General features: G+C 68.9%; 43 protein-coding genes (2 of these 43 running past the window's edge). 17 read left to right on the plus strand and 26 right to left on the minus strand.

What is annotated here, in order from left to right; translation table 11 throughout:
- The 5 genes from pglZ to IU476_RS36365 form a co-directional block, all read right to left on the minus strand.
- On the minus strand, positions 1 to 1,448 hold the 5' portion of the coding sequence (pglZ, locus tag IU476_RS27870) for a BREX-2 system phosphatase PglZ (protein ID WP_195105041.1). The gene continues 1,438 nt to the left of window position 1, outside the view; the window shows 1,448 of its 2,886 coding nt (coding positions 1-1,448); its start codon is at positions 1,446 to 1,448; its stop codon lies off the left edge, out of view.
- Positions 1,445 to 5,311: a BREX-2 system ATPase PglY gene (pglY, locus tag IU476_RS27875; protein WP_195105043.1), complete on the minus strand. Its 3,867-nt coding sequence runs from the start codon at positions 5,309 to 5,311 to the stop codon at positions 1,445 to 1,447. The genes pglZ and pglY overlap by 4 nt, the downstream gene beginning before the upstream one ends.
- Before the next feature lie 2 nt (positions 5,312 to 5,313).
- Positions 5,314 to 8,964, minus strand: a complete 3,651-nt coding sequence (gene pglX / locus IU476_RS27880; RefSeq protein ID WP_195105045.1) for a BREX-2 system adenine-specific DNA-methyltransferase PglX — start codon at positions 8,962 to 8,964, stop codon at positions 5,314 to 5,316.
- On the minus strand, positions 8,961 to 13,550 hold the full coding sequence (pglW, locus tag IU476_RS27885; RefSeq protein WP_195105047.1) for a BREX system serine/threonine kinase PglW: 4,590 nt from the start codon (positions 13,548 to 13,550) through the stop codon (positions 8,961 to 8,963). Before pglW ends, pglX begins: the two co-directional genes overlap by 4 nt.
- A gap of 586 nt (positions 13,551 to 14,136) precedes the next feature.
- Positions 14,137 to 14,328: a hypothetical protein gene (locus IU476_RS36365; RefSeq protein ID WP_228824435.1), complete on the minus strand. Its 192-nt coding sequence runs from the start codon at positions 14,326 to 14,328 to the stop codon at positions 14,137 to 14,139.
- A 356-nt stretch (positions 14,329 to 14,684) separates the two neighbouring features.
- Between IU476_RS36365 and IU476_RS27890 the strand changes: the two genes are divergently transcribed.
- Genes IU476_RS27890 through IU476_RS27900 form a run of 3 tightly spaced genes read left to right on the plus strand, consistent with a single transcriptional unit; the run spans position 14,685 to position 17,084 of the window.
- Entirely contained in the window at positions 14,685 to 15,812 is a 1,128-nt protein-coding gene (locus tag IU476_RS27890) for a hypothetical protein (protein WP_195105049.1), read from the plus strand.
- A gap of 40 nt (positions 15,813 to 15,852) precedes the next feature.
- Positions 15,853 to 16,584 carry a hypothetical protein gene (locus IU476_RS27895; protein ID WP_195105051.1) on the plus strand — a complete coding sequence of 244 codons (732 nt, stop codon included), beginning with the start codon at positions 15,853 to 15,855 and terminating at the stop codon, positions 16,582 to 16,584.
- On the plus strand, positions 16,581 to 17,084 hold the full coding sequence (locus tag IU476_RS27900) for a hypothetical protein (protein ID WP_195105053.1): 504 nt from the start codon (positions 16,581 to 16,583) through the stop codon (positions 17,082 to 17,084). The genes IU476_RS27895 and IU476_RS27900 overlap by 4 nt, the downstream gene beginning before the upstream one ends.
- 57 nt (positions 17,085 to 17,141) lie before the next feature.
- On the opposite strand, the gene IU476_RS27905 is transcribed toward IU476_RS27900, so the two are convergent.
- Both IU476_RS27905 and IU476_RS27910 read right to left on the minus strand, forming a co-directional pair.
- Positions 17,142 to 17,822, minus strand: coding sequence for a cysteine hydrolase family protein (locus tag IU476_RS27905; protein WP_324194364.1), 681 nt, complete (start codon positions 17,820 to 17,822; stop codon positions 17,142 to 17,144).
- Positions 17,823 to 17,899: 77 nt separating this feature from the next.
- On the minus strand, positions 17,900 to 18,562 hold the full coding sequence (locus IU476_RS27910) for a TetR/AcrR family transcriptional regulator (protein ID WP_324194366.1): 663 nt from the start codon (positions 18,560 to 18,562) through the stop codon (positions 17,900 to 17,902).
- A 150-nt stretch (positions 18,563 to 18,712) separates the two neighbouring features.
- On the opposite strand from IU476_RS27910, the gene IU476_RS27915 reads away from it, so the two are divergent.
- A complete protein-coding gene (locus tag IU476_RS27915; protein ID WP_195105059.1) occupies positions 18,713 to 19,633 on the plus strand; it encodes a class I SAM-dependent methyltransferase in 921 nt (306 codons plus the stop codon).
- A gap of 376 nt (positions 19,634 to 20,009) precedes the next feature.
- Positions 20,010 to 20,984, plus strand: a complete 975-nt coding sequence (locus tag IU476_RS27920) for a YihY/virulence factor BrkB family protein (protein ID WP_195105060.1) — start codon at positions 20,010 to 20,012, stop codon at positions 20,982 to 20,984.
- 98 nt (positions 20,985 to 21,082) lie between these two features.
- On the opposite strand, the gene IU476_RS27925 is transcribed toward IU476_RS27920, so the two are convergent.
- Positions 21,083 to 21,655: an NUDIX domain-containing protein gene (locus IU476_RS27925; protein WP_195105061.1), complete on the minus strand. Its 573-nt coding sequence runs from the start codon at positions 21,653 to 21,655 to the stop codon at positions 21,083 to 21,085.
- A gap of 138 nt (positions 21,656 to 21,793) precedes the next feature.
- Here IU476_RS27925 and IU476_RS27930 point away from each other — a divergent pair, with 138 nt between their 5' ends.
- The 6 genes from IU476_RS27930 to IU476_RS27955 all read left to right on the plus strand — a co-directional run bounded on the left by IU476_RS27930 (position 21,794) and on the right by IU476_RS27955 (position 27,841).
- Positions 21,794 to 22,429 (plus strand): fasciclin domain-containing protein, encoded by a 636-nt coding sequence (locus tag IU476_RS27930; protein ID WP_195105062.1) that lies wholly within the window; start codon positions 21,794 to 21,796, stop codon positions 22,427 to 22,429.
- Positions 22,430 to 22,495: 66 nt separating this feature from the next.
- Positions 22,496 to 24,055, plus strand: a complete 1,560-nt coding sequence (locus tag IU476_RS27935; protein ID WP_195105063.1) for a molybdopterin-dependent oxidoreductase — start codon at positions 22,496 to 22,498, stop codon at positions 24,053 to 24,055.
- Positions 24,056 to 24,506: 451 nt separating this feature from the next.
- A complete protein-coding gene (gene sigK / locus IU476_RS27940; RefSeq protein WP_195105064.1) occupies positions 24,507 to 25,169 on the plus strand; it encodes an ECF RNA polymerase sigma factor SigK in 663 nt (220 codons plus the stop codon).
- Entirely contained in the window at positions 25,162 to 26,019 is an 858-nt protein-coding gene (locus IU476_RS27945; RefSeq protein ID WP_195105065.1) for an anti-sigma factor, read from the plus strand. The genes sigK and IU476_RS27945 overlap by 8 nt, the downstream gene beginning before the upstream one ends.
- Positions 26,020 to 26,140: 121 nt before the next feature.
- Complete coding sequence (locus tag IU476_RS27950; protein ID WP_195105176.1) at positions 26,141 to 27,130, plus strand: alpha/beta hydrolase; 990 nt, start codon at positions 26,141 to 26,143, stop codon at positions 27,128 to 27,130.
- 57 nt (positions 27,131 to 27,187) lie between these two features.
- Entirely contained in the window at positions 27,188 to 27,841 is a 654-nt protein-coding gene (locus IU476_RS27955) for an alpha/beta hydrolase (protein WP_195105066.1), read from the plus strand.
- A 76-nt stretch (positions 27,842 to 27,917) separates the two neighbouring features.
- Here the strand turns inward: IU476_RS27955 and IU476_RS27960 are convergent, their stop codons facing one another.
- Positions 27,918 to 33,149, minus strand: a complete 5,232-nt coding sequence (locus tag IU476_RS27960; RefSeq protein ID WP_195105068.1) for an ATP-binding protein — start codon at positions 33,147 to 33,149, stop codon at positions 27,918 to 27,920.
- 298 nt (positions 33,150 to 33,447) lie between these two features.
- On the opposite strand from IU476_RS27960, the gene IU476_RS27965 reads away from it, so the two are divergent.
- Together IU476_RS27965 and IU476_RS27970 are read left to right on the plus strand one after the other, a co-directional pair.
- Positions 33,448 to 33,828 (plus strand): hypothetical protein, encoded by a 381-nt coding sequence (locus IU476_RS27965; RefSeq protein ID WP_195105069.1) that lies wholly within the window; start codon positions 33,448 to 33,450, stop codon positions 33,826 to 33,828.
- A gap of 215 nt (positions 33,829 to 34,043) precedes the next feature.
- Positions 34,044 to 35,012 carry an alpha/beta fold hydrolase gene (locus tag IU476_RS27970; RefSeq protein ID WP_195105071.1) on the plus strand — a complete coding sequence of 323 codons (969 nt, stop codon included), beginning with the start codon at positions 34,044 to 34,046 and terminating at the stop codon, positions 35,010 to 35,012.
- Here the strand turns inward: IU476_RS27970 and IU476_RS27975 are convergent.
- Positions 34,994 to 35,425, minus strand: a complete 432-nt coding sequence (locus IU476_RS27975; RefSeq protein WP_195105073.1) for a pyridoxamine 5'-phosphate oxidase family protein — start codon at positions 35,423 to 35,425, stop codon at positions 34,994 to 34,996. The two genes, IU476_RS27970 and IU476_RS27975, sit on opposite strands and share 19 nt — an antisense overlap.
- Positions 35,426 to 35,564: 139 nt before the next feature.
- On the opposite strand from IU476_RS27975, the gene IU476_RS27980 reads away from it, so the two are divergent.
- From IU476_RS27980 to IU476_RS27990, 3 genes are read left to right on the plus strand one after another with little or no spacing between them, the layout of a single operon-like run.
- Positions 35,565 to 35,978: a phage holin family protein gene (locus IU476_RS27980; protein WP_195105076.1), complete on the plus strand. Its 414-nt coding sequence runs from the start codon at positions 35,565 to 35,567 to the stop codon at positions 35,976 to 35,978.
- Positions 35,975 to 36,361 (plus strand): DUF3618 domain-containing protein, encoded by a 387-nt coding sequence (locus IU476_RS27985; protein ID WP_195105078.1) that lies wholly within the window; start codon positions 35,975 to 35,977, stop codon positions 36,359 to 36,361. Before IU476_RS27980 ends, IU476_RS27985 begins: the two co-directional genes overlap by 4 nt.
- Positions 36,362 to 36,363: 2 nt before the next feature.
- Positions 36,364 to 36,627 (plus strand): DUF4235 domain-containing protein, encoded by a 264-nt coding sequence (locus tag IU476_RS27990; RefSeq protein ID WP_195105080.1) that lies wholly within the window; start codon positions 36,364 to 36,366, stop codon positions 36,625 to 36,627.
- 329 nt (positions 36,628 to 36,956) lie between these two features.
- Here the strand turns inward: IU476_RS27990 and IU476_RS27995 are convergent, their stop codons facing one another.
- Positions 36,957 to 37,109 carry a hypothetical protein gene (locus IU476_RS27995; RefSeq protein ID WP_195105082.1) on the minus strand — a complete coding sequence of 51 codons (153 nt, stop codon included), beginning with the start codon at positions 37,107 to 37,109 and terminating at the stop codon, positions 36,957 to 36,959.
- Between the two features lie 171 nt (positions 37,110 to 37,280).
- Here IU476_RS27995 and IU476_RS36880 point away from each other — a divergent pair, with 171 nt between their 5' ends.
- Positions 37,281 to 41,834: an AMP-binding protein gene (locus tag IU476_RS36880; protein ID WP_324194376.1), complete on the plus strand. Its 4,554-nt coding sequence runs from the start codon at positions 37,281 to 37,283 to the stop codon at positions 41,832 to 41,834.
- A 433-nt stretch (positions 41,835 to 42,267) separates the two neighbouring features.
- Here IU476_RS36880 and IU476_RS28010 read toward each other — a convergent pair whose 3' ends face one another.
- The 15 genes from IU476_RS28010 to IU476_RS28080 form a co-directional block, all read right to left on the minus strand.
- Positions 42,268 to 43,164 (minus strand): glycosyltransferase family 2 protein, encoded by an 897-nt coding sequence (locus IU476_RS28010; RefSeq protein WP_195105084.1) that lies wholly within the window; start codon positions 43,162 to 43,164, stop codon positions 42,268 to 42,270.
- Positions 43,161 to 44,057, minus strand: a complete 897-nt coding sequence (locus tag IU476_RS28015) for a glycosyltransferase family 2 protein (protein WP_195105087.1) — start codon at positions 44,055 to 44,057, stop codon at positions 43,161 to 43,163. Before IU476_RS28015 ends, IU476_RS28010 begins: the two co-directional genes overlap by 4 nt.
- Positions 44,058 to 44,064: 7 nt before the next feature.
- A complete protein-coding gene (locus tag IU476_RS28020; protein WP_195105089.1) occupies positions 44,065 to 44,250 on the minus strand; it encodes a DUF2795 domain-containing protein in 186 nt (61 codons plus the stop codon).
- Positions 44,251 to 44,363: 113 nt separating this feature from the next.
- A complete protein-coding gene (locus tag IU476_RS28025) occupies positions 44,364 to 45,668 on the minus strand; it encodes a UDP-glucose dehydrogenase family protein (protein WP_195105091.1) in 1,305 nt (434 codons plus the stop codon).
- Positions 45,658 to 46,656 carry a glycosyltransferase family 9 protein gene (locus IU476_RS28030; RefSeq protein WP_195105093.1) on the minus strand — a complete coding sequence of 333 codons (999 nt, stop codon included), beginning with the start codon at positions 46,654 to 46,656 and terminating at the stop codon, positions 45,658 to 45,660. The genes IU476_RS28025 and IU476_RS28030 overlap by 11 nt, the downstream gene beginning before the upstream one ends.
- On the minus strand, positions 46,647 to 47,345 hold the full coding sequence (locus IU476_RS28035) for an SDR family oxidoreductase (protein ID WP_195105094.1): 699 nt from the start codon (positions 47,343 to 47,345) through the stop codon (positions 46,647 to 46,649). The genes IU476_RS28030 and IU476_RS28035 overlap by 10 nt, the downstream gene beginning before the upstream one ends.
- Positions 47,346 to 47,387: 42 nt before the next feature.
- A complete protein-coding gene (locus tag IU476_RS28040) occupies positions 47,388 to 48,947 on the minus strand; it encodes a PfkB family carbohydrate kinase (protein ID WP_195105095.1) in 1,560 nt (519 codons plus the stop codon).
- Positions 48,944 to 49,534, minus strand: a complete 591-nt coding sequence (locus IU476_RS28045) for a D-sedoheptulose-7-phosphate isomerase (protein WP_195105096.1) — start codon at positions 49,532 to 49,534, stop codon at positions 48,944 to 48,946. The genes IU476_RS28040 and IU476_RS28045 overlap by 4 nt, the downstream gene beginning before the upstream one ends.
- Positions 49,531 to 50,562, minus strand: coding sequence for a glycosyltransferase family 9 protein (locus tag IU476_RS28050; RefSeq protein WP_195105097.1), 1,032 nt, complete (start codon positions 50,560 to 50,562; stop codon positions 49,531 to 49,533). Before IU476_RS28050 ends, IU476_RS28045 begins: the two co-directional genes overlap by 4 nt.
- On the minus strand, positions 50,559 to 52,088 hold the full coding sequence (locus IU476_RS28055) for an HAD-IIIA family hydrolase (RefSeq protein WP_195105098.1): 1,530 nt from the start codon (positions 52,086 to 52,088) through the stop codon (positions 50,559 to 50,561). Before IU476_RS28055 ends, IU476_RS28050 begins: the two co-directional genes overlap by 4 nt.
- A 4-nt stretch (positions 52,089 to 52,092) precedes the next feature.
- Positions 52,093 to 53,715 carry a carbamoyltransferase family protein gene (locus IU476_RS28060; protein WP_195105099.1) on the minus strand — a complete coding sequence of 541 codons (1,623 nt, stop codon included), beginning with the start codon at positions 53,713 to 53,715 and terminating at the stop codon, positions 52,093 to 52,095.
- A gap of 47 nt (positions 53,716 to 53,762) precedes the next feature.
- On the minus strand, positions 53,763 to 54,746 hold the full coding sequence (locus tag IU476_RS28065; protein WP_195105100.1) for an NAD-dependent epimerase/dehydratase family protein: 984 nt from the start codon (positions 54,744 to 54,746) through the stop codon (positions 53,763 to 53,765).
- 14 nt (positions 54,747 to 54,760) lie between these two features.
- Entirely contained in the window at positions 54,761 to 55,996 is a 1,236-nt protein-coding gene (locus IU476_RS28070) for a glycosyltransferase (RefSeq protein ID WP_195105101.1), read from the minus strand.
- Positions 55,993 to 56,994 carry a glycosyltransferase gene (locus IU476_RS28075; protein WP_324194377.1) on the minus strand — a complete coding sequence of 334 codons (1,002 nt, stop codon included), beginning with the start codon at positions 56,992 to 56,994 and terminating at the stop codon, positions 55,993 to 55,995. The genes IU476_RS28070 and IU476_RS28075 overlap by 4 nt, the downstream gene beginning before the upstream one ends.
- Before the next feature lie 250 nt (positions 56,995 to 57,244).
- Positions 57,245 to 57,671 carry the 3' portion of a TetR/AcrR family transcriptional regulator gene (locus tag IU476_RS28080; protein ID WP_195105102.1) on the minus strand. 197 nt of this gene lie beyond the right edge of the window, so only the last 427 of its 624 coding nucleotides appear in the window; its start codon lies beyond the right edge, outside the window; it ends in the stop codon at positions 57,245 to 57,247.

A 57,671-nucleotide genomic window follows, 5' to 3' on the forward strand; every position in this document is an offset into this window, starting at 1 on the left:
CGGCGCCGCCGGACATTGTTCGCCAGGGTGCGATAGGGGGTCTTCAAAGCCGGATCGGTGTCGCCGCCGGCCTCCAGATAGTCCAGAGCCCTGTCCACCCAGCCGGTTTCACGCATATGCCGATCGAGCGCATCCGAAACCGTATCCACGGTGATATCTGGATCGTCGGCGAGCCAGCGGGCCAGTCGCTGTGCCATCTCGATCCGGCCGATGCGCACCGCGAGTTCGGGGTCACCGGCGAGACGGTGCTCGAACAGCTTTTCGGTCGCGTGGGCTACGGCTGCGGAATCGTTGCGCCCCAGGGCGTTTCCGACGGCAGCGAAACAGGCATCGAGTCCGGCTCGAAGGACCGGGCTGGTCCGGGCCGCGGCATCCGCGCCCAATTCGTGCACCAGCTCGCCTGCGCGTCGCAGGATCGGGTCGACGATCTGACGGGCCGCACGGGCGGATTCGGACCACGGGGTGTCACCCGCACGCTCGGGCAGCTGGGAGCCGGCGGCGCGGGCGCGAGGATCGTAGGCGCGGGCCAGCTGAACATCGAAGTATTCGAGGCAGGCGCGGCCGAACGTTGTCATGCGCCGATCGAGCTCGTCCGCGCTGATTGCCGGGCGGTCACCCAAGCGGCGTTCCGCGCGTCCACGGGCCTGATAGGTGGCGCCGTCGGGATCGGGATGCAGCCATAAGGCCGCGGCCACCAGACCGAAGGCCACCGCATCGCCACCATGGCCCGCGCGGATCAGATCGATCAGGACGGAGCCTGCGGCGCCGGCCTGCTCGGCATCGGTAAGGAATGTCGTCAGCCCGTCACGTTCCGCATCGCGAAGATCCAGCAGCAATTCGGGAGCGCCCGGAGTACGTGACCAGTGCAGCAATGTGGCCGGGTCGATCCGGTCGGTGTCCGAAGACGGCAGGCGCAGCCGCCGGGAGGCCAGGGCGAACAGTGCTTCTCCCCTGGAGAGCACGCCCGGCACACGGGGCCAGCCGTTGGGGCCGGCGGCGTCCAGCAATGCCTCGGCGGCCCATGGTTCGCGCTTTATCCATTCGTCGATTCCGATGGACCCGAACGCATTCCGGACGATTTCCCAGCGATCTACCAGGTTGATTCGTTTCCGGTGGGTGCGGGCCAGGATGGCCGGGTCGAGCTCTTCGTGCTCGCGGTCGGTAAGCACGACAAGCACTTTCGGGGCATCGTCCGTCCCGAGGTGACGCAGCACGAGTTCGTGTACCGCCAAGGCGGAAGGTGCCGGCGCTACCCGCGCGCGACGCTCTCCGATCGCGAGCTCGGCGGGACCCGCCCAGGCGGGTTCGGCCCGCAACAGTACGACGGTTCGTTCGCCGCGGTCCTCCAGCGCGTCGACGAGGCCGTGGGCGGCCGAAAGGTATTGGGCGACATCCGCAGTTTTCAGCCGGGGGAGCGTCGTCACGGTGTCCGTGGCTGGGGCACTCACTCGATCACCTGCCAGCTCACCATGATTCGGGCACCGGGTTCGCGCCGCGCGAGGTCCGCCACCTGGTGCTGCAGCTCATCGATGGCATCCCGGAGGTTGACGGCGGGGCAGCTACGGGATCCGGAACGCGCGGGAGTCCCGGGCGTCGGATCCGGTTGAACCGGAGGGTTATTCGACTCATCGCTCAGATCGACATGTTCCGAGCGCTGCCACGTCTGCGGCGGTGGCTCTGGGGCCGGCTCCTCCGTGTCGAGCGCGGTGGTGATCGCGTCAGCGGTATCGGTGAGCTTGGCGACCAGGTCGTCGCTGAACTGGTTGGCGCGCGCGGTTTTTCGCAGCGACTCCAGCAGCCGCTCCCCGGGGTCACCCAATCGCCTGTACAGCCGTAGTGTTCCCCAGGGAGCTGTGTCGAGGGAATCGGCGACGGCGCGTGCCTGTTTGAGTGAGGCTCCGAGGTGCTGCGGTGTCGCCTCACCGAGATCGAATCCGGCGAAGGCCTCCACGGTCTTCTTGGCGGTGGCGGAACCGCTTTCGCTCGTGGCCGACACCGCCGCCAGCAATGCAGTGGCCCGGTGCGCTAGCGCCAGACGATCGGAGCCGTCCAGGTCCAGGAAAGTGGTGTGGCTCTCCAGCTGCCGTACCAGCGCGGCGGCGGGTTCGGCGAAGTCGCGCGCGAATGCGGTGACCTGGCGTGCCAGCTGCTGCACCATCGGGCCGCGCAGTAGTACCGGTGGCTTGTTGCCGGTGATCTCCTCGAGGCGCTGCCGTGCTGTTTCCCAGACGGGTTCGCTCGGTAGCGGCTGTTTACCCAGTGCGTCACCGGGTTTGAGCTGATTCGGCTCGGGAAGCGTGTCCTGCGCAACGCCGGCACGCATCCACACCCGATCGTCCATCGCCGCGAAGGCGGCGATCACCAGAGTCTTCAAGAACTCGTCCAGACCGCGCGGCGGCCGGTCGGTCCATTCGGCCAGCGTCTTGATCGGCAGGTCGCCGGTCACGCCGTCGGTGGCCGCGAAACGCCGGAAGTCGTCGGCCCAGCGGCGCGACAGCTCGAAATACGCCTCCTTTTGTTCGCCCAGTCCGAGTGGGACCGCGATGCGCTGCATTATCTTGCGGTCCTTGGCCGGTATCTCCACGCGGCCGTCCCTGGTTTCCGCGGCCGAACGCACGTGAGCGAAGATGGTTTTCGCGTCCGCGGCGCGCACCGGGGTACCGATATCGTCGGAGAAATCCGGGTGCGCGGGGTACTGGTGAGCCAGCATGATGCCCGCGAGGTGACGGATGCCGTCGTGCATCGTCGAACCGAACGGAAGGCGCAGATCGGCGATTTCGGGCAGCGGCTGTAGATGATCGTCGAAGACATTCTGTACGTCGGTCTCGGTCTTGGCGTCGAGCCCGTACGCCTTCTTGAACGCCGCTCGCATCTGATTCATCAGCGTGTCGCGTTGGGTGGTCAGCAGATTCCAAGCGGTGGAGCGATTGTCGGCGTTGAGATGGCCGGCGTACTGGGAATCGAACCGGGCCCGGTCGGCTACGGCCTTATCGATGACGACCAGTTTCTGAAATCCGTCCCAGCGGGCCTTGGACAGAAAGTCCGGCAACCACGCGACGGTCTTGGTGGGATGGTCCTGCTGTTTGGCGCGTAGCTCACGGACGCGGGTGGCGTCCTCCCGGGCGGTGTGTTCATCTTCGTCGAACGGCAGATCGATCACCAGTCGCCACAGGCTGTTGTCATAGGGCTGCAGCTGGTTGTCGGGCAGCTCGTCTTCGTCACGGACATTCCCGAATACCACTTCGACGGTCCGGTTCGAGCCGCGCCAGACGAACTGCAGCGGATGAGAACCGGACACATCGGAATCGGGACCGATGCCAAATTCCCCGATCAGCAACCGTTTCGCCAGGGCGGCCCGATTCGCTCGGGTGTTGTTGACGCTCGCGTTGGCGAGCACCATGTCGACGTTGACGCCGGTAAGTTCCAGGTGCACGCCGGGATTGGCGTCGGGCTCACTGTATTTGATCTCGGCGAACTGGGCCGCCCACTCACGAATCTTGTTCGCGATGACGCCGACCTCCGCGCCCGGTATCGGGGTGGCGATGGATCCGTGGTTGAGCGCCCCCAGGCTGCGCGCGTTCAGATCGTGCAGCGCGGGTGCGCTAGGCGCGAGCGCGGACAGCAACAGCGTGCACAGCAGCTGGTTGTCGGTGGTGAACTGCTTGCAGCCGTTGACTACCTTTGTGTCGGTGATCTCGACGGGCCGGTGCAGGTAGGTGTCGATGTCGTCCTCGGTGACCTCGTACAGCCGTCGCAGGTAGGGGCGAAGATCGTTGCGATACAACCGGTCCGCGGCCTCGAACATGATGCGCTTGTCCGCGACGAAGGGCCGGTCGCCACCGGCGGTCAGCACCTCGTACAGATCGCCCAGCGGGACCAGCTGCCCGAGGAACAAGTTGTCTCGGCGCTGCGCCAGCAACTCGCCCATGAGCTTGAGGCCGGTGCGGTTGCGCTGCAGGTCGGTGGACATGTGCACCAGCGTCGACAGGAACGACGGTGAGAACGGATAGGCGAGCTTAAAGGAAGCCTCGTCCGCGCCGGTGGACTGGTCGGAGCCGAGCAGGGCGTCCCACACCTGCGGGCCGACCCTTTTGGTGGCCGCGAACGCGGCGTCGATCTGGGCCTCGGCGTCCTTGTTCAGCGGCTTGAGCAGTCGCTCGTGTGCGATCTCCGGAAGATTGCGGTCCTCGAGTTCGATCACGTCGAACCGGCCGGAGGCGAGCTCGAGATTGTCGTGGATGGCGGCCGCGTACGCGCCGGACGCCTCGCCGCCCAGGAGTTCTCGCGGATCGCGCTGCCGGGCGATGAACGACACGATCGGAATGGCGCGGCGGGTATCACCGCCCTCCCGAAAGTTGGTCATCTTCCCTGTCTCGCGGGCCACGAACTTGTGGTCGTGCATCTGGGTGTGCAGCCACAGCACCAGCTCGTCCAGGAACAGGATGAGCCCGTCGTAATGGAGTTCTTTCGCGTGCCGCGCGATCTCCGACAGGCCGGCGTCCAGCGAGATAAAACCGTGCTCGTCTTCGGCGGCATCGCGTGTGAACCCGGTGATGAGGGTCGCGCTGGCGTCGCCGACCAGCTTGGCGCGCAACTCCTGTGGGGTTTTGGGCTCCACCAGGTCGAGTGCGGCACCCGGATCGTGCGCTTCGGGAGCGACCATGGCGGTATCCAGCTTGGCCGTCGTCCAGAATTCGGTGTCTCCCCACTCGTCGTCCTGGTCGTCGGCGTAGAGGGAATTGAGCGCGGTGAGCACCGCGTCGTCGCCCATCGTCGTGCGCAGGTTGGCAAGGCTCTCGAACAACGCGTCGGTGCGATATACCTGCGGCAGCCGGGCCTCGGGATGCAGCGCGCGTACATGTTCCACATATCCGCCCAGCACCCGCTGCTCCAGGGATTTCGCGCCCAGCATGTGGTAAGGCACCAGCAGGAATTTGCGACCGTCGGCTTGCAGCCACTCATGTTTGGCCAGTACCGGCGCGAACTCGGTGCGGCTTCGAGCCTCCTGGTTGTTCGACAGCAGTGCATACAGCACCGCCATGAAATGCGACTTACCCGAACCGAACGACCCGTGCAGGTAGGCCGGTTTGGAGGTGTGTCCGTCGAGTGCGGACTTGATCAGCGTGAGCGCCTGGTCGTAGTCGGCCAGTAGCTGCTCGGTGAGCACATACTCGCGCACCGCTTGTGCCGCGGCATCCGGATCGGATACCGACTCGACCAGGGCGAGCACGTAGTCCGAGGTGGAAATGTGGTCCTTGATGTGAATCAGGTCTCGCAGCAACGGTTTCGGCGTGCCGGGTTTGGGTGCCACTGTCACTCCTTCGTTCTGCGTGCGCGAGTGGTTTTGCCGGAGTTCGCGGCCCGGCCGCGGGTGGCGGGCGGACGCCAGGCGCGCAGGTCGTCGTCGGTCAATCCGTGCTCGCTTTGGACTTGGCGGCGGTATCCGGCAAAGAATTCGGCGGGGGATCCGCTGTAGGCGTCATCGAATTCGTTGTGCCACTGGTAAAGCCAGGGCTGAAGCTCCAGGAGACCGGCGAGCAGTGGGGTGATCTGCTCGGTATCCAGGGCATGTGTCGTGAAGTATGTGGCGAGGGCCTGGGCCTGTTCTCGGTGATCCCAGCCCGCCCAGCCGTAGCGTTGGGGCGTGGGGGTGTTGGTGTCGCCGTAGGAGATGAAGCGTTCCTTCGGGACGTCGAGTTTTCCGCGGGCCTGCCAGTACGAGGTGCGGAGGAAATCCGCGCTGGTGTACTTGGGCGGTGTCGGGATCGAGGCGCGAATCTTGAGCTGCTGCTCCAGGTTCGGCGCGTTGTCCTCCTGGCGTTGGAGGTCCCAGACGTGCTCCCAGTCGGCGCGTTTGCGGAGGCCGGAGGGTTTGTAGCGGAGGGCGGCGAGGAAGGGGACGTGCTCGTTGGTGAACAGGTCCGTTACCACTTTCGCGAGGTCTTGGCGTGGGGCGTAGATCGCGGCGACCGAGGTGAAGTCTTCGTCCTGTGAGATAAGGTCTGTCAGGCGGGGCAGGGTGCGGATGACGGGTTGGTCGTTCTCGTCGTGCCAGTGGTCGTGGCGCTCGATACGCTCAAGGAGCCAGGATCGGAGGGCTCTGTGTTGCAAGGTATCCCAACCATCGGTAGCCCATCGGCGTTTGTATTCGGGACGCTCGATCATGTTGATTGCACGGTTGTTCTCAATGGCATCGATACGTTTTTCTACGATGCGTCTGTAGGAGGCTGGCCAGTCAGAGGGGATTTCAGTTATAGGGGTCGAGTTGTGACGGTGGAACCATTCTCCAGATGCCTCACCCTGGGCAATGCGGCGGGCTAGGACGATCTCAAATGCTCGCTCGCCCAATGATAGTTCTGGTAAGTCGTGCTCGGATGCGCAAAGATTATCGGGATACACTTTGTAGAGCGAATAAGTTTGCCAGTCCAGTTCCTCCTGCTTCGCGATCATACGTGCTCTATCGGAATGCCAATCTGCTCTAGCATCTCGTAGCAGGGCAGCGGTTGGCGTGCTGTGCTTCGTGATTTCGGCCGGGCTATTTTGGCTGATCCTGTGCGCGAGTCTGTCAAGATCTTGGGAAGCACGAACCGGTAGCTGCTTGGGGAGTGGGAAGCTCTCCAATTTTGTCCCTGTAAACTCGAACCGGTGCTCCCAGAGCTCATCCGAAATACCGCCGCCGATACCCCCGTTCCCCTTGCTCTGACTGACCATCTTGAGCCAGAAGCAGGCAGTGGAGCTATTGAGCAGCCCGAGTAGCCGCAGATGTTCCTCCTCGTCGGCACCCTTCGGTAGCTTAATTACCGGGGCGGACTGCTTGAACACTTTTCCGCCACGATCGAGAATAAAATGGTTATGGGTAGCGACGAACGCAAACGCAATACCCAGCTTGACGGCGAAGCGCTCGGGGTGCCATCTGCTCCACTCAAACCATGTCAGACCAATTTCTTCGTGCACTCCGCCCGGCTCTCGTCGGGTTCGCAGTAAAGTCCTGGATCGCCATAGCAGCCGAACAACATCGGGCGTATGATCTGCTTGATGGTCGGAGTTGTAAGGAAAGATGCTTTCCGTATCGGGGTAGATGTTCCAGTCGCGAAGGACGTCACCTTCGGCCAGCGGAACAATATGTGAACGGTCGATTCCGAAGCGTGTCCAGGTGCCCGGATTGGCAAAGTAAGCCTCGTCGTTACCCGTATGTGTATAACGGCCAATTGCGCGTCGTACTGCCGAAAGTTGAGCCGCACTGGATTGCTCGATCTGCTTGACCATCTCAAGTCCGCCATCGAGCAGTATCCACGGATGCTTGCTGAAGTACCTTATTCGATCTAGATCGTCTACTGAGACCCATCGGCCAGCGAAACCGGGGCTGTCGATGTTCGTGATAATTTCATTCCATACTAAGCCGTCCTTCGGATCTGCGGGAGCTTTGGGTTCGCCCTGGATGCTTCGTACGGTGCGAACCGTTGGGGCCCGATGATCTCCGGATCGTGTCGTGCCGATAAGTATCACGGTCGGGGTTCCATGTCCCGGAATATAGGCGCCGGAGGTATCGATCACTTCGGTGAGCTCGACTTTCTCGGCGAGGTAGTCTTCGATAACATTCTTCCCGAATTCACGTTTCATGAACGCGTTGTCAGTTATCTGGCCGACTCGTCCGTACCCGCGTCCGTCGCTGTCTCCACGTATTGCGAGTTCAAAAAACCTGACAGCAAAAGGGGTTGATAGGTGATATTGGTTGACGGCGATTCCTTTATATATTTCTTTATATGCCTTGTTGAGTTTCTTATCTTTGGCAGTAATGTATGGCGGATTGCCGACCACCACGTGGTAGCGCCCGTTCTCCAGAATGCGCGGATGCTCGGGGACATCCTCGGTGCCGTAGGAAAATTCGGCAAGTGGACCAGCACCTCCGGTGATGCTCAAATCCCCTTCGAGCTGCCGCTTCTGAATCAGCGAGTCGCCGACCGCCAAGTGAATCGGCCATTCGAACTCGGCGGCTTTGGCGAGCGTGTCGATCCGCGCCGCCGCCATCGCCGCCACCAGCAGCCGGAAGCGGGCGATGGCGACAGCGAAGGGGTTGAGGTCCACGCCGTGCACCGAGTCCAGCGCCGACCGCACTCGTTGATGCAGGTCTTTCCCCCGCGGCTGCACTTCCCATGCTTCGACCAGACGCCGAAATGCTCCGAGCACGAAATGCCCTGAGCCGCAGGTCGGGTCGATGATCTTGAACTCTTCGTGTCCGAATTCACTGAGTGCCGGGGTCATGGTGCGATCGAGGATGAACTCCTCCACGAACACCGGGGTTTGCAGCAGCGCGTATGCCTTGCGCGCGTTCTCCGACAGATCCTGGTATAGGTCACCGAGGAAATGCGTATTCCAGCCCTCCTTTCTGCGCTCCCTCAGAGGATCTGTGAAATCGTGCTCCAGCTGCCCGTATTTGTCTCGGGCACGCCAAAATTTGACAAGTGCCCCCGCGCCCTCATGAGAAAGCGGTATCTGGAAGAGTGCGTTGTGGGCTGGGGAGAACAGGAGCTTGCCGGCCCGGATGGAGTCGAGTTCTGCGAAGGCGCGCAGCAGCCAACCGCGGTAGGTGGGGTCGGGATCGGATTCGACGTAGGCGTCGTAGCGGGCCTGTGCCAGGTCGCGGCGGTCGGTATCGGGTCCGGTCAGGTAGGGCTCGGTGATGAGCCCGTTGTCTTCGCAGAAGCGCACGAAGACGGTGCCCAGCACCCAGGCGGCGGCCACCTGGGGGATGCGGCCCGGGAATTTATCGTCTCCCACAAGCCATGTCGACCAGGTGGCGGCGGTGCGGCCGACCTCCTTGGCCTCACGGTATTCGTCGAGCAACCGATCCCTCGCCGCCCGGGCGTGTTCCGTCACGGGGTGCTCGACTTGCTCGGTCAGGTCCTTCTCGGCTGCCACCACCTGCTTGCGAAGGTCTGCCAGCAATGCGACGCGATCGATCATGCCGACACTCCTGTGTTGTCGCCGTTGATGTTTCGGATACCGGATCGGTGTGTGTTGCGGATCCAGTCGTCGGTCAGCACGATCCACTCGCTGAACCCGGCCTGGAAGGGGACAGCGACGGTGCCCAGGCGCGGCTCGCGATCGGGGTCGTCCTGCGGGCAGAGCATCCACAGTCCATGTCCGCTGTGCCGGGCCTGGTCTGCGAGCCTGTTCAATACGCCTATGGCGTTGTAGCGAGCGAACGCAAAAGTGTCGACCATGAGTACCGGGCCTGGCGCTGCGGCCAAGCGCGTCAGCACCTCGGGTTGGATGCGGCCGAACGCTGTCTGCGCGAACTCGGCGAAGCGGGTCGCGCCCTTGCTGCCGGGGTCGGCCGCGTCGGCTCGGAGGATCGTCTCCCAGGTCGGTTTACCACCGGCGGGAACCAGGTCGTGCAAGACGGACAGGAAGAGTCCGGTTATGGAGATCTGTTCGGCCGCAAAACGATTCGCGATCTCGTTGGCGGCCAGGTTGGCGATCGAGGAACGCACCGTCAGCACCCGGAAGCCGTCGCGACCGGCGGCGGCGGTGAGCTGTTCCTCGGCGAGAGCCGCTGCCCGGACCGTGGGATCGTCGGCCCAGCGGCCGTCCCGGACGGTAGTGGCGGTGGACCGGCGGCCCGACCAGACCGACAGCGAGCTGAAGGCATCTATCCCGTGGGTCGGCAGATAGCGGACTATTCCCTCGGCACTGGTCTCCAGCACCAGATCGAATCCGGCGTTACGCAGCGCCACGGTGAGCTCCGAACCTTCCGGAAGCCCTTGTCCCGCTCCGAGCTCCGGGAAGCGAGTGCGAATCCGTTCGTGCACCTCCGCCACCCGTATGCCGGGCTGGCGCCGGCGTTCCAGGCCGGGGATGAGGCGGATCAGCCCCGCCTGGGTGAGCCGGGCCGCTCTTACCAGCGGCAGCGTCAGGGGATAGATCTCCAACCGCGGTGTGGCCGCGGCATTCCGCGAGGCGCCCACCGCCAACTGCACCAGCCGCCGCTCGTCCCAGCCCAGATCGGACCATGCGACGACTCCTGGTGGCACGTCGATGGCGCTCAATCGTTCCAGGACGGTACCGGGTGTGGGGAGGGTCGCCGAATCGGCCAGCCGGTCGGCCGCGGCGCCGAGCCGCGCCGCGTAGCCCAATAATGCCTTTACCGACGGTGTTTCGGGTGGGTCGTTGGCTTCGTCCACCTCCAAGGCCAGTACCACCGGTAGTGCGCCGTCGCGCGGGCTGTTGCACTCGAACGCCGCCTCGTCCGGGGTCAGTTGTTCGGCCTCCACGACCGCGCGCAGCACAGCCACCGCAAGTGCCCGGCGCTGTGCACGCCCGTCGAGGCGGGTGCCGCGACGCACGATCAAGGCATCGGCGAGCTCGACGACGGAGGCGACGCGGCCGAATTCCCCTAGCAGTTCCACGAGTTCGTCGCGCACCGCGGACAGCGCGTCGGATTTGCGCCACCTCTGACGCATCTGCTTGAGCGATTGCGAGATGGCGGGCGAGGTGACGCCCATCGATGCCGCAACCGCCGACTGCGTCGGCCACACGCCGAGGTCCGGCAGGTCTTCCACACCCGGGACCTGGAGCAGCCGGGTCACCATGGCGATCTTCTTGGCGTTGGAGCCGTTGTTGTTCAGCTCCGGCACCAGCTGCGACACCAGGGCGTCCAGGCTCAGCGCTCGCAGTACCGTCTGGCCCAGATCTGCTGCGGCGGACTGTGCTTCGCCGAGTTCTTCCTTTGCGTCGCGCCGGCCTTCGGCAGTGAGCGGGTTGGGTGCGGTGCGGCCCAGCAGTCTGCCCCATTGCTTCTGGCGACCCTGGATTTCGATGCGAGTACGCGCACCCAGGCCGGGGGCGTTGATGAGGTTGCGCTGGCTGTAGTCGAGCAAATCGCCAACCGTGTTGATACCCAGTCCATACAAGAACTGCTCGGCTGCCGCGGTCAAACCGGCTGTGGCCAACGGAGTTTCGCGAGTTGCCTGCTCGGCGATCCGGTCGCGTTCCTGGCTGGACGTTTCCGCATCCGCGGGTGCGAGATAACCTCCGCCGGCGTGGGTTTCGAAGTCGGCGCTCTCGGCCGCGTCCACGACCGGCTGCCGGGTACGTGGCCGGGACGGCACGGCTCGCGCCATCTCCAGGAAGATGCGCCGCCACTCGTCTCGCATCGGTTTGAGGTCGTCGAACCGCTGGGCGGCATCCCGGTGTAATGCCTTGCGGAAGAACGCGATCAGTCCGTCCCGAATGGAGGGATCGAAGGCGTCGGCCGCGATTTCCGGATAGGGGAGTTGTTTGGGATCCGTCTGCCGCGGCGCGACCGAGCCATCACCCCAGCGCGGCAGTTCCGCGGACGCCATCTCGTGCAACGTGGCTGCCAATGCGTAACGTTCCGCGTGCGCGTCGTAATTGGTGCGGCTGACGGTGCCGATGAACGGGTCCAGGTAGCCGTCGGTCCCCGCCTCGGTGTCCTTGGCTGGATAACCGGCGAGTGAAAAGTCGATCAGCACCAGTTGCCGAGTCCGGTTGGGGCGCACTCGGATCGCGACATTATCTGGCTTCAGGTCCCGGTGCCAGATTCCCTCGCCCTCGAGGAATTCGACTGCGCCGAACAGGTATTCGCCATAGGCTTCCAGCTCGTCCACCGTGAGGCGGCCGTTCTCGCGGAGGTGCCGGGCCACCGTTTCCTCGGTGCGGCGGCGCTTGCCGGTGGTCTCCGTCGGCTCGGCCAATTCCCGCTCGTCGCCGACGTATTCGAGGAGGAGGCAGGCCCGGTTGCCGATGCGGATCAACCCGGGATCCACCAATTGAATGATGCGGGCGTCCTTGCGCAGCCGCCGCATCACGTCGGCTTCGCGGGCGAGCGCATCGGCGCGGCTGTCGGACAGCGCGACCTTCAGCACCGCGAATGCTCGTATGTCTCTTGCCCGAGGGTCGCATTCGAGATCGCGTACCAGGAACGCACGGCTCGTCGAGCCGGTCCCGAGCCGGCGGCGCACCTCCCAGCGCCGGTCCAGGATGTCACCGGCGACCGCCTCGAGCGGATCGACCTCCGGCGCAACCGGTTCCGGTTCCGCGGGCGCCCGCAATTCGGTTTCGATGAGTTCCAGCCACTCCAGAAACTCGTCCACCGTGGAGATCCGGCGCTCCGGCTGAAAGGCGGTGGCGGCCTCGATCAGCTCGTCGATATAAGGATGCAGGCCATCGACGACGGCACCGGGCCGTAAACCCTCACCTGCCTCGAACCCGGCGAGCAACTCTGCTTGGGTGGCCGCCGGGGGACGACCCGCCAAGAGCAGGTAGGCGAGCATCCCGAGGCCATACACATCCATCTCGATGGGCTTGGGATTGGGCGCGGTCAGTTCCGGCGCCAGATACACCTCGGTGCCGGGCGCGAGATGCGTTGTCGTGAGGCTCGTTCGAGTCCTGCTGAGCAGCCCCGGGCGGCTGACGGTACTGTGCTGGGTGGCGATCTGCCAGTCCGCGATCAGCAGATTCGCTGTGCGCCAACGCTCTTGCTCCCCTAGTCGGCGGCCGTGACGGTCGCGCAGGCGGGGGACCACGTGCACCGAGTGGGCGGCCAGACCACGATGGTAGATGTGTCTCGAGTGCGCCGCCCGCACTGTCTCTGCCAGCTGGCGTATCAGCTGTAGCCGGTCCGCAAGGTCGAGAGTGTCCGCATGATGTGACACGAATTCGTCCAAACGGATTGTCGCCGGGTCGTATTCGAAGATCAGCGCCGGGCCCGCGGGGTGCGCGCCGGAGTCGATGTCGACGAATCGCACCACGCCGGGATGGCGGAACTGACGCAGCACCGCCGCCTCCCGCTTCGCGGAGTCGTATACCGACTTGCGCGTCTCGGCATCCGCACCGCGCTCGGAGACGTAGATCCGGACGCGCGCCAGTGTGCCGAGGTCGGCGTGTTTTGCCTGATAGTCGCTCCAGGTCGGGCCGATGTCGAACGGCTTGTGTTCGAGCTGGTAAGCGCCCACCGTGAAATCGGCTTCGCTGCGGCCGATTCCGACCTTCTGTAGAGCCCGAGCGACAGACTTCGCACGCTGGGGGGTGACCCGGCGCCGCTCGTCGAGCACTGGCCCGTTCAACACCCGCACCAGCTCCGCGATCGTGTGCGTGTTGGCGCGGTCGCCCGGCGGTAAATCAAACGTCAGATCCTTGTTGGTGAGGCAGACATGGCTGGTCACAAAGACTCGCTCGGCCCCGAGGTGGGGGGCGAGCAGAGCAGCCAATTCTTTGGCCTTCTGCTCGTTCAGATGCAGCGGGCTGCGGTGATGCCGGCGGCCCTTCCCGTCCGCGCGCACCACCCAGTCACCGTTTTGGACCGTGAGCAGTCCGCGCCAGTCCTTCAGCTCAATCATGTGAACACCGTTGGGCGCGATCACCAGCAGGTCCACTTCTCGCACGTGCCCCCACCGCTCCGTAAAGGTGAAGTTGGAGAACGCATACCAGGGCTCGGTGTCGGGTAGTGCGCGACGAATGGCCTCCAAACCGCGGTGTTCGTGCTCCCAACTCGATTCCGTGACCGACGTCCAACGATCCATCTCCATGTGTCGAACCCGTTCTCAGTTCTTGTCCACGTTCGTTCGGCGGTAGGCAGTGAGCCGGTTCTCGAAGCCGCCCTCGGTCACGAGGGTCGATCTCACTCCAGTGCGCCGAATTGTGAAGCACGGCAGACCTTTCCCCACCACATCGCCGGAGAAGCCGACGTACAGCTCAACCACTACACACTCTGCGAGTGCAATCGGCGAGCGGTGGCCGACGTTACCTGCTGATTCGGTGGTGATCGACCGGAGTTGGTTGTTACTTGATCTTGAGAGCGGTTGCGGCAGTGTTGATATGACGCCATCACGTCTCGAGGCTAGTGATTCATGACGTGTCCAACGGATGTGTCTCACCGGCCGAAGTCGCACTGCAGCAAATGGATTCAGTACTGACACAGTCCTCCCCTCGAAGGATGGCCTCCCCCGGCCTGCGCCGATTATCCAATGAATACGTCTGGTAGACAGCGGAAAAGCAAGATTTCCGCGAAACTTGCATCCTGCATCCACCCGGCAGGTTCGTGCCAGTTACCACCCAGCGGCGAGCGAACTTCCCAGGTCAGCGCTGACGGATCGTCGCTTCGCCAGCGGCTTGCTATTGATCAAGATTGTGTCCGATCCCGGCCCCTACGCCGGTCCGCACCTCCACGGTGTCTCCCGGAGGCATGGATACCTCCGTCGCGGTCTGTGTGAGGGATGACGGGACAAGCTGCGCTGTTGCCGTTGCGGGGTCGAAGCCGAGGAGTAGGACCATGGCGGCGATTGCGCCGACGACGTACTCCAGCATTGGAAGATCCTTTCGGCCGGAACTGTCTCGGTATAGGGCCGAAGGCCCTCGACTTTGGCTGCGCGGCTGCACCGTTGCGGTCAGTGCCAGTGCTGTCAGTCCTCCAACGGCATAGGGCGCATGCCTATTCAGGTGGCCAAGAAGTGGCCAAGACCCGGACGAACGAGCCGCTGCGAGCCGCACGGCATGGAGGTGCACACGCCCCTGACCTGGATGAACCACCACCGCCCGGACCCCGCAGAAGTCCCTCCCCGCCTGTCATTTGGCGCGTGCGCCGACGCACAGCGCTACGCCGCAGGGGCACTGCGCATTACGATTCACGTTGTGCAATCAGTGCCAGGTGGGAAGGGGGGCCAGTGGCCGACCTCGTGGTCGACGTGTCCAAGCTTGCTGGTTTCAAACTCGATCTGAACGACATCAGCGCCAACTTCACCGCCAACGCCAGCCGACTATTACCACGAGTAGCACTGGCTGGTGCGAGCGGTCGAATGGCTGAACTGACATCAGCAGCCCAGAAGCTCCAAAGCACCTTGTACAGCGCACATCAACGTGACGTTGGCGTACTCGACACCATGGCAACGAACCTGGGCACCGCCGCCACTCAGTTTTCCGACAGCGACGAGCAGCACGCCGCCGGCCTCACGCAGGTGACAACCACCATCGACGGACAAGCTGCCGCCCCAGCGAGCACGACCACCGGAGTCACCCGATATGGCGGACTGCAACTGCCCACCTTGCAAGACGTACAAGACGTTCAGTGCACGGTTCGTCAGGCCGTCACCGCGAGCATCGACATCCTGACCCCCTACGACGATCCTCTCGGCAGAGCTATCGGCATCAAACCCGCTGCCGACTATCTGACCCCGCTCGTTGCCGACTGGGAACACCTTCAAGAAATCGGCAAACGTATCACTGCCCTAGGGCTCAACGATTTCGTCACCGCACAGAACATCAACGGCGGTAAGAACTGGTTGCAGACCAGCTGGACCGGCGAAGCGGCAACCGCATTCGCAACCACGGCGACCGGCCTCGCGACCGCGATCAACCAACGCAGCGACGACCTCGACACCGTCGGCAAGATTGTCGAGAACGGCGGACTGCTCTTGGAGCGCCTCGTCTACAACCAAGCCACCGGACTGCTGGCGGCCATCACCCAATCAATGAGCTTCCTCAACTTCACCCTGCCACTGGGCGTGTGGGCACTACTGGGGGATAGTGATATGCAAGGCGAAATGCGCTCTCGGGTGTTCGATGCCGTCGACACGCTCAAACGTGATGCCACAACTCGCAACGACGCAATCACATCCGCCATAGGCCGGATTGCTGGTGTCCTCAACTATGAGCCCGGCCAAGCTGTACCCGGCTATAACCCCAGCGAATTCGAACTCCCCACCAAAATAGTCGCCGACCAAGGCGTCAAACGCTACGGATACGGCGGCAACGTTTGGTGGGAGGACACCCCCGCGCCTGATTCACGGGTTTAATCAAGCCACATTTGAGAAATGGCGAGAGAATAGAGACTTCATGGCACCGATACCCGATCCCGTTCCGCACCCGCCCGATGATGCGGGACAAAATGGCTGGGGTTCCCAACCAGTCTACAGTCGCGGTGACGATGTACTCTTCGCCAAAGTAGCCGCAGCGGCAGTGATCGCCGCCGACGCCAAAGGTTGGACGCACGCTGCCAGGCACCTCGATCACTATCTGGGAAACAAGGGCACAGGTCTGGATCCGAAGGTCGACGAACTACTGCGCGACGTACCTGACGTCGACAAGGCCGCCAACAAGACTGCGGAAACCGAGATCCGGCGGATAGCCTCCGAAGCCTCTGCTGCCAACAGCTACGGAAACCCGGTGCAGTTTCAGTCGCGGTGGCTGCCGCAGGGATTTTATATCGGTCCAGAGTTGAGTTCTGACTGGTATTACGCAATGGGCGGCATTCAACTGTGTACTACCGGTGTTGTCACCGTTCACAAGCCGACCGGTGGTCCGGAGCCTCGAGTGACTGTCGAGTACAAGATTTGGGTGCACGACCGATACAACTGGGATGGCAAGAAGAGCACCGAGATCGCTGGTATCACTGTGACGGACAAGCGTATGGGCGCGCTACATACCGCAGGCTTGGCACGCGAATACGATATGGACGGAACCAGTGGCGTTCGACAATACGAGGGCATAGTGCCTGCGGCGCGGGGCATCAACCTGCCCGGCGCAAACAATAGCCGAGACGGGAATAGGAGCGACCCGACCCGATGACGTACTCCGTTGGAAGAGCCCGAACTTCGAAGCTTGCAGGCCTGATCGCCGGGATGGTGGCTGTCACTGTGAGTGTCACGGGCTGTGGTGGCGAACGCGAGGACACCGATTCCCGTTCCCCACGAACCTCGACCGAGACAGTCGCCGATCTCACCAAGGAGGCCGCCGCGTTCGGCAGAATTGTCATCCCCGATGGTGTGACTGTACTTGCCGCGCGTACCGACAGCGCACTCGATACCAGGTACCAGCTCGCGCTGAGTGCTGATCCGCAGGGGCTCAGCAATTTTCTGACCGCATCGGACTTCTCGACACCGCTTACCAAGACATACACGGTCACCGAGAAAACCATTGCGGGACCACCGCTGGAGACTTCGCCCTCACTCTTGGAAACCGGTGATCGTATCCAGCGGCCGGGCGGCAAATATGTCAGCAGATCCGTCACGGTTGACGAGCGTGACGCCACAACCCGCTATATCCACGTCCAGTTGTACACCACCTGAACGGCAGGGGGTCCTGACCTTCGCGGGCGAGTTCGAGCCCCACTCTGTTCGTGGGGATCAGCGTCCGTCGCCGGGTTCTGTCCAATAAGCGGGATTGCGGCCGTAGTTCGCTGTGGTGTAGGCGCGGTCCCAGGGGGCGCTGGGGGTGAGGAGGTCGCGCCAAGGGGCGACTTCTACGTAGAGGACGCGCATGGAGTTGAGGGCGGCGTGATGGAGGTCGGGGCCGTCGGTGGAGACGGCGTCTTCGGCTACGGCTACGTCGTAGTTGTGTTCCAGGGCGGCGCGGACGGTGGCTTCGATGCATACGTTGGTTTGTAGGCCGGCTACCAGGAGGCGGTGGGTGCCGAGGCTTTTCAGGACGGGGGCCAGTTCGGTGTAGGCGAAGAAGCTGTGGCGGGTTTTGTCCAGGACGATGTCGCCGGGTTGAGGGGACACTGCTTCCATGATCTCGGCGCGCCACTGTTTGTGTTCCGGTGTCAGGTTCGGCAGGCGGTGTTTGCGGGCTCGGAGGTGGCGTGCGGCACGGGGATTGGCGGCGAGCGATCCGGCCGGGCTGGTGGTCTGGCGTGAGTAGACGATCGGGATGTCGGCGGCGCGAGCGGTGGTGAGCAATTGCGCGCATTCGTCGATGATTTCGTCGAGCCGCCAGATCGGCGGCCAGCCGAGAGCGTCTCGCAGTCCGTCGTCGGCGATGTAGCCGTTCTGCATGTCGATCATGAGCACTGCGGTATCCGGCACGTCACAACTCCCTCCCGAGGCCCGAGTGATGTCGATCGACTTCATTGTCCTTGCAGCACAGTGATTTCCGCCCGCTTTCAGCTTCGGTTGTCGAGGGGGTTCCTCGCTCCGGTGGAACCAGGCTTCGTCGCCTTGGATGTGGAGGAGGAATTCGGGACCGGACCTTGTGGTGACGGAATGGCGCGGAAGGCTCGGAGGATGTGAGTGGCGTAGCGGTGGGAGTCTGCGGTTCGGGGTGCGGGGGTGCGGATGCCGTCGATGGCTGTGAGCATGAGGGTCAAGTCGTGCAGTGTGATGTCGGGGCGTAGGTGGCCGGTGTTTTTGGTGCGGGTGATCAGTTCGGCTGCGGTGGTTAGGGAGGCCTTGCGGATAGCGGTGAAGTCCAGTGCGCGCGGGTAGGCGGATTTGAAGGCTGCGGTGAAGTTGTGGTCGTGAGCCCTTAGCGCGCAGAGCTTTTCGACCATTCGGGAGAAGCCGTGCCAGGGGTCTGGGTCGGCGAGGCCGGCGGTCAACGCGGACTGCCAGGCGTGCAGTTGGTGGGCGTAGACCTCGGTGAGCAGTAGCTGCTTTGTGGGGAAATGGCGGTAGACGGTGGCGGGTGCGACCTCGGCGCGGCGGGCGATCTCCCGGATCGGGACGTCCAGGCCTGCTGTGAGGAACAGGGCGCGGGCCGTGTCTAGGAGGTGGGCGCGGTTGTCTCGAGCGTCGGAACGCAGGTGTTGAGACGAAAGGGCCGGCACTGCTCTCACTTTAGTCAACGGCGCGGTCGTGTTGGCTATGGTCCGCTGGCCGGGGCATCGAGCCCGGCGGCCAGTAGGGTTCGGTCGGCGATCGAGAAGCCAAGGCAATTCGAGTGAAAGCCATTGAATGGAAGGAAGTTTGGGTGAAGCATGGCTGACGTAAGGCATGACGGGGACTCCTGGGATCCCGCGTCCGGTGTCGGCGCGACCGCCACCATGGCCGCGGCGGCGCGGGCGATCGCGACACGCACCGACCCGGCGCTCATCGACGATCCCTACGCCGAACCGCTCGTCCGGGCGGTCGGCGTCGAGTTCCTCACGCGGTTGGCGACCGGCGAACTGAGTCCGGTCGATGTGATCGAGCAGGTGGCGATCGACGGGGCCAAGGTGCGTACCAAGTTCTACGACGAGTTCTTCCTCGAGGCGATGCGTGCGGGCGTGCGGCAGGTGGTGATCCTGGCCTCGGGGCTGGACTCCCGCGCGTATCGGCTGCCCTGGCCCGGCGGAACCGTGGTGTACGAGGTCGATCAGCCGCAAGTCGTCGAGTTCAAAACCCGCGCGCTGGCCGAGTTGGGTGCCGCACCCACCGCCGACCGGAGAGCGGTCGCGGCCGACCTACGTGACGGCTGGGCTGATGCCTTGCGCGCCAACGGTTTCGAGAAGGAACAGCCGACCGCGTGGAGCGCCGAAGGACTGCTGGGCTACCTGCCGCCCGAGGCGCAGGACCGGCTGCTGGACACCGTCACCGAACTCAGCGCGCCGGGAAGCCGGGTAGCCACCGAGAGCAGGCCGAATCCGCGTCCGGGCGAGGATGTCGCGACCAAGAAGGGCCTGCACCGTCTCGCCGAACGCTGGCGCGCACACGGGTTCGATTTCGACCACGCGCGGCAGCGATACTTCGGCGAGCGCAACGAGGCGGCTCCATACCTGGCCGCACGCGGGTGGGTGCTGAACACCGCAAGCAACCGAGACCTCTTCGCCGCCAACGGGCTTCCGCCGATCGAGGACGACGACTTGCGCATGGGCGACGTGCTGTACGTGAGCGGCATTCTCGAGAGGACCGTGAAGTAGCGAGTGCCAACCGCCTCTCGTCGCATTCCAGCGGGCTTCGGCAGCGTCGCCGTGCGCACGAGACGCCCGTTCGAGTTCGTCGGCGACGGCTCGCCCGCCGCGGTGAAAAGGGCCAAAGAATCTCACCCGCCGCGGTGAAACGGGGGCGGAGAATCTCGCGCGTTGCGGTGAAACGGGCCGGAGAATCTCGCGCGTCGCGGCGAAACGGGCCGCAGAAGCTCGCCTCCCGCGGTGAAACGGGCCGAAGAATTCGGGGACAACCGAGATGGGATTCGAAGGTGGCGTGAGGGAGGGAACGCGTGACTGGTGGCGGTGCTCCAGGAACGTGTTTCGGGGTGGCGAGCCCCGGGTATCGCACTGGTTCGGAGGTCGGGTCATGGTGAGCGAATCGGGTCGCGGAGTGCGGTATCGGGTACTGCGGCGCGCGGAGGCCAGGGTGTTCGTGCGGTCCGTGCGGGCGGCGTGGTCGGACGAATTGTGGGATTGGGCTGCGGCTTTGACGTACTACAGCATGTTGTCGGTGTTTCCGGCGCTGCTGATCACGCTGGTGTTGTTGAGTGTGGCGGGGCCGGAGCCGGGCGATTCGCTGGCGGGGGCGGCGGGGCGGCTCGGGCCCGACGGGGGGACGACGCTGCTGGCCGATTCGGTGCGGCATCTGCAAGCGGTGAAGGGATTGTCGGGGCCTATGGCGGTGGTGGGTCTGCTGTCGGCGGTGTGGACGGTCACGACCTATGTGGGTGCGTTCATTCGGGCGGCCAATGCGTTGTATGGGGTGCAAGAGAGCCGGTCGATGTGGCGGACGTTGCCGCTGCGGCTGCTGTTGAGCGTCGTGATGGTGTGTGCCGTCGTGGTGACCGTGCTCGGGTTCGTGGTGACGCCGGGGGTCGCGGCGCACGCGGGGGAACTGGTCGGTGTCGGGTCGGCGGGGCTGGTGGTGTGGTCGATCGTGAAATGGCCGCTGCTGGCGTTGCTGGTGGGGTCCATGCTGGCGTTGCTGTACGGGATGGCGCCCAATGTGCACGGGCAGCGGTTCCGGTGGTTGACGGCTGGCAGCCTGATCGCGGTGCTGGTCTGGATCGCCGGGTCGGCCGGGCTGTCGATCTACGCGGCGCATTTCGGTTCCTTCAACCGGGTCTACGGCTCGCTGGCCGCCGCGGTGATCTTTCTGATGTGGTTGTGGCTGACCAACTTCGCGGTGTTGCTGGGTGCGGCGGTCGACGCGCAGGTGGTGCGGGAACGGAGCCTGCGGGAGGCGCGGGAGCACCCGGAGAGTGAGTCGCAGGGGGAGAACGAGGCCGAAGGCGACACCGAGCGGACGGACACGACCCGAGCTGCTGCTCCCGCAAGTTGAGATTCCCTGCGGCGGACGCCAGGCGCGGCCTGGTGCCTCGCACAGCGGAACGCGCGCGAGGCGGGGCGCGGTGGCGGCGCAGGAGATTCAGGGAAAGTTCAGAGTTGCCGATCGGGTTGTAGGCAGTTGTCGAGCTTGCGCAGGAACCTGGGTAAGTGCGGGTCGGTGGCGGGGAGGCCGTAGGGGTCCAGGTCCCACCATTTGCCGTAGGCGAATTCGGCTGGGTCCAGCGGGTATTCGCGGGTGCTGTCGCCGCGAATCACGTGCCAGAGGCTCACGTCCACGTGCGGGTAGGGGCCGACGGTGGTGGTGACGGTCAGCATCAGGGGACGTTCGCCCACGACGGTGAATTCGGGTTCGATGCCCAATTCCTCGACGGCCTCGCGGCGGGCCGCGGCCACCGGGTGTTCACCGGGCTCGACGTGGCCGCCCATCGGCAGGTCCAGATCCGAGGACAGATGGCGGCCGAGATACAGCGCCCGCGCCACCGGGTCGACCAGGACGACATAGCTGACCAGGTGCTGCGGCGGGGTGACGGGTTTCGCGCGGCGGAAGATGTCGTCGGTGCCGGCCAGCCACGCCAGCGCCGCGTCCCGGTGCGCGCGCTCCGTCTCGTCCAGGGGCTCGATGCTCGCGGCGATCTCGGCGACTACGGCGGTGGCCTGGTTCATGCGCGCACCATAGCGCCGAGCACCGACAACAATCGCCGGGCGAAATTTCCGGAGTGAGCAAACCGGTGGCACGGGCTGGCCGAACTCGTTGCACACCCCTCGCGCGGCCAGGCGCCGCGCCTCACGAAGGACGAGCCCATGATTTCGATTCGACGTTCGGTAGCCCTCGCCGTCTCGCTCGCCGCGGTCACCGCGATGCTGACCGCGTGTTCGGACGACTCCTCCGACTCGTCGGGACCGAGCAGTTCCACGGCCGCCGCGACCGCCTCCGCGGCCGCGGCGGCGAACCTCGTCGGTCCGGGCTGCAAGGACTACGCGCAGCAGGTGCCGACCGGGGCCGGATCGGTGAGCGGCATGGCGCAGGACCCGGTGACCGTGGCGGCGTCGCACAACCCGCTGCTGAAGACGCTCACGCAAGCGGTGTCCGGGCAGCTGAACCCGCAGGTCAATTTGGTCGACACCCTCAACGGCGGTGAGTTCACGGTTTTCGCGCCGGTGGATTCGGCGTTCGCGAAGATCCCCGCCGCCACGATCGACTCGCTGAAGACCGACTCGGCGACGCTCACCAAAATCCTGACCTACCACGTGGTTCCGGGCCGGATCGCGCCGGACAAGATCGCGGGCGCGCACAAGACCGTCGAAGGTGCGGACGTGACCGTCAGCGGGAGTGGCGACGCCATCAAGGTCGGTGACGCGTCGGTTGTCTGCGGTGGCGTGCAGACGGCGAACGCGACCGTCTACATGATCGACACGGTGCTGATGCCCGCGTCCTGAGATTCGGCCGGGCGGCGTGGGTCGCGCCGCCCGGCAAGGACTTTCGATGGGATCGAAGTAGGAAGCATGCTACGAAGGCCGGAAAAGACTGACACGCAACGGGTCTCGGTAAGAGATGCCCGGATCGTGCGCGTCCGGGCCGCCGTAGCCGGTCTGCTGGCGGCGGGGACCGTGCTCGGTGTCGGCCACCTGGTCGCCGTGCTCCTGGAGCCCGCGTCGTCGCCGTTCTTCGTGCTCGGCGCCACCATGATCGACCACACGCCGCACGAGCTGAAGGACGCCGCGATCCGCCGCTTCGGCAGCCGTGACAAGCAGGCGCTGTTCGTCGCGATGGCGGCGGTCATGGCCGTCGGTGCGGTCGTGGCCGGACTGCTGGAACGCCGTCGGCCGCTGGGTAGTGTGCTGCTGGTGCTGCTCGGCGGCGTGACCGTGGTCGCCGCGTTGCAACGGCCCAGTGCCACAGCGTGGTTCGCGATTCCCACGGTCGTCGGTATCGCCGCCGGAATCGGCGCGTTGCGGCTGCTGGCCAGAGGTGCGCGACCACCCGGGACGGTCGGAGAGGGCCCTGTGTCCCGGCGGCGATTCCTGGTGTCCGCGGCGAGTGTCGCGGTGCTCGCGGCGAGCGCGGGGGTGGCGGGCAGGCAGCTGGCCGGGCGCCTGCGGGACGTGACCGCCGACCGTGCCCGCTTCCGGCTGCCCCGGCCACCGCAACCACGGCCGCTGCCCGAACAACCGCAGGTGCCCGGCCTCACGCCGCTGCTCACGCCCACCGAACGCTTCTACCGCGTCGACACCGCGTTGCAGCTGCCCGCGCTCACGAGCGCGGAGTGGCGGTTGCGCATTCACGGAATGGTCGGGCGCGCAGTGGAATTCGACATGGACGACCTGCGTGCGCACGCGGTCGTCGAGCGGGTCGCGACGATGACGTGCGTGTCCAACGAAGTCGGCGGAAGTCTCGCGGGGACCGCGCGCTGGCTGGGGTACCCGCTGGCGGAGTTGCTCGCGGAGGCCGGGCCGTACCCGGACGCGGACATGGTGCTGTCCCGGAGCGTCGACGGATTCACCGCGGGCACACCGCTTTCCGCGCTGCTCGACGGGCGGGACGCGCTGCTGGTGATCGGCATGAACGGTGAGCCGCTGCCGGTCGAGCACGGGTATCCTGCCCGGTTGCTCGTGCCCGGCCTCTACGGTTACGTCTCGGCCACCAAATGGGTGGTGGAGCTGGAGATTACGCGCTTCGACCGTGCCCGCGCCTACTGGACCGAGCGCGGCTGGGCCGACCAAGCGCCCATCGAAACCGCCTCCCGCATAGACGTTCCCGCCGCATTCGCGACGCCCGCGCCGGGCCCGGTGACCGTCGCCGGTGTCGCTTGGGCGCAGCGGCGCGGGATCAAGGCGGTGGAGGTGCAGGTCGACAATCAGCCTTGGCGCACAGTGACTCTCGCCACCGAGTACTCCCTCGACACCTGGCGGCAATGGACCTGGCAGTGGGACGCCACCCCCGGCACCCACACCCTCCGCGTCCGCGCGACCGACGGCACGGGACAGGTGCAGGCCGAGCAACGAGCCACTCCCTACCCGCGCGGGGCTACCGGCTGGCACAGCCGCGTGGTCACCGTGCGCTGACTGATTGCCCTCCAAGAACGCGCGGTGCCACTGGCTGGCACAGTGGCATCGTCACGGTGCGCTGACCGGTTGCCATCGCGCACCCGGACTGCCGGAAACGCTGCACCGGACCGACCAACCCGAACCGGCACGCACGTCGAAATCGAGATATGCGACCGATCTACCGAACCGCGGAACGGATGTGAAAGCCGTGTCGGCACCGTTGCCGGACGCCGGAATCCGCACGGGCATCGCCCCGCGTGCCGGATTGGCGTGCCCCGCCGCCGGTGGTGGGGTTCGGCCGCGGGGGAGGTGGGATCGGCGGGTGTGGGGGCGGGGTTGTGGCTCTGGGGCAGAGGAGCGCGGGATCGGGGTAGTCTCCCACTCTGCGGTAGATCGCCGCACCGGTCGCTTGTCGTCACCCGCACCGGAACCATCGCCGGGGTACACCTACGTATGGAGACACAGCGCTATGGCGGATGAACGCCGCATCTTTTCGGCCGAAGGTGGTCGCATCGGCGCGGGGGCCACCGGAGCGGACACCTGCCGGGTGCCGCGCGCTACGCCGGATCCGGAGGTCAATCGCCTGCTCGCCGAGTTGCTGGACGGTATCGCCGGTGGTGATCGGCAGGCGTTCACCCGGTTCTACCGCTCCACCCACGACCGGGTGTTCGGGATGGCGCTGCGCATTCTGCGGCGGCGCGCGCTCGCCGAGGACCTCACCCAGGACGTCTACCTCTACGTGTGGAACGAGGCGGGGCAGTACGACGGCCGCCTCGCCAGCCCGATCGGCTGGCTCATGATGATCACGCACCGGCGGGCGGTCGACCGGGTGCGCGTCGAATCCTCCGCCGGCACGCGCGATCTCGCCTACGGGCACCGTCAGCTCGGTCGCGATCACGACATCGTCGCCGAGACGGTGAGCCAGCGCTCGGACGAGCAAGCCGTCGTCGACTGCCTCGGCACGCTCACCGACACCCAGCGCGAAACCGTCGCACTCGCTTACTACGGTGCGCGGACCTACGCGGAAGTGGCCGAGCACCTGGGCATTCCGTTGAACACGGTGAAGACCCGCATCCGCGACGGACTCAAACGACTGCGGAACTGTTTGACAGGATCGGTGCGCGATGCCTGACCTCCCAACCCCCGCCGACCTGCTCGACCTCGCCTACCCGTACGCGCTCGACGCGCTGTCCGACGAGGAACGCCGCACCATCGAGCAGCTGCTCGACGAGGCCGACGAGGCCACCGCCGCCGAATTCCGCACCACGGTGCGCGAGTTGCGCGAAACCTTGGCGGCCATGACGGTCGTCGACGCGGTCCCCGCCCCGCCGGAACTCGAGGCGCGCCTGCAAGCCGCGCTCGACGCCCAGCTAGCCGAGGCGGAATCCGACACCGCGCCTTCGACTCACGATCCCGCGCAGGATCGCCCGACCTCGGCGCACGACTCCGCAAATGAAGATGCTGCCTCCCTGCGTGATTCGGGGCAGGATGGCCCGACCGTGCTGCATGGTTCGGCGCGGGGTGGTGTGGGGAGCCGGTTCGGGCAGAGGATGCGGTGGCTGGCGGCGGCCGCGGCCGTCGTGGTGGCTGTCGGTGCCGGGGTGGGGATCGCGGTGTACCGCAGCCAATCTCACACCGAGGGTGTCACCGCGCAGCAGGTCGTCGAGCATGGCGATGCTCGGGTGGAGACGGTTCCGGTGACCGGTGGCGGAACCATCAGCGTCACCGCGTCGCGAGAACTGGATGCGGCGGTCGTGTCCTTCGACACCGTTCCGGCCGCGCCCGCGGACCGCGCCTATCAGTTGTGGTTGATCTCCGGGGCGCAGGTGCGTTCCGGGGGCGTGCTGGGCGCCTTGCCGAGCGCGAGCGCGCCGCTGCTCGTGCGGGTGGGCGGGGCCGACAAGCTGGCGGTGTCGCTCGAACCGGCCGGCGGCTCGGTCGCGCCCACCACGGATCCGATCGCCGGAGTACCGCTCACCTGACCCGTCGGGCCGCCGACCAAACCCGGGTCGGCGGCACCGCGAATCTCCTGCAATGCCGTTGCGGCAGTAGCCGACGACAAGCACACGAGAGGGTCCGATGGTGAGAACACGCAGAGCAACCATGTGCTGGATACTGGCCGGCGCGCTGGCCGCCACCGGGGTGGCCGGCGCGGCGGGCACGGCCACCGCGGAACCCGCCGGCGTCGTCTCGGTCGAGCCGGTGAACGATCGGCAGGAGACCGTGCAGGTCTTCTCGCCCGCCATGAACCGCCCCATCCCGATCCAGGTGATCCGGGCCGCGAACCGGGCGACCCCGCGGCCGACGATGTACCTGCTCAACGGATCCGGCGGCGGCCCGAACCAGAGCGGCTGGGACGTGCAGACCGACGCCGCGGAGTTCCTGCGCGGCAAGGACGTCAACGTGGTCACCCCGTTCGGTGGCAGCAATTCCTACTACACCGACTGGGTCCGCAACGATGCCGTCCTCGGCTACAACAAGTGGCAGACGTTCCTGAACGAGGAGCTGCCGCCGGTCATCGAGAAGTACCTGAACGCCGACGGCAACCGCACGCTGGTCGGCGTCTCGATGAGCGGCACCTCGGTGCTGAACCTCGCGATCGCGAAACCGGGCTTCTGGAACAGCGTGGCGTCCTACAGTGGATGCGCGCAGACCTCCGATCCGATCGGGCAGGAATTCGTCCGGCTCACGGTCGAGAACTGGGGTGGCGGCCAGAGCGTGGAGAACATGTGGGGTCCGCGCAACGGGCCGCTGTGGCGCGAGAACGACCCGCTGGTCAACGCGGAGCGGTTGCGCGGGACCGCCGTGTATCTGAGTACGGGCAGCGGCATTCCGGCGGCTCCGCACGACACTCCGTCGGATCGGCGGGTGCGGGAGGGCCGGATTCCGCTGCCGGTGCAGATCGCCTTCGGCGGTCCGATCGAGGCGGCGATCCATTACTGCACGGTGAATTTGGCGAACCGGTTGCACGAGCTGAACATCCCGGTGACTGTGGACGACCGTCCGGTCGGCACGCATTCCTGGGGCTACTGGGAGGACGATCTGCGCACGTCGTGGCCGTTCCTGGCACAGACGATCGGGAGCGGCGACTAGGCAAGGGCAGCGCGCGGTTCGTCGGACAACTACACGGTATGAGGGAGAGGAGAGTCGATGCGGTTCTTCGACGGGGTGAACGGCCGGATGCACTACCGCAGGTGGACGGTCCGGCAGCCGCGTGCGGTACTGGTGTTGTTGCACGGCCTGGGTCAGCAGAGCGCCGACTACCACCGCTTCGCCCGCGCGATGAACAGGTACGACATCGAGGTATGGGGCCTCGACCACGCCGGGCACGGACTCAGCGAGGGCAGCCTGGACCGGCGGGCGCCGATCGAGGAACTCGCCGCCAACGCGCTCGGCCTGGTCGAGTTGGCGCGGCACGAGCACGACGGGCTGCCGCTGGTTCTGCTGGGACACTCGCTCGGCGCGGGGACCGCGCTGATCGCAATGCAGTCGGAGTGCGAGGCGGCGGCCGCGGTCGCCGCGGTGGTGCTGATCGGCACTCCGGGACAGGCCGAGGAGCTACGCGTGCCCGCACCGCCGGTGCCGACGCTGGCCCTGCACGGCCGCGACGACCGCCGCGCGCCGATCGACCCGATGCGCAGGTGGTCGACCGGCAAGCCGATGGTGCGGCTGCTCGAATTCGCCGACGCCGGACACGATCTGCTGCACGAGCCGATCCGGCGGGAGATCGCGCGGACGATCGTCGATTTCGTGCAGCGCGAGACCGCGCACGCGCGCGTCGCCCGGGTGCCCGTGCCGGTCTGATCGCCTCCACGTCTACGAAGAAAACCGGCGCCGGATCCCGAATCGGGTTCCGGCGCCGGTCTTTTCGGTCAGCGGACTATCGGGCTCCGCCGCTCAGACCAGCCTCGATGGCCTCGATGATGCGCGGGCGCAGCTCGGCGGCGCGGATGATCGCGTCGACCGAACCGACCTCGACGGCGCGCTGGATGTTGTGCACGCTGTCGAACTCCGCGGCGACCTGGCCCAGCTTCTCCGTGCGCACCGAGGACCGGACCTCGTCGAGTTCGGCGGTCAGCGCGGCGCGGTCGGCGCCGACGGCGTTCGCGGCGCGCGCCTCGAGATCGCGCACCCGCGGGTCGGCCGCCGTGCGGGTGTCGACCTCGTTGGCGAACACGACCGCGGCGGCCGGAGCGCCACCGAGCACCGAGGCGAACGAGCCCTCCAGCGCGAGCACGGTCATGTTGGGGTTCAACGCCTTCGAGAACACCACGAACGCGCCGCCGTGGTACCGCGAGATGACGCAGAACACGATCGGGCCCTCGAAGTTGACGATCGCCCGGCCGATCTCGGCGCCGTACTCCAGCTGCAGCTTGCGCATCGACTCCGGCGAGCCGTCGAAGCCCGACAGGTTCGCCAGCACCACCAGCGGCCGGTTCCCGCTGGCCGCGTTGATGGCCCGCGCCGCCTTCTTCGACGACCGCGGGAACAGGGTGCCCGCGGTGTAGGTGTCGGGACCGTCGGTGGACGGGAAGCCGCGGCGCGGCACGCCCCGCGACTCGATACCCAACAGGCACACCGGGATTCCGCCGAGGTGCGCGTCCTGCACCACCGCGGTCTCGGCGTCGGCCATGCCCGCCCAGCGCTCCAGCACCGGGTGGTCCTGGTCGGAGACCGCGCGCATCACCGTGCGAATGTCGAAGGGCTTCTTGCGATCCGGGTTGGTGACCGAGGAGAAGATCTCGCCGACGGTGTTGAAGGCGCTGTCCGCCACCACATGCGGGAAGTCGGAGACGTCGCGGTCGATCGGGTCGCTGGTCTGCGCCCGCCGCGGCGTCGACTCGCCGGGGGCGATGTAGGTGTGGTCGTAGTGCGACATCAGGATGTCGCGCGCCGCGGTCAGGTTCGGCGCCCAGTACTGGCCCTGGCCGTTGGGACCCATCACACGGTCGTAGCCGCCGATGCCGAAGTTGTCCTCGGCCGAGACGCCGCCGGAGAAGTCCAGCGCCTGCTTGCCGGTCAGCACCATCGCCGAATCCGGGGTCATCACCAGGATGCCCTTGGTGTGCATGAGCATCGTGGCCTCGGCGTTCCAGTACGGCTGCGCGCCGACGTTGATGCCGGCGACCACGATGTTGATCTCGCCGCCGTTCTGGGTGAACTCGACGATGCGCTTGAGCGCGGCCGCCACCCAGTCCATGTTCTCGGTGCCCGACGTCATGGAGATGCGGGCGCCCGAGGACAGCGCGTACCACTCCAGCGGAACCCGCAGCTGCTCGGCCAGATCCAGTGCGGCGATCACGCGGCGGCACTCCGGCTCCGACAGCGCGCCCAGCGACTTCGTCGGGTCGCCGAGCAGCACCACCCGGGTCACGCCCTGCGGGTGCCGCTCGGTCGGCGTGGTGACCACGCCCGCGACGATCGCCGCGGTGTTGCGGCCCTTGGGCCGCTCGACGGGCACCAGCGAGTGATCGGCGGCGAGGTCGTACTCCGCGAAATCGCCCAGCAGACCGGTCAATTCGTACGGGTAGACGGTGTTGCGGCTGCTGGCGCGCAGCACCTTCTGCCGGTAGGCGTCGAGCGGCTCGACGGCCTCGTCGGTCCGCTCGCCGACGGTGATCGAGGTGCCGCCGGTGGCGTCGAGGGAGATACGGATGGCGACCTTGACCAGCTCGCCCGTCTTCGGGTTGCGCTGGCGGGCGATCAGCAGGATCTCCTCCAGCCCGGCGCCCGCGGTCGTCGGCACCACGCGGTCGACGATGGTCTCGAACTCCGCCGGGATGATGTCGATCGGCGGCCAGATGTACATCACGATGCGGTTGGTGTTGAACCGCTTGTTCGAGGGGCGGCGCTGCTGGGCGCGGCGCAGCGAGTCCAGGCAGGTGGCGATCGTGCTCTCCGCGGTCGGCAGCGCCAGCAGGCGGCCGTCGTGCTCGCGCAGCGCGGTCAGGTCACGGACCTGGGCGAACGCCACGAGGCGCTCGTCGGCGGCGTTCTCCTTGGCCACGCACCGGAACAGGTACACCTCCTCGTCGGAGGAGGGCAGGCGGGTCAGGTCGAACTTACGCAGCCGCTTCATCTGCATGCGCTCGGCGATGTACGGGTGCAACCCGCGGATCAGCCGCTCCTCCGACATGCCGGTGGCGGCGGGGCGGAAGGTGAAGTGGTGGTGCATGACCGCGCCGCCGCTGCCCGCGACGGTGGCGGTGATGCGGTGCACCTGGTGCGGCAGCTGCTGCGCGCCGAAGACCTCCTGCAGCGCCGAGGCCATCGAGTCGAAGTCCTCGGGCTGCTTCTCCCAGCCCAGGTAGATGTCGGCCTCGATGGACGGGATGCCGGTGGACGCCAGCTCGGCGAGCCCGCGCAGCACGGTGGGCAGCGCGTCGAAGCTCACCGCGGCCGAGACCAGGCTCAGGCCGCGGCGCTCGGCGATCACGAAGGTGCAGCCGCCGGCCACCTCGGTGCGGACGCTGTCGAGGCCCTTGTTGCCGTAGTAGCGGCGGGTCAGGACCTCGAGCATGACCGTGTTGTCGGCGCTGCCGCGCACCAGCCGCTGGCCGAGCAGCCGCACCAGAGGCTCTGTGCTGCGCACCATTTCGGCGATGCGGTCGGTGCGGTCGGCGGCGTCCGGGTGCGCGTCGAGGTGGCGCAGGTGCCGGCGGACGTTGGTGTAGACGCGGGCGCGGTTGCGCCGCAGCAGCGGCTGGCCGTACCAGGCGTACACCACGCCGCGGGTGAGATCGGCGATGACGGGGAAACGCACCTGCGTCGCCGCGACCAGCCGCTCCAGCGCCAGGCCGACCGGCTCGCGCAGCGCCCGGTCCGGCACCGGCTCGCGCAGCCACTCGCGCAGCAGCGTCGTGACGACCGTGACGGTGTCGGAGGGACGCTGCTGGGCCAGGAAGATCCGGAACACCGCGGCCTCGAGGTCGGGCGTGCGGTCCAGTTCGGTGACGCCGTAGTGGCCGAGGGCCTTGGACAGCTTGGCGCGGTAGGACTCCGGCAGGCCGGCGCGCTCGACGTCGAGGCTCTGCAGGTAGGTGTGGAAGTACTCGCGGGCGCTGTGCACGTGGCCGCCGTCCTCGACGCCGGCCCGGTTCAGGCTCAGCTCGGCGAGATCGGTGAACACCTCCACCAGTTCGAGTTCCTCGGCGAGCGGGCGGCGGTAGTCCGCGATGGCGGCCCGGCGCGCGGTGAGGTAGTCCTCGACGACGCGGTGGTTGTCGTGCGGGTCGACGTCGAAGCCCAGCAGCAGGCTGCGCAGATCCTGCTGGACGCGCTCGATCCGCTCGTGCGGCCGCTCCGGCGTGGGCTCGGCGGGCAGGTCCAGCTCGACGGTCGTGGTGGACTCGGTGCTCTCGGCCTCGCCCTCCTCGACCAGCGGCTCCAGCCGCAGCAGCGGCGCGCCCGTCTCGACCTGCGTGCCGACGGAGACCGCGCACTCCTTGAGTCGAGCCCGGAACGGCGCGCGCAGCACCGTCTCCATCTTCATGCTCTCCAGCACCAGCACGGGCGCGCCCGCCTCGATGCCGACCCGGAAGCGGTGCGCGCCGATCCGCGCGACCCGCACGCGGTAGCCGACGCCGCGCAGTTTCAGATCCAGCGGCCGGCCGCTCTGGTGCTGCACCTGCGGGCGGCCGCCGGCGGCGGTGGACAGCAGCCGCTGGCGCTCGACGCGCTCCTCTTCCTCGTAGGCGTCGATGGCGGCGGCGGCCAGCGCGATGGCCGAATGCCGGTGCGAGACAAGGCGACCCTCGCCGCGCACGCGGTCGATCCAGCCGGTGTCGGCGCTGGCGTCGATCACCTCGGGCTGGTTCAGCAGGTCGAGCACGAAGCTCTTGTTGGTGGCGCCGCCCTCGATGATGACGCGGGTCTCACCGACCGCGCGGCGCAGGCGGCCCAGGGCCTCCTCGCGGTCGCGGCCGTAGGCGATGATCTTGGCGATCATCGAGTCGAAGTCGGCGGGGATGGTGTCGCCCTCGCTGACGCCGGTGTCGACCCGGATGCCCGGACCGGCCGGCAGATCCAGCAGCGCGATGCGGCCCGGCGCGGGCGCGAAGTCGCGGTCGGGGTCCTCGGCATTGAGGCGGGCCTCGATGGCGTGCCCGCGCTCGGCGGGCGGCGTGCCCTCGAGCCGGCCGCCGGAGGCCACGTGCAACTGGGCGCGCACCAGGTCGAAACCGGTGGTGTACTCGGTGATCGGGTGCTCGACCTGCAGGCGGGTGTTGACCTCGAGGAAGGCGAACAGCTTGTCGCCGGGGTGGTAGAGGAATTCGACGGTCGCCGCGCCGCGGTAGCCGACCGCGACGGCCAGCCGCTCGGCCGACTCCTTGAGCTCGGTGACCTGCTCGGGGGCCAGCACCGGCGAGGCCGACTCCTCGATGACCTTCTGGTTGCGTCGCTGCACCGAGCAGTCGCGCACGCCCAGCGCCCACGCCGTGCCCTGGCCGTCGGCGATCACCTGGACCTCGACGTGCCGGGCGCCGGTGACCAGGCGCTCCAGGAACACGATGCCGCTGCCGAACGCGCGCGCGGCCTCCTGGCTGGTGCGCTCGTAGGCGTCGACCAGCTCGCTCTCGTCGGTGATCACGCGGATGCCGCGGCCGCCGCCGCCCGCGGTGGCCTTCAGCATCAGCGGGTAGCCGATCTCGGCGGCGGCCGCGACGGCCGCGTCCACGGTCTCGACCGCGCCTCGGCTCCACGGCGCGACCGGCACGCCGACCTCCTCGGCGATCAGCTTCGCGCCGATCTTGTCGCCGAGTTTGCGCATGGCCTCCGGGCTCGGGCCGATGAAGGTGACGCCGATCTGCTCGCACAGTTCCGCGAACGCCGGGTCCTCCGCGACGAAGCCCCAGCCGACCCACGCGGCATCGGCTTTCGTGGTGATCAGCGCCTTTTCGAGCGCCTTGAGATCCAGGTACGGACGCGCGGCCGCCGGGCCGAGGTCGTAGCCGATGTCGGCTTCGCGCACGAACGTCGCGTTCCGATCGACATCGGTGTACAGCGCGACGGTCTCGATCGGTTGCGCCGTCGCCGCGGCCAGATCCCGCACGGCGTGGATGAGGCGCATGGCGGCCTCACCTCGGTTCACGATGGCGATGCGGCTGAACACTCGCCGGCTCCTTCCACTCCACAGCACTGGCCCGGTTCGGGCGAGGGGTCTACGACTACCGGTCCCGCGTAGTGTGCACCTCCTTCGGCGGGAGACGCACAACGAACGGGTGTTACCCGCACGTATCTTGGGAAATACCTCGGATGAGGTCATGGCAGCGGCAATGGGATTTCTCGGCCGGCGGCCGGCTTCCAGTACCGTACCCGTGATCGGATCGTAGTCGAGCAGCGCGGCGGCGGAGGCGTTCCCGCGAGAGCGCTACCCCGATTCGCGACCAGCACCGTGGGAGGTGATCCGTGTGGCCGACATTCTCGACGTCCTGCACGCGCGCTGCGCCGAGGCGGCGGGGGAGGCGATCCTCTCGGGGGAGGAGCATCCGGCCCTTACCCTGACCACGCGGGAGGTCGCGGACCTGCTCAACCACATCGCCGACGTGCGCCGCCGGCACAGCGAGATCGAGTGCGCGCACCGGGAACTCGAGCATCGGCACGCGATGCTGCGCCGCGCGTCCGACGACGCCGCGGCGGCCTTGGAGCGGATCCGGGTCGCGCTTGAGCAGCGCACCGCGCACCCGGAAGCCCGTGCCCGCCAAGCCTGCACGATCGCCCGGTACGCCGCCGAGGGTCTCACGGCGGCGAGCGTGGACTTCGAGGACGACGGGGAGTGCACGGTCGGCTGAGCGGCCGTGTGCGTCAGTAGGGGTCGACGTCGGTGGTGGCGAATCGCCTTCATATGCCGTGCATTCCGGCCCGTCGGTCCGGCGTCCGCTCAGCGTCGGAGTGCGCTGCCGTTTCGGTACCACGACGGTGTGTGGGGAGTCCTGCCGTGGGTGGAGGGCGGTCTCCGCTCGCGGCACGACGCGCGGGGGCGGGTTCGCGACGTAGCGTTCTCGGCATGACGAACGGACTCGGCGGTGGGGCGTACCAGGCGGTTTCGGGTCGGTCGGGTGGGGGTGGCCGTGCGGGTGCGGCGGCGCTCGATGTTGCCGACCATGTCGTGGACGGGGTGCGATGTGCCGTGTACGACAGTGGCCCTGCGGAATGCGGGGAGGCCGTGGTGTTCGTGCACGGCAATCCGGGGCCGGTGGACGACTGGGCCGAATTGATACCGGAGACGGCGGGATTCGCGCGGGTGGTCGCGATGGATATGCCGGGGTTCGGGCGCAGCGAGCGGCCGCGGTCGTTCGATCACAGTGTCGTCGGGCACGCGCGGTTTCTCGGCCTGCTGCTCGACCGGCTCGGGGTGGACCGGGCGCATCTGGTGTTGCACGACTTCGGCGGGCCGTGGGGACTGCGGTGGGCGCTGGACCATCCGGATCGGCTGGCGAGCCTGTCGCTGATCAATTGCGGTGTGCTGGACGGCTATCGCTGGCATCGCTACGCGCGGATCTGGCAGACGCCACTACTCGGGGAGCTGTTCCAATTGCTGAGCACGCCGCGCGCCATGCGGATCGCGCTCAATCGCGACAATCCTGTGCCGCTGCCCCGGTCCTATGCCGAACGGGTCGGTGGCTACGCGGACTGGCAGCACAAGCGCGCGGTGCTGCGGCTCTACCGCAATTCGCGTGACCCCTCGGCCGCATTCCCGGAGAAGGACCTCGCAATTCCGGCGAATTCGTTGCCCACGTGCGTGATCTGGGGCTCGGGTGACCCGTACATCCCCGTGCGTTTCGCGCAAAGTCAGCGGAACTACTTCCCCGAAGCCGAGATTCATATCCTCGAGGGTCTGGGGCATTGGCCGTTCATCGACGACCCGCAGGCGGTGCTGGGCCCGCTGTCCGCGTTCCTGCGCAGCCACGTGCGCGAGCCCACCCCGGAGCGGGCGGCCCGGACCGTGGACGAGCGTCAGAGATCGCCCGAGTAGTCCTGGCTGAACCAGCGGTCGGGCCGGATGGTGAACAGCACCGACTGACTGCCGTCCATGCGGTCGGCGAAATCGCGGCCGCCCTCGGGGCCGAGATAGCGCACGGCGATCGCCTCACGGGCCTCTCGCGGCGACGGGGTGGCCGCGTCGACGACGGTGCCCTCCACGATGACGTACTGGTACGGCAGCTCTTCGCGCTGCACGGTCAGGGTCACCACGCCGGCCGCCTGGATCAGCTTGGCTTTGCGGCGGCCCGCACCCGTGTTGATGCGGATGTCGGCGCCGGGGGCGTAGTCGTACCAGATCGGGACGCTCGCGGGCGGGCGGCCGTCGGTGGCGGCGACCGAGAGCACGCCGATGTGCTTGCCTGCGAGGAACTCTTGACGCTCGGACTCCGTGAACGGTTTCGGCATAGAAGCTTCAACCTCGCGGGTCGACGGCGCTATTCCCCGTTTGTGGCACCGACACCCGGGTATGGCGAGCGTGTCGGGGGTGGCCGGACACCGCGGGGGAGCGGTGCCGGGACCGGACGAAGAGAGGAGCGCGATGGTCATGACCGAACAACACGTCCAAGCGCCGCCGGACGGGCGCACGATCTCCGAACTGGTGACCGACGCCGGTGATCAGACGCGTCGGCTGATCCGCGACGAGATCCGCTTGGCGACACTCGAAATGCAAAGCAAGGGAAAGCGTTTCGGCAAGGGCGCCGGTCTGGCCGGAGCCGGCTCGCTGCTGGCCTTCTACGGCGGCGCGGCGCTGGTGGCGGCGGCCGTCATCGCGCTGGCGATGCCCCTGCCGGACTGGGCCGCCGCGCTGATCGTCGGGGCCGCGCTGCTGCTGGTGGGCGCCGTGCTGGCGTGGCTGGGCGGCAGCGACATCAAGAACGCCACCCCGCCCGTCCCGGAGCAGGCCGCCGCGTCGGTCCAGCAGGACATCGAGACGATCAAGGACAGGAGCCGGCAGTGAACGATCATCGACCGGAACATCCGGACAGTGCCGCCGCGCTGCGGGAGGACCGAGACGCCGTCCGCGAGGAACTCGGCCGGACGGTCGAGGAACTGGCGGGCAAGTTCGACGTCCGCGAGCGCGGCCGGGAGAAGGTGCAGGCCGCCGAGGACGCCGCCCGCGCCACCGCCGCCCGCGCCAAGCAGCAGGCCGAAAACGTTGCGGCACAGGTGGAGTCGCAGGCCGGACGGGTGGTGGAGAAGAGCCGCTCGGCTACGCCGGACCCGGTGCTGCGCGGTGGTCGGCGAGTGGCCGACACGGCCCGCAACCGCCCGGTGCCGGTCGCCGCGCTGGCCGCTGGAGCCGCCGTCGTGGTGGCGTGGTTGATCGTGCGGCGGCGATAACCGTGAAGACGTTGTACAAGCCGCTGGGAATGGTGGTCGGCGTGGTCGGCGGCATCGCCGCCAACGCGGTGTTCCACCGCATCTGGACCCGCGCGACCGGCGAGCGCACCGTGCCGACCGCGACCGCCAAAGGTTACGACTGGCGCGAGGTGCTACTGGCCGCCGCCCTCCAGGGCGCGGTATTCGGCCTGGTGAAAGCCGCCGTCGACCGCGCGGGCGCGACGGGCTACGAATCGCTGACCGGCACTTGGCCCGGCGACTCCTGACCGTTCGGCACCACCAAGGCACGATCGCTCCAGTGCGGCCACGGGTCGTACCGGCGCGGCTACGGGTTGCGCCAGCGCCGTTACGGGTTGCACCAGCGCCACTACGGGTCGTACCAGCGCCACTACGGGTCGTACCAGCGCCGCCACGGGTCGCGCCAGCGCCGCTTCGGGTTGCACCAGCGCCACTACGGGTCGTACCAGCGCCGCCACGGGTCGCGCCAGCGCCGCTTCGGGTTGCGCCAGCCCCGCTACCGGTCGTACCAGCGCCGCCACGGGTGGATGATTCGCGGCGACTGTTGGCGGCCGGGTTGGCTCAATCGTTCAGTGGCTCAGTCGGTCAGTGGGTGGGCGCGGAAGAAGTCCCACATGATTCGGTTGGCGCTGATCGATGCGGTGGTGGTGCCTACCAACGGTTCCGGGGAGGCGGAGGAGGCGGTGCCCGGCCAGGTGTGGCCGCCGCCGAGGATCGCGTAGAACTCCACGGGGCTTTCTTGGGGGCAGGGTAGCTGTAGAGCGCGCGGGGAGGAACCGTCGGTGGACGCGGCCGCCATGCCGTGGCCGGGTGCAATAGCCCTCGCGTTGCCGGAGATGCCGTAGGTTCATCGGGGGCGTGGTCGACGGAGCATTTCCGAACCCAGGGAGGTGGCTTGACTGTGCGACCGGACGCTACGGGGCAGCCGTCCTACCCGCTGTCGAAGGCGCAGTCGGGGTGGTGGCTGGCCCAGCAGTTGCATCCGAACGTGCCGGTGACCGTCGCGTTGTACCTGGATCTGATCGGTCCGCTCGAGGTCGGTGTGCTGGCCGCGGCCGCGGCGCAGGCGACCCGGGAGTTGGAGTCGCCGCGGTTGCGCTTCGTCGTCGTCGACGGCGAGCCGCGCCAGTACGTGGATGTCGCTGCCGAGTTGCCATTCGAGACGGTCGACCTGACGGGCGCGCCCGATCCGGTGGCCGCCGCGCTGGACCGGATGGAACGCGACTACAGCACGCCCCTGGATCCGCGCGACGACCGCTTGACCGTGGCAGCGCTGTTCGCGGTGGCATCGGATCGGCATCTGCTGTATCTGCGCAGCCACCACATCGTGCTCGACGGCGTCGGCGCGGCCGCCATGCTGCGCCGGACGGCCGAGATCTACCGCGAGCACGTCACCAATCCCGCAGCGCCACCGGAGGATTCCGACGACGCGGGTACGGCGCATCCGCACGGCGCGTTGTCGATCGCGGAGATTCTGGCCACCGACCGCGCTTATCAGGAGTCGCCGCGGGCTCGCACCGATCACGACTACTGGCGCGAACGGCTCGCCGGTATGCCGGAGCCGCCGAGCCTGGGCGGTCGGCCGGCCCCGCCCAGGGCGCGTCCGCACCACGTCTCGGCGACCCTCGACGACACGGCGGCGCGGCTGCTCGCCGAGGCCAAGGCCCGGCACGGCGCCACGTTCCCGGAACTGGCCGTCGCCGCCTTCGCCTGCTATCTGGCGCGCATGACCGGCGAGAGCGACGCGGCGCTCACCCTGCCGGTCACGGCCCGGCCCACGGCTGCGCTACGGCGGTCGGCGGGGTCGATGTCGAATGTGGTGCCGCTGCGGCTGTCCCGGCTCGACGCGGGCACCGTCGGCAGCGTGGTGGCGCAGGTGCGTTCGGCGGTGGTCGGCGCGCTGCGGCACCAGCGTTATCGGCACGAGGACATCCGGCGCGGGCACGAGGCGCTGCGCGACGGCTTCGGCCCGGTGGTCAACCTCTACGGTCTGATCGAACCCATCTCGCTGGGCGGCCTGGTCGGGCACGGGCGGCTGCTGGCTCTCGGACCCGTGCCGGATCTGCAGATCAACGGCTATCAGTTCGGGCCCGACGAACGGTCGGTGCGCATCGACTTCCAGGCCAATCCCGCCCGCTACGACCGTGAGACGGTGGTCCGGCACCATCGCCTCTTCCTCGACTACTTCGCCCGGTTCCTCGCTGCCGACGTGGACCGCTCCACCGCCGAGGTGGACCCCGCGCCGCCCGCGCCCACGCCGAGCCCGCCCGCCGGACCGGTGCGTTTACTGCCGGACCTGTTGTGCGGGAAGATGATTCCCGACGCCGTCGCGGTGCGCGACGGTCATCGCTACCTCACCTACCGCGAGCTGGATGAGGCGTCGTCCCGCTGGGCGCGCCTGCTCTTCGCGCACGGCGCGGGCCCGGGGGATTTCGTCGTCGTGGCGATACCGCGCTCACTGGAATCGGTACTCGCGACATGGGCGGTAGCGAAGACCGGCGCGTGTTTCGTACCGGTCGACCCCGCCGACCCACCGGCGCGGATCGCAATGGTGACAGCGAACAGCGGTGCCCGCGTGGGACTTACGATCCGCGCCGCCCAACCTCTCGACGAAAAAGCCGCTCGCCATGCCGCACCGCCCCGCTCTCCAGCGACCGCGCCGGAGCCGATTAGCAGCGCACCCCAGGCCCCGACGGCCGAGCTCTTGTCGGCCGAGGCGTTGCCGACCGAGGCGTCGGCCCCTAATGCACCGGCGGCCGAGGTGTCGGCGGGCGAGGCGTCGGCTCCCAACGCGCCGGTGGCCGAGGTGTCGGCGGGCGAGATGTCGGTCCCCAACGCACCGGCGGCCCAGGTGTCGGCGGGCGAGATGTCGGTCCCCAACGCACCGGCGGCCCAGGTGTCGGCGGGCGAGGCGTCGGCTCCCAACGCGCCGGTGGCCGAGGTGTCGGCGGGCGAGATGTCGGTCCCCAACGCACCGGCGGCCGAGGTGTCGGCGGGCGAGATGTCGGTGGCTCCTGTCGCGGCGGGTGAGGCGCTGGCGGCCCGGGCGTTGGCGGCCGAGGACTGCCGTGTCGAGAACGGCCGACACCGGCCCCGGTCCGGTATCGCCTGGTTGGTGCTCGACGATCCGCAGGATATTGCGGCGGCCGAGGGCCAGCGCAGTGCGCCGATCGACGACGGCGAGCGGCGGTGTCCGTTGCGGCCCGAACATCCGGCCTATCTGATCCATACCTCTGGAACCACCGGCACACCCAAGGGTGTTGTGGTCGGCCATCGCGGGTTGGGGGCGTTGACCGACTACCTGATCGATCACTATGGCATCGGACCGAATTCCGTTCTGCTGCATTCGCATACCGCGACCTTCGACGCGCATCTGCTGGAGTTGCTCGCGGCGTTCGCGGCGGGCGGGCAGCTGGTGGTGGCGCCGCCGGAGGTGGTGGCGGGCGGTGATTTGGCGCGCCTGGTCAGGGAGTACGGGTGCACCGTGTTGCAGACCGCGCCCGCGGTGCTGGCGACGCTGTCGCCCGAGGAACTGCCGAGCGTCGAGGTGGTGGCGATCGGCGGGGAGGCCTGCCCGCCGACTCTGTTGCGGGACTGGGCTTCTCGCGTTCGGCTGTACAACGGCTACGGCCCGACCGAGGCGACGGTGATGGTGACCGAGACCGGTCCCGTGACCGACCACGACCCGGTGACCATCGGCACACCATTGCCGGGCGTGCTCGCGGTGGTGCTGGACACCCGTTTGCGGCAGGCGCCGACGGCGGCGCGGGGCGAACTGTATGTGGGCGGAAACTGTGTCGCCGACGGCTATCTGCACGATCCGGCGGGCACGGCGGCGCGCTTCGTCGCCAGCCCGTTCGGCGTGGGCGAGCGGCTCTATCGCACCGGGGATCTGGTCTGTGCCCGCGACGACGGCGCATTCGAGTTCCTCGGGCGCGGCGACGGCCAGATCGAGGTGCACGGCCGCCGCATCGAGCCCGCCGAGGTCGAGGCCGCGCTGCTCGCCGCGCCGGAGGTCGCGTACGCGGCGGTGACGGTCGCCGATGCTGGGCGGCCAGGCGCGCGCCTGATCGGGTACGTGGTCCCGGCGGCGGGAGCGCGCTTCGACGCTCCGGCACTGCTACACGGCCTGCGTGCCACCCTGCCCCCGGCACTGGTCCCGGCGATGCTGCTGGAGATGGACCGATTGCCGTTGTGCGGCAACGGAAAAGTGGATCGTGCCGCGCTGCCCGCCCCGACCCGGACTCCGCGCTCCTCGCGTGCGCCGCGCACCGACATGGAGCGTCTGGTCGCCGCGCGCATCGGCGCGGCGGTGGGCGTCGAGCACGTCGGACTGAACGACGACTTCTTCGAGCTGGGCGGCAATTCGCTACTCGGCGTGGCGGTTTCGGCCGCGCTCGCCGCCGAGACCGGTGTGCCGGTGACGGTGCGCTGGCTCTACGCCCTGCCGTCGGTCGGCGCCCTCGCCGAGAGCATCGCGAGCTACGACGGCCGCGATCCCGACGATGACGCCCTCGGCACACTGCTCACGTTGCGGCGCAACGGTTCCCGCTCGCCGCTGTTCTGTGTGCATTCGGCGGTCCCGCTGGCCTGGTGCTACGCGGGGCTGGCGAGCTACGTCACCGACCGGCCGGTGTACGGGTTGCAGGCGACCGAACTGGCGGCCGGCGCCGAAGCGGCCGACATCGATCAGCTCGTCGACGGCTACCTCGAGGCCGTGCTGCGGCTGCAGCCGGACGGGCCGTACAACCTGCTCGGCTGGTCGCTCGGCGGCCAGATCGCGCACGCCCTGGCGGTGCGGTTGCGTGCGCGCGGCGCGAGGGTGGCGGTGCTGGCGATGCTGGACAGCGTCGTCGTCCCGGCCGGCACCGAGCCGCCGAAGCCGCCGCGCATGCGTGATCTGCTGACCCACCTGCTCGGCGACGAACCCGACGACGCCGACTCCGCCCCGGAGGTCACCGCGGCCGAGGCGGCGGCCGAATTAGCGGGCGCGACAACGTCTTTCGGTGCCGGTCTCTCGGCGGGCCAGCTCGAACGGCTGCACCGCGGCTACGTCGCGGGCGTCGCCCTCTCACACGGCTACCGCCCCCGCCGATACGACGGCGACCTGCTGTACTTCTCGGCAACCCGCGGCGTGACCGCGTGGCTGGGCGCGGAGATGTGGCGCCCATACGTGACCGGCGACCTGATAGAACACCGCATCGAGGCAACGCACGCGCAGCTCACCAACTCCGCGGTCGTCGCCACCATCGGCCCAATCCTCGCCCGCCACCTGGCAAACGCCTCCGAGCCCGAGCCACACCCGTCCGCCCCACCTTCCCCTGCGCCACGCCCCACCGCCCACGCTTCACCCCCGCCGCAGCACGGCGCACAGACTCCGTCTCCGCTGCAGCAGGACGCACCGGCTTCGTCGCCGGCGCAGCAAGATTCCCCGGCTCCGTCTTCAGCGCGGTAGAACGCCCGGGCTACGCCTCTGGCACGGCAGTGTGCGCAGGTTTGTCTCCACCACGGCAAGGCGCACTGGTTCAACTTCGGCGCAGCAGGATGCCAAGTTTCATCTTCGGCGCGGCAGGACGGCCAAGCTCCATCTTCAGTGCGGTAGAACGCCGAGGCTCCGCCTTTTCGGCACGGCACGGTGCGCAGCTTCGTCTTCGGCGCGGCATTGCACCTAGGCTTCGTCCGCGCGACAAGGCGCACTGGTTCATCTGCGGCGCGGCAGACGGCCAAGCTCCATCTGCGGCGCGGCGGGATGCCCAAGCTTCACCTTCGGCACGGGAGGATGCCCAGGTTCATCTTCGCTGCAGCAAGGCCCCAGGGTTCGCCTTCGCCGCAGCACGGCGCGTAGGTTCCCCCTCGGACGCGGCAGGCCCCCAGGCGAACTCGCTACGTCAGCCGATGTATCGGCGGGCGGGCGAACGGGATTGGGGTTCCTCGAGTAGGACCAAGCCTGCTTCGATGTGGGCGGGCACTACCTTTCGCTTGCGCAGGACCCACGGTAAGGCCGCGGCTGCCTCGGCGATCGCGCCGAGCGTCGCGGCGTCCTTCGGTGCGGTGCTCAGGATCGTGCGGGTGCGGCGGAGGGCACTGCGTACGGGACGGCGCAGCCAGAGCGTCCACAGGGTGTTGCGGATGCCGAGCTGTCGCCGGCGGGTGGCGTCCCGGCTGACCGACGGCTGATGGTGGATGATCATGTCCTCCTCCCACATCATCCACCAGCCCGCGGCGGCCAGATCCAGGGCGAGCAGTTCCTCCTCGCCGCCGAGCCACATACGCTCGCAGAACCCGCCGACCTGCCGGAACGCCGACACCCGGAACACCGACAGCCCGGCCATGATGCCGAGCAGTGCGGGGCCGGGCATCCAATCCGGCGCGGCGACAGGCGAATCGCGCAGCTCCGGCGTGAGCGGATCCTCCGCCAGTCCGGGAGCCACCAGACATCGCCCGGTGACCGAGCCCAGTTCCGGGTAGGTGTCGAGCAGATCCGCGCCGAGCGTCATCGCGCCCGGTTGCCAGCGGGTGTCGTCGTCGCAGAACGCGACGTAGGGCGTGGTCACCCGTTCGACGGCGCGGTTGCGGGCGATGGCGCCCAGGTTCTCGGTGAACGGCAGCAACGTCACCTGCGGGAACTTCTCCCGCACCAGCGCGGCCGTGCCGTCGGCGGAACCGTTGTCCGCCACGATGATCGGACCGCTGTCGTCGAGCCGGGTCATGTGCCGCAGCGTGCGCTCCAGCTCGTCGCGGCGGTTGTGGGTGATGATCACCGTGCTGACCCGCGGTGGCGTCATGACGTTTCCTTTCCCGCACGCAACAGCGCGATGCGGTCCTCGACGTGGTCGGGCAGCCGACGCCGGGCACGCAAGGCCCGCGGCAGCCGCGCCGCGACGCCGAACAGCACGGGTGCGCGGCTCGGATGGCGCAGCACCGTGCCGCCCATCGCGGCGAGTTCGCGCACGCACGCCCCGACGGGGCGGCGCATGAGGGTGGTGAGCACGCTGTTGCGCAGTTCGAGATCGCGGCGCGCGGTGGACGGCAGCCGCCGCAGCGAGGGCATGTGCCGGCTCACGACCTCGTGCGAATAGCACAGCAGCCAGCCCGCGGCGGCGAGATCGTAGGCGAGCAGCGTCTCCTCGCCCGCGAAGTGCAGCACGGGGGAGAAGCCGCCCGCGGCCAGGAACGGCTCGCGTCGAACGACACTCGCGCCGGCGAGGAAGCCCAGCACCGACGGCCCGGGTGCGCGGGGATCGGTGCCCAGGGGACTGTCGAGCATCAGATGGTTCACGGGGTCGTCGCGCCGCTCCGGTCCGACCAGCGTGCGGGCGGCGATCAGGCCGACCTCCGGATGCCGGTCGAACAGGTCTTCGGCGGTGCGCAGCGCGCCGGGCGCCCACCACGCGTCGTCGTCGCAGAACGCCACGAACGGGGTGGTCGCGCGGCGCGCGCCGTGATTGCGGGCGACCGCGCCGTGATTGCGCGGCAGCGCCAGCACCTCCAGCGCGCGGATCCGGCCGCGGAAGCCGGCCGCCGCGCGCACGGTGTGGTCGTCGGACGCGTTGTCGACCACCACGACCGGTGGTTGCGGGTCGGCGTCGGCGAGCCGGTCCAGCGTCGTGACCAGTTCGTCGGCCCGGTTACGGGTCGCGACCACCACCGTCGTCCTCGAACCTCCGGTCGTGTCCATGGTCGGCTCAGAACACCGCCTTGCTGACGGCGTCGGGTCCGCTGTAGGACTGCTGCGGAAGCTTCTGCAGGCTGTTGATGACGTCGTTCCCGGCGCCGTTGTCGCGGGCCGCCGAGACGAGGCCGTCCCGATCGCACGGATAGTTCACGCCGTGCAGGTACTTCTGCAGCGCGACGGGATTCAGTTCACTCATGGCAACTCCTTCCTGCGGTGGAACTCGGACATCTCTGTCATTCCGGGCAGGCCGCTCGTATTCGCCTGCCGCCCACGCCTTACCCGGGCCTACCGACGGCAAACGAAGGGGCGTCAGCGGCCGTTGCGGACGACGGTGAATCCGTCGTTCCGCAATGTCTCGGCATCCAGTAGGTTGCGGGTGTCGACGACCAGGCGGCGGCGCGCCAGGGATCCGAGCCGGGGCCAGTCGAGCTTGGCGAATTCGGGCCATTCGGTGGCGACGACCACGGCCTCGGCGTCGCGCGCGGCGTCGTAGGGGTCGCCGACGACCCGCACGGCCTCGGACAGCGGGAGGGCGGGGGCGTCCTCCGGCGTCACGGTCGGGTCGTAGGCGCACAGCAGCGCGCCGCGATCGGACAACGCGGCGGCGAGCCGCAGGGCGGGGGAGTCGCGCAGGTCGCTCGTGCCCGCCTTGAAGGTCAGGCCCAGCAGCGCCACCCGCACTCCCGACAGCGAATTGTCGGCACGTCCCACGGCACGTCCCAAAACCTTTACGGCACGGTCGATCTGGGCGTCGTTGGCAGCCACGGCCGCCGCGAGCACGCCGAGCGACACGTGTTTGCCGCGGGCGACGTGCAGCAGCGCCTGGGTGTCCTTGGGCAGGCAGGAGCCGCCCCACCCGGGGCCGGGCCGCAGGAACGCCGCGCCGATCCGCGGGTCCGAGCCGAGGCATTCGCCGACGAGTTCGATATCGGCGCTGACCTTTTCGCACAGCTCCGCGAGTTCGTTGACGAACGACAGCTTGGTCGCGAGGAAGGCGTTGCTGGCGTATTTGGCCAGTTCGGCGCTCTCGAAGTCGACGATCTGCACGGCGGAGGACTCCAGGCCCCGATAGAGCTTCGCGACGCGGTCGCCGACGCCCTCGTCGTCCGCGCCGACGACGATCCGGTCGGCGTGCAGGAAGTCGTAGACCGCGTGGCTCTCGCGCAGGAACTCCGGATTGCTCGCGACGTGCAGCCCGTACCGGGCGGCCGCGACCGCCGCCTCGCGTGTTGTACCCACGGGCACAGTGGATTTCAGCACGACGATCGCGCCCGGGTGGAGGGTCTCGCACAGCGAGTCGAGGACCTCGTGCACGGCGCTCAGGTCGGCTGCGCCCGAGGGCGTGGCCGGGGTCGGCACGCACACGAACACGATGTCGGCCGCCGCGAGCCGTTCGATATCGACGTCGAAACTTAGCCGCCCGGCCCGGATGCCTTGGCGCAGTAGTGGTTCGAGGTCCGGCTCGTGCAGTTCGGTGCGGCCCTGCCGCAGCCGTTCGACACAGGCCTCGTCGACGTCGACGGCGGTCACGTCCCACCCGAGATGGGCGAGACCGGCCGCGGTTGTGGTGCCGACGTATCCGGTGCCGACGACACCGATGCGTTCATCCGACATGACCGAACTCCCTTGCGGTCGAGGCGAGTTGGGTGTCCACCGCGGCGACGACCTCGTCGACGGTGAGGCGCAGCAGTCCTGGGTCGGTGGCCGCGCCGAGCGGATCGCCGCGGGTCCCGCTCCACAGCACCCGGTGCCGGTGCGCCAGGCCGGCCGGCGGGCCCCACCACTGCGGCGGAGTGGGCCCGAACAGCAGCACGGAGGGCGTGCGCACCGCGGTGGCCAGATGCCCGATGCCGGTGTCGCCGCAGACGACCAAGGCCGCGGCCGCCACCAGGGACGCGGTCTCGGCCAGATCGAGCACCCCGGCCAGCACGTGACCCGCCGGAACCCCCGCGGCGTCCGCAATCGCCAGCGCGCCTTCGCGCTCGGCCGCGGAGCCGGTTATCACGACGCGCCTACCCGACTCGCGCAGATGCGCGGACACAGCGGCGTACCGCTCCGGCGGCCACCGCCGCGCAGGCGCCCCCGCACCCGGATGCACCACCACCGTGTCTGCCCAATCCCCGGCTCGGTCCGCATCGGACAAGGAGGCGTGGCGGTTGTGCCCGTTGTCGCTGTTGGGTGGGTCGAGGAACAGGTCGGTGGGGTCGGTGTTGATGCCGTTGTGTTGTAGTAGTCGGCACCAGCGGTCTACCTCGTGGATGTCTTCGACCCAATTCGGGCCGGGCACTGCGGGATACGCGGGGTGGTGGTGGGTGAGCAGGTGGTTCGGGTGGGTGGCGGTCAGGTCGGCGATGCTTTGCGGGCCGCGGCCGTGCAGGTTCACTGCCAGGGCGGGGTGGGTGGGGAGGTCGGTGGCGCCGAGGCCGGGGGTGGGGTGGACGGCGTCGACCGCGCCGGTGAGGGCGGCGAGTGGCGCCAAGGCGGCGGGTGCGGCCAGCACGATGCGGTCGCCGGGGTGGGCGCGGCGCAGGGCGCGCAGCGCGGGCACCGCGGTGAGCAGGTCGCCGACGCCGAGCGCGCGCAGCACCAGGATCACGGCCACGAACTCTCCGTCGACGCGCACACCACCAGCTCGCGCACCTCGCAGCCCGCGGGCTGGCGCAGTGCGAAAAGCACTGTCTCGGCGACGTTTTCGGGACGGTTCAGCACAGCGTCGGGCGGCGGCTTGTACTGCTCGTCGCGGTCGTCGAAGAACGCGGTGTGCATGCCGCCCGGGATGAGCAGGGTGACCCCGACCTCGCCCGCGGTCTCGGCGGCGAGGGCGCGGGTGAAGCCGACGACGCCGAATTTGGAGGCGCAGTAGGCGGTGGCGTCGCCGACGCCCTTGAGCCCCAGCGTGGACGCGCAGGTCACCAGCCGCCCTCGCGAGGCTCGCAGGTAGGGCAGCGCGGCGCGGGCCACGGCGGCCGTGCCGAGCAGGTTGACGTGGACGACCCGCTCCCAGTCCTTGGCCGGGACCGTGTCCAGCCCGCCGCAGCTGTCGATGCCCGCGGCGGTGAAGACGCCGTCGAGGGTGCCGCCCGCGCGGTCGGCGAGGATGCGCACCGCGTTCTCGGCGGCCTCGGAATCGGCGAGGTCGACCTGCTCGAATTCGACGTCGGCGGAAGGCGGTTGGCGGTCCAGGACCAGCGGGGTGCCGCCCTGGCGGGCGACGGCGGCGACGGTCGCGGCGCCGAGACCGGAGGCGCCGCCGGTGATCAGGACGTTGCCCAAGGGGGTGGTCGTACTCATGGTCGTGTCCTCTCCTCGTGATGCGCTGTCGAGTGGAAGGGGTTACGCGCTGGTGCGCGCGGCGGCGACGAGACGGGTGGTCGAATAGCCGGGAAGCACTGGTACCAGGACTATTTCGCCGCCGTGCCGCCGCACGGTGTCGGCTTCGGGCAGGTCGCTGCCCGCGTAGTCCTCGCCCTTCACCCACACGTCCGGGCGCAGCCGGTCGAGCAGGCCGGTCGGCGTCGGCTCGTCGAAGACGACGACCGCGTCGACCGAGGCCAGTTCCAGCAGCACCCGGGCGCGGTCGGCGGCGGGGACCACGGGCCGGTCGTCACCTTTGCGGCGGCGGATCGAGTCGTCGGAGTTCAGGCACACGACCAGGGCGTCGCCCAGCCCGCGCGCCTGCCGCAGCAGTGAGATGTGGCCCGGGTGCAGCAGATCGAAGCACCCGCCGGTGGCGACCAGGCGCCCACCGTCCTGCCGCACCCGATCGGCCAAGGCGAACGCGTCGCCCGGTGCCTCGTCTTCCATTGCCGGACAATCGATCGCGGCCTGTGCGCCACCCTTGCCGACGAACTCGGCCGCGGCCCGCACTCCGGCCTCCACCGCCTGCCGCACGCCGTCCCCGCGCTGCAACGCGAGGGCGGCCGCCACCGCGAATTGATCACCGGCACCGCAGGTATCGGCATTCGCCAGCGTCTGCATCGCCAGCGGCACCGCCACCCGATCGGTGCGGTCGGCCCGCCGGTCATGACACACGGCCCCCTGCGCTCCGAGCGTGACGACAACCGCCTCCGCGCCCCACCGCTCGGCCAGCGCCCGCGCCCGCTCTCCGTCACCGGCCTGCCCGTCCGCCGAACCAGCAGCCCGGCCATGGATCCCGGACCTGGCAGTCACGCCGGCATCCTGCCGCCCGGCAGCCTGCCGCCCTGCCGTCGAGCCCGTGGCTTCGCTGCCGTTCCGTCGACCGGCCGTCGCGTCGGCATCCTCGGCTTGCGCCGTCGTCAGGCTTGCGGTGTGGCTTGGGTCATTGGCGGTCAAGCCGGTGGCCTCGCTGTGGTTGGGGGTGGCGAGCCGGATGCCGGGGACCGGGGATTCGCCGCGGGGGTGGGGGTCCCAGACGATGGGGACTCGGCCGGCGGCTTCGGTGAGGAGGGTGCGCAGTTCGGGGTGGGCGGTGACGCCGCGGCCGTAGTCGGCGACCAGGATGGTGCTGGATTTCCTTATCGCCCAGCGGATCTCGTCGGTCAAGGGCGAATGGGCGGCGTAGCCGTCGCCGGAGTCGATGCGCACGATGGACTGGCCGTCGGCGCGTGCTCGGGTCTTGCACACGGTGTCGCCGTGTAGTGGCAGGGCGAGCACGGTGACCTGTGGCTCCAGCAGTTCGCGCAAACGGTGGGCGGCGGGGTCGTCGCCGAGCGCGGTGATCAGCACGACGCGGTCGGCGGCGTGCCGCTGAGCCAGCATCGCGGCCAGCCCCGCGCCGCCGGGTCGCTCGGCCCGGCGCTTCTGGTCCAGCACGGGCACGGGCGCTTCGGGGCACAGCCGCCGGGCGGAGCCTTCGATGTCGACGTCCAGCAGGGTGTCGCCGACGATCACGAGCGGCCGGCCGCGCCTCACGGCGTCACTCCCAGCGCGTTGTCGAGCGCGGTGCACAGCGAGTGGATGAGCACCAGGTGCATCTCCTGCACCGTGGCGACGCTGGGCGCTTCGACGGCGATGGCGTCGGTGCACAGCGACGCCAGCGGATTCGGCGCGGGCCCGGTGACCGCCCAGGTGAGCACCCCCGCGTCGGCGGCGGCCTTGGCGGCGGCGACCACGGCCGGGCTGGTGCCGCTGGTGGAGAACAGCATCAGCACGTCGCCGGGTCGGCCGTGCGCGACGACCTGCCGGGCGTAGAGCTGCGAGGCGCCGTAGTCGTTGACGATCGCGGTGCCCGCCGAGGTGTCGGCGTGCAGCGCGATGGCCGACAACGGGCGGCGCTCGTCGCGGAATCTGCCGACCAGCTCGCCCGTGAGGTGCTGCGCCTCGGCGGCGCTGCCCCCGTGGCCGCAGGCGAGCAGCCGGCCGTCGCGGGCGTAGATATCGGCGAGCTGTTCGCCCCACTGCCGCACCCGCGTCGCCACGTGGGCGTTGTGGTCGAGCGCGGTGCTGAGCGAGGCGAAATGGTCGCGGATCGACCGGGCTCCGCTGTCGGTGCGGGTCATGGCAACCTGTCCTCTCCTCGGGTGCACGTCAATTCGCTGACGGCCGAGACGATTTCGTCATCGGCGATGCCGTCGATGCAGGGATGTCCCCGCACCGGGCAGACGCGGGCGCGGCTGCCCGCGCAGGCTGCGCGCTGGTCACCGAGCAGCACGTGCGGCACGCCGTAGGGCGCCCACCGCCGGGCCGGTACGACCGGCGCGAACAGCGACACGACCGGTGTCCCGACCGCGGCCGCGACGTGCGCGGGCCCGGTGTTGGGCGCGACGACGGCGCGGGCCTGCCGCAGCACCGCCGCGAGGGTGGCGAAGTCGGTCTTGCCGCCCAGATCCGTGGCGTCGTCGCCCGCGACCTCGGCGGTCAGTTCGCGCTCCGACGGCGCGCCGGTGACCACGAGCCGATGTCCGGCGGCGACGAGCGCGGCGGCAACCTCCCGGCTGCGCCCGGCCGACATCCGGCGGGCGGGCACCGCGGCGCCGGGGTGGAAGACCACGTAGCCCGGATCGCCCGCCAGACCGCGAATGTCGGGCAGCTGCGGGCGGATTCGCAGCTTGCCGTCGTCGGCGGGGTCCGGCGCGAAGCCCGCGGCCGCGGCGAGCGACAGCGCCCGCTCCGGTTCGGGGAGATCGTCGTCGACGAGGTGGCGGACGTCGAGCAGCGAACCCGGGTAGTCCACGCTGATCGCCGAGATCCGCCGCACCCCGGCCATCCGCAGGATCAGCGCGAGCGGCAGCGGGGACTGGTGGAAGGAGGTGAACACGACCGCCTGGTCGAGTTCGAGGCGGCGCAGCCGGTCGACCAGCGCGGTGATCGCCTCGGCGGTCAGCTCCGGCGGTTCGAGATCGACCCAGGGCGCGTGGTATTCGACGATCTCCTCCACACCCGGCAGCAGTTCGGCGGCCGCCCGGCCGCGCGGCCCGCACAGGAACACGACCGGCCCGGCGTGCCGTGCGACGGCGCGCACCGCGGGCCCGCACAGCAGGACGTCACCGGCGCTGTCGAGCCGGGCCACCAGCACCCGCCCCGTCACCGCGCACCCGCCATCGCCAGTTCGACCGCGGACTCCAGATCGGGGGCCACCAGGGCGTGCGCCTCCGCGCGGGTGATCTCGTCGGGCCGGGTCTTGGCCGTCGGCACCAGCACGGCGCGCGCTCCGGCGGCGAGCGCCGCGTCGACGTCCGCGCCGATGTCGCCGACCACCACGCACCGCTGCGGCGGCACGCCGAGTGCCCGCGCGGCCGCGGTCACCAGGCCGGGTTTCGGCTTGCGGCAAGCACATTCGTCGCTCGCCTGATGCGGGCAGACCTGCCAGGTGTCGAAGGGGCCGAGCAGTTCCTCGACGCGCTCGGACACATCGCGCAGCTGCTCCGGCGTGATCAGAGCGCGAGCGACGCCCGACTGGTTGCTCACCACACCGAGCCGCACGCCCGCCGCACGGAGCCGGTCGAGCACCTGGCGCGACCGCGGAACCGGTTGCACCAGTGCGGGATCCGACAGATACGGCACGTCGACGATGAGGGTGTCGTCCCGGTCGAACAGCAGGGCCAGCGGCGGCGCGGCGACCGGTCGCGGACGCCGGGTCCGGCGCCGCACCTGCCATTCGCCGCGCATCCGGTGCCAGCACGCGGCGGGCGGGATCAACACGCTGGTGAGCGACATCGCGGTGAGTTCCGAGGCGGTCGCGGGACCCGCGCCGATGCGCCGGGCCGCGAATTCGACTGTGCCCGTGAGCCACAGGCCGAGGCAGACGGCGGCAAGCCCGGGCCGACGACCCAGCACGCAGGCGACCGCCGCTCCGCCGGCGGCGGTGATCGCCGCGTGCCGGCCCAGCCGACCGCCGCCCTCGCCGATCCGGCGTCGCCAGTCGCGCCCGTATTTGTGCCGCATCAGGGCGTTGTCCGCGTTCCCGGCCTGCATGCGCAGCGAGTACAGCAGCGATCCGGTCGCGGGTGGGTGGGTGGTGACCCGGCTCCCGGTCACGATGTGGTGGCCCGCCGCGACGATGCGCGCGGCCAGGTCGGAGTCCTCGCGGTAGGCGCGGCGGAACCGTTCGTCGAAGCCGCCGACCTCCGCGAGTGCCGCACGGCGATAAGCCATGTCGGCGGTGATCCAGCGGGCCGTGGCCAGCGCGGCGGTGCCCCGTTCGGCGTCGGTCGGCCGCCGCCCCGGCGGCAGTGGCACCCGGATGCGGGCCTGTGATCCGGCAACTTGGCGAGGTAGCCCGCGCAGGTCCTCGGCGAGCCGCGCGCGCCAGTCGTCCCCGGGAATCACGTCGTCGTCGAGGAAGGCGATCCATTCCGTCCGCGCCGACCGCCAGCCGACATTGCGGGCGGCGGCCGGGCCGCGGCCGCCGGACCGCACTACGCGCACGGGAATGTCGGTGTCGGGCACGGACAATGGCTCGCGGTCCGCCTGCGGCGCGGGCCGGTCGTCGACGACGACGATCTCGGCCGGGGTGAGCCCGGTGGACCCGTCCACGGCGCGCAGCACGGACGTGAGACCCGCGCGCCCGATGGTGGGGATCACGATCGTGTAGTCCGGAGTGTCCTCGTGCATGCGCCTACCGCCGAACCACGAAGGGACCGAGGACGAGCAGATCGACCGGCGCGGAACCGAAGCACTCCAACGCGTCTCGCGGCGAATCGACCATGGGGCGGCCCGCGGTGTTGAGACTGGTGTTCACCACCACGGGCAGCCCGGTCCGCTCGCCGAACCGCGCGATCGTGTCGGCCAGCAGCGGATGATCGGCGCGGTCGACGGTCTGGATGCGCGCGGTCCCGTCGACGTGGGTCACCGCCGGGAGACGATCGCGCCACTCCGGGGCGACGTCGTGCACGAACAGCATGTACGGACTGGGCAGCGGCCCGCGCGAGAAGATCTCGGCGGCACGTTCGGCGAGCACCATCGGCGCGACCGGGCGGAACTGCTCGCGGCCCTTGACGGCGTTGAGCCGCTCCAGATTCGCCGCGTGCCCCGGATGCGCGAGCAGCGAGCGGTAACCCAGGGCGCGCGGGCCGAATTCCGCCCGGCCCTGAAACCACGCGACGACGTCGTTGTCCGCCAATGCCGCCGCCACGGTCCCCGCGAGGTCGGCGGGCCGCTCGTAGCGAATGTGTGCCTCGCGCAAGGTCTGTTCGAGTTCGGCGTCGGAGAAGCCGCGGCCGAGCGCGGCCGTGGTCATCGGCCCGGCCGGTTCGCCGGATTCGGCGGCGAGGGTCAGCGCCGCGCCCAGCGCGGTGCCCGAATCGCCCGCCGCGGGCTGCACCCAGATGTCGTCGAAGGGCCCTTCGTTGTAGAGCGTGGTGTTGGCGACGCAGTTGAGCGCGATGCCCCCGGCCAGGGTGAGCTTGTCGGCCCCGGTTTCCGAGTGCAGCCACCGGCACAGCTCGAGCAGCACCTCTTGCAGCCGCAGCTGCACCGACGCCGCCAGGTCGGCGTGCTCGGGGCGCATCTCCTCGGCGGGCGCGCGGCGCGGCGCGTAGGAGTCCCAGTCGATCGGTTCGGTGCGGAAACCGCCGTCGCCCGTGCTGTACACGCGCTCGCGCAGCGAGTCCAGGAAGCGCGGCTTACCGTACGAGGCCAGCGCCATCACCTTGTATTCGTCGCTGGAGCGGGCGAAGCCGAGATGCGTGGTGAGGTCCTCGTACATCAGGCCGAGCGAATGCGGCAGCCGCTGGGTGGCCAGCACGTCGAGTTTCCCGTCGCGGTATTCGCCCGCCAGCATCGAGGTGGACTCGCCGCGGCCGTCCAGGGTGAGCACCGCGGCGTCGCCGAAGGGTGCGGCGAGGCCGCAGGACGCCGCGTGCGCGACGTGGTGGCGGACGAAACGCACCTTCGCCGGATCGAGGCCCGGCAGCGCCGAAGCGAGGAAATGCGGTGCGCGCTCGGCGAATCGGGTCCGCAGCGGCTCCCAGCTCGGGTCGAGGCCGCCGAGCGCGTGATCCACCTGTGCCGGGTCGTAGGAGTAGCCGACGGCGTCGAGGTCGGCGGCGGTGAGCCCGGCCTGCGCCAGGCACCACGCGGCGGCCTGCTCGGGTTGCTCCCACGCGGAGAACGGCACCGGGCGTTTGCCGTGCTTTCGCCGGCTGAACCGCTCCTCCTCGGCGGCGGCGACGATCTCCCCGTCCACGACGAGCGCGGCGGCCGAGTCGTGAAATATTGCGTTGATTCCCAATACGCGCATCGAACACCCTCCTGTAGGTGTCGCAGGGGCGGCGGCCCACCGGCGAACTACCCGGCGTTTGCTGTCGTAAACTGCGCGCGCTCGCGACGCGCGGCGAACCACTCGAGCGTGCGGCGCAGGCCGTCCTCCGGCGTGACCGTCGGCTCCCAATGCAGTTGTGCCCGAGCCAATCCGATGTCCGGGCAGCGCCGCCGCGGATCGTCGGCCGGGGTGGCGATCCGCCGGATCGGCGAGTTGCCGCCACCGAGCCGACGGATCAGCGCGGCGATCTCGTCGACCGTCATCTCGTGCGGATTGCCGATGTTCACCGGTCCGGGATGGTCGGATTCGGCCAGCGCGAGCAGCCCGCGCACCGTGTCGTCGATGTAGCAGATCGAACGGGTCTGGCGGCCGTCTCCGGTGACGGTCAAGGGTTTTCGGTCCAGCACCTGCTCGATGAACGCGGGCACCATCCGCCCGTCGTCGGCGCGCATGCCGGGACCGTAGGTGTTGAAGATGCGCGCGATGGTCACGTCGGCCAGCCGGTCGCGGTGGTACGCGCTGACCAACGCCTCCGCGTAGCGCTTGGCTTCGTCGTAGACGCTGCGCGGGCCCACGGGATTGACGTTGCCCCAATAGGTTTCGCGCTGCGGGTGTTCGGCGGGATCGCCGTAGACCTCGCTGGTGGAGGCGAGCAGCAAGCGGGCGCCGTGCCGCCGGGCGAGCTCGAGCGCCGCCGCCGTCCCGTCCGCGCCCGCCTTCAGCGTCTGTACGCCCAAGCGCGCGTAGTGGATCGGGGAGGCGGCGGAGGCCAGGTGCGCCACGAAATCGGTCGCGCCGACCTCCGGGAGCGGCTGCGTCACGTCGTGCCGGAGGAATCGGAAACCCGGATACCGTTCCAGCTCGGCGACATTGGCGGGGTCGCCGGTGGCGAAGTTGTCCAGCCCGACGACCGACGCGCCGCGCTCGAGCAGCGCCACACACAGGTTGGTCCCGATGAATCCGGCGCATCCGGTGACGACCGCGCGGCGAAAACGGAAGCTGCTGTTCACGTTTCAGGCCCCCGTCAGGATTTCGTCCACCCGGCGGCGGCCGCCGCGCGTGTGTTCGGCACGGCCTCGGCCGCCTGGACGGAGTGATAGACGCGCAGCGTGTCGGTGGCGATGCGGTCCCAGGAGTAGCGGGAGCGGGCCCGGCGGTATCCCGCGTGGCCCATGGCGGCGCGCTGCTCGTCGTCGGCGAGCACCTCCGCGATCGTCGTGGCCAGTCGGCTCGAATCCCGCGGCGGGACAAGGCGTCCCGTCACGCCGTCCAGGACGGTGTCGAGCAGTCCGCCGACCGCCGAGGCCACGACCGGGGTGCCGCAGGCCATCGCCTCCAGTGCCACCATGCCGAACGGCTCGTACCACGGGGTGCACAGCACCATGTCGGCCGAGCGCAGCAGGGCGGGCATGTCGTCGCGGGAGACCGAGCCGAGCAGCCGCACGCGGTCGGCGACACCCTGCCGACGGGCGATGTCGAGCAGGCGCCGGGCCTCCGCGTCGTCCTCGAGCCCGCCGGTCGGTGAGCCGCCGGCGACGAGGAGTTCGGTGTCGGGGAGGTCGGCCAGCGCCCGGATGGCGGTGTCGAAACCTTTGCGCGGCACCAGTCTTCCCACCGCGAGCAGCCGCGCGGCGGCCGAGCGCGGGGCCCGCGGTCCGTCGGGCACGAAGCGGCGCAGGTCGACACCGCACGGCACCACCGCCGCCCGACCGGCGGGCAGGCCGAGCCGCGCCAGCTCGAACACCTCGTCGCTGCATGTCGCCGCGACCCGCGCCGCGCGCTGGGCGACGGTGCGCTCGGTCTGGATGCGGCACTCCGGGCTGGTGTCGTCCGCGCCCTGATAGCGCTTCTTCACCACCCCGAGCGCGTGGAAGGTCTGCACGACGGGCACGCCCGAGGCCGCGGCGGCGCGCTCGGCGGCCACGCCGGACATCCAGAAGTGGGCGTGCGCGACATCGGGGCGGTCCGCGTCCCAGTGCTCGCGCAGCCGGTCGCCGAATTCGTCCATGTACGGCAGCAATCGGTCCTTGGGCAAGGCGGTCGGCGGCCCGGCGGGAACGTGCACGACCCGGTATCCGTCCGGGGTGTCGACCTGGTCCGGCAGCGTGGAGTCGTCGCGCCGGGTGTACACGGTGACCTCGGCGCCGCGCCGGGCCAGCGCCGCCGACAGCTCCGCGACGTGCACGTTCTGGCCGCCGGCGTCGATCCCGCCGATCGCGGCCAGCGGGCTGGCGTGTTCGGAGACCATCGAGACCTTCATCGCGTGTACTCCCAACTGTCGACGGATTCGAATTGCTGCGCTGCGTGTTTCGAGCAGGTCCCGGCGAGCAGGCGGTCCCAGGCCGACAGGAACGCCGTGACGCCGTGGTTGGCCAGCACCCACCGCCGCGCCGACAGACCCGCGGTGCGGGCGTGCTCGGGTTCGGCGACGAAGCGGCCGACCGCCTCGGCCAGCTCGGCCGGGTCGGCGGAGACCACACCCACCTCGGGCGGGAACGTCGCCGCCGCCTCCGTCGCGGCCAAGGCGACGATCGGCATGCCGAGATGCATCGCCTCCAGCACCGACAGTCCCAGCGACGTCCAGCGCGGCGTGTGCACGAAGACCCGGCGCTGCGCCACCGCGGTGTGCAGGGAGGTGAGATCGAGATCGCCCATGCCCCGGACCCGGTCGGGGGACAGGCCGAGCGCGGTGTGCAGCCCGTCGGTGCCGATGCCGAACACGTCCACGGGCGCGGCCGACGACAGCGGCGCCAGCAGGTCGGTCCCGGTGACGCGCATCCGCCGAACCGGTTCGTTGATCATGGTCGCGGCGTGCGGGACGGTGCCGCTGTACCGGTAGCCGGGGTCCACCACGCCGTGCCGGATCACCGTGGTCGGGCAGATCCCGTTGTCCCACATCACCTCGTTGAAGTGGGTCACGTGCACCAGCGGGATGTCGTCGCGGTCGGCGAGGACGTGCCGGGTCGACGCCGCCGAGCCGCCGGGGGCGTTGTGCTCCACGTAGACCGCGGGGATGTCGATGCCCGGCCGGGCGCCGAGCCAGCGCCGCGTCAGCTCGATCTCGTCCGGTCGTTGCAGCACGACGAGATCGATCGGCCACTCCCGCAAGCGGTCGGGCGGCACGTCGACGGCGGAGTCGGGCCACGGCCGGCCGCACCGGCCGCGACCCCACGGGCCACCTTCGGGCGAACACGGCAGCAGGTAGGTGTGCCTGCCTCGGACGAACGACGTGGTCCACGACCCGTGCACGTGCCACACGAGGATCGTGAACGGTCGCGGTGCGCCGCCGGTTTCGTATTCGGTCACGCCGTGCGGTTGCCCCGTCGGGCGTGTCGAAAACCGACGCTTCTTACCGGACTGCTGGTCCGCAGGTCACAGCGGCGCGTTTCTCCACTTCACAGGCATGTACCGCAGCGATTTTCAGGTCGTGGCATCCGGTTGGCAACCGCTCGCCACGCCCGATCCTGTGGTGCCGGATCGCTCCGCCGCTCCGCCGTGGGTGAAACGCCTACGCCGTCACGGGGGCGGACCGGTCGGCCCACGCCCACGGCATCGACCGGCTCGAGACGTCGGCTATCTCACGCAACCGGGGGCGCAGAGTTCCCAAGCGGCTCAACTGAATCAGGCCTTGCGCCACGACCACGAGGTTGGCGCTGTGCGCGGCGAGGTCCGCCGGATCGACCTCGTCGCCGGCGAGGCGGGCCGCGCGCTCGAGCCGCTCGGCGACGCCCTGCTCCATGGCGGCCGTGGTCCGGGCGCCGAGGGCGTTCACCTCCGGGATGCGCGAGCCGAGCTGAGCGATGCTGTTGAGCATCAGGCAGCCGCGCCGCCCCGGCTGGGCCACGCAGTCGTCGATGACCGCTTCGAACAGCGCGCGCACCGCGGCGCGCGCCGAACCCGGCGCCGAACCGACGACCTCGCGCACGAACCGGGCG

The organism is Nocardia blacklockiae, assembly GCF_015477355.1.
In the GTDB taxonomy this organism is placed as follows: domain Bacteria; phylum Actinomycetota; class Actinomycetes; order Mycobacteriales; family Mycobacteriaceae; genus Nocardia; species Nocardia blacklockiae.

Bases quoted from the DNA above. Each gene is read 5' to 3' on its own strand.
- pglX (WP_195105045.1), bottom strand. From the start codon at position 8,964: ATGATCGATCGCGTCGCATTGCTGGCAGACCTTCGCAAGCAGGTGGTG.
- pglW (WP_195105047.1), bottom strand. From the start codon at position 13,550: ATGGAGATGGATCGTTGGACGTCGGTCACGGAATCGAGTTGGGAGCAC.
- IU476_RS36365 (WP_228824435.1), bottom strand. From the start codon at position 14,328: ATGCTGGAGTACGTCGTCGGCGCAATCGCCGCCATGGTCCTACTCCTC.
- IU476_RS27895 (WP_195105051.1), top strand. From the start codon at position 15,853: ATGGCACCGATACCCGATCCCGTTCCGCACCCGCCCGATGATGCGGGA.
- IU476_RS27900 (WP_195105053.1), top strand. From the start codon at position 16,581: ATGACGTACTCCGTTGGAAGAGCCCGAACTTCGAAGCTTGCAGGCCTG.
- IU476_RS27915 (WP_195105059.1), top strand. From the start codon at position 18,713: ATGGCTGACGTAAGGCATGACGGGGACTCCTGGGATCCCGCGTCCGGT.
- IU476_RS27920 (WP_195105060.1), top strand. From the start codon at position 20,010: ATGGTGAGCGAATCGGGTCGCGGAGTGCGGTATCGGGTACTGCGGCGC.
- IU476_RS27925 (WP_195105061.1), bottom strand. From the start codon at position 21,655: ATGAACCAGGCCACCGCCGTAGTCGCCGAGATCGCCGCGAGCATCGAG.
- IU476_RS27930 (WP_195105062.1), top strand. From the start codon at position 21,794: ATGATTTCGATTCGACGTTCGGTAGCCCTCGCCGTCTCGCTCGCCGCG.
- IU476_RS27935 (WP_195105063.1), top strand. From the start codon at position 22,496: ATGCTACGAAGGCCGGAAAAGACTGACACGCAACGGGTCTCGGTAAGA.
- sigK (WP_195105064.1), top strand. From the start codon at position 24,507: ATGGCGGATGAACGCCGCATCTTTTCGGCCGAAGGTGGTCGCATCGGC.
- IU476_RS27945 (WP_195105065.1), top strand. From the start codon at position 25,162: ATGCCTGACCTCCCAACCCCCGCCGACCTGCTCGACCTCGCCTACCCG.
- IU476_RS27950 (WP_195105176.1), top strand. From the start codon at position 26,141: ATGTGCTGGATACTGGCCGGCGCGCTGGCCGCCACCGGGGTGGCCGGC.
- IU476_RS27955 (WP_195105066.1), top strand. From the start codon at position 27,188: ATGCGGTTCTTCGACGGGGTGAACGGCCGGATGCACTACCGCAGGTGG.
- IU476_RS27970 (WP_195105071.1), top strand. From the start codon at position 34,044: ATGACGAACGGACTCGGCGGTGGGGCGTACCAGGCGGTTTCGGGTCGG.
- IU476_RS27975 (WP_195105073.1), bottom strand. From the start codon at position 35,425: ATGCCGAAACCGTTCACGGAGTCCGAGCGTCAAGAGTTCCTCGCAGGC.
- IU476_RS27980 (WP_195105076.1), top strand. From the start codon at position 35,565: ATGACCGAACAACACGTCCAAGCGCCGCCGGACGGGCGCACGATCTCC.
- IU476_RS28010 (WP_195105084.1), bottom strand. From the start codon at position 43,164: ATGACGCCACCGCGGGTCAGCACGGTGATCATCACCCACAACCGCCGC.
- IU476_RS28015 (WP_195105087.1), bottom strand. From the start codon at position 44,057: ATGGACACGACCGGAGGTTCGAGGACGACGGTGGTGGTCGCGACCCGT.
- IU476_RS28020 (WP_195105089.1), bottom strand. From the start codon at position 44,250: ATGAGTGAACTGAATCCCGTCGCGCTGCAGAAGTACCTGCACGGCGTG.
- IU476_RS28025 (WP_195105091.1), bottom strand. From the start codon at position 45,668: ATGTCGGATGAACGCATCGGTGTCGTCGGCACCGGATACGTCGGCACC.
- IU476_RS28035 (WP_195105094.1), bottom strand. From the start codon at position 47,345: ATGAGTACGACCACCCCCTTGGGCAACGTCCTGATCACCGGCGGCGCC.
- IU476_RS28045 (WP_195105096.1), bottom strand. From the start codon at position 49,534: ATGACCCGCACCGACAGCGGAGCCCGGTCGATCCGCGACCATTTCGCC.
- IU476_RS28055 (WP_195105098.1), bottom strand. From the start codon at position 52,088: ATGCACGAGGACACTCCGGACTACACGATCGTGATCCCCACCATCGGG.
- IU476_RS28060 (WP_195105099.1), bottom strand. From the start codon at position 53,715: ATGCGCGTATTGGGAATCAACGCAATATTTCACGACTCGGCCGCCGCG.
- IU476_RS28070 (WP_195105101.1), bottom strand. From the start codon at position 55,996: ATGAAGGTCTCGATGGTCTCCGAACACGCCAGCCCGCTGGCCGCGATC.